Raw genomic sequence first — 57,671 nt, 5'->3', positions numbered from 1 at the left:
CACGCGCTCATTTATAAGAGAATCTAGCTGCAAAGATTGCTCATTATTTTTGCCTTGATAGAAGTTTAGGAAAATGAGATTTTGATACATTTGGTGCAGGCTTTGGGCAGATAGCTTGATATGATGCAATCGCTTTTTGTTTGCCTCCCCTAGCTCGCTGTTATCAAATTTTTGCACGCTCATTAGGATAACGCTAAGGGGCGTATTTACCTCGTGCGTGGTGTCTTTGATAAATCGCTCTAGGTGCTTTATCTGCGCTTTGATAGGGCGTAGCGATAGCCTCACAAGCGCGTAAGCCACAATCGCAATCACAAGCAGGCAAAGTAGCATAAGGGCGATGATTTCAACGCGAATGGAGAGAATCTCTTTTTTTATAGATTGTATCTGCTTTGGTTGGCTAAATCTTTGCGCTTCAAGGCTTGCATCATCTTTGCTAAAAATCTTTGCACCACTCTCTATCGCCTCGCCTTGCAAGATAAAAATCCACCCCTGCTTATCAAGGTATTTCATAGCTGATTTTGGTATTTTGCCCCCTCCAAATGGGTGATGAAAAAGCAAGCCCCTGTTGCGCGAAAAATTCACAAAAATAAACCCCTCAAAGCGCAAAAATCCCTGCGGACTGACAAATATAGGGCTAATAGAATCTAATTCCACACTTAAATCACTATACACCACACCTAGATTCTCATCTAGCAAGGCAAATGGCGAGTTTATATCTGCCCTCATTTCACGCAAAAATTCTAGCAAAGGTGGATTAGCTTCTTTGCTTTTGTGAAATCGTTGTGCAGTGTCTTGTGGGGTTTGCGCGTTTTGTTGGGCTTGCAGAGCTTGCAAGGATTGCAGTTCTTGGAGTTTTTGGATTTCTTTTTGGAGTTTTGCTTGATTTTTTGGGGTATTTTTCTTTTGGAGTTTTGCCTCTTTTTCCTCTATTTCTTCGAGTGTTTTTTTGATTTCCCTCTCTATCCCTGCGCTACTTTTAAAATCCCTTTGTGCCATTGCAGTGGCGATTTGGATAAAGTCATTGCGCATTTGCATTGATTGGTGGTCGCGCAAATTATGCAATTCTTTGTTATACATCATAAAAGATATGATTCCCAAAAAGCATACCGAAGTCCCCAAATAAAGGAGCAAAATTTTATAAGTCGTGCTTGTGAAAGTGTCGATTTTTTTGGGATTTTGGGATTTTGGGATTTTGGGCAGAGTATTTATTGAGGCAAAAGATTTGCTCAAAAATTTCCCCAAAAACAAAGCGTGCATTTTCCCCCAAATTGTCTTAAAAAACTTCCTTAGATTCCCTAGATTTTTAAGATTTTTGCCATTTTGAGTGAAATGCTTCAAACTTTTATTTGGCATAGCAATATCCCCTATGCCTTTGCGTAGCGATACTCTCACCCCCTAGCACTTTTCGCAAGTTTTTGATATACACGCGCAACGCCATATTTGTAGGGTTTTCATCATAGCTCCATATCCGCTCAAAAATCTCATCTTGGCTGACAAAATTCCCTCGATTTTGCAAGAGCAGTGCGAGCAGTTCGCGCTCTTTGTTGGTAAGGGGGATTTCTTTTTTTGTGTTTTTATCAAAGAGTGTTTTTTGCAGTATGTCAAAGCAGTGCTTCTCACTAAGCTCTAAAATCTCGCTATTTTGGTGTGCAAAAGACCGTTTAAGCAAGCAATCCACGCGCAAAAGAAGCTCATCTACATCAAAGGGTTTGCGCAAATAATCATCACAGCCCGCCAAAAATCCCCGCTTCAAATCCTCTATCATCGAAAGCGAAGTAAGAAAAATCGTAGGCGTATTTTTGCCAAGCCCCCTAAGATCTTTTAGCACTTCAAAACCATTGCCTAGAGGGACTTTGACATCAAATATCCACAAATCAAACGCCTGCTCATAGCCTATTTCTAGCGCGCTTTGTGCGTTTTCGCAGTGCGTTACAAGATAGCCCTTTTCTTTCAGTTCATCACAGAGCATTTCACCAAGCAACAAATCATCTTCTAAAAGTAGGATTTTTACACCCTTTTTTGCCATTTACGCTCTCCTTTTTGCTTTTTGTGTCCTTAATCATTTAAGCGCAAAATATTTGTGATATTGTAAAAGATTTTGCAAAATCTATGCGCATTGCTTCAAACAAAAGTGATATATTTTGCAAAATTTTACTTTAAATTCTGTCGCATAGCCTAGACTCTAGAATCTAGGCTTTTGTAAATACCGATGACACAATGTAAGCCACTTTATTGTGCTATCTTATTTGCTAAATTTCCAATGCTTATCTTTTAGCCCAACATAATCGCAATCTTTGCGAGAGACTTTTAGCCCCGCTTCGCGGATTTGCGCACCTGTCATAGAGTCTGTCCTAGCTTGGAGAGCCTTACAGACCTCTATTTTTCTTTTTTGCGCTTGCTCATATGGAAGTTGATAAAGTGCCTGCTTGCGAGCGTATTTGATAGCGCGTTTAAAGTCCTTTGCCTCTGCGTAAGGCTTTGCATTTACGCGTTTATTTACCTCTATGGCGAAATCTGGCTCATCACTTGGAGCAATCGTGCCTGCAAGACTAATGAGTTCGCTATCACTTTTTGCACTAAAGTCCGCACCAAAAGCAAAAGAGCCACCCGCAAAACCTGCCAAACTTGCCAAAACCAATATCCTTACCCACAAAATTTTCACTTGTGAAGTTTTCATCTGCGTTCTCCTTTTTTAAGAAAATTTTGCTGTCTAAAACTTTTTAGACTTTTTCTTAGAATCTTTTATGGCTAGAATCTTATGGATTTTATAGCCTAAAAGATTGTGTCTTAAGTCTAAATGTCTTAAACAAACAGCGCAATTTTAAAAAACCAACATAAAACGAGCGTGAAAATAGAATTTTATTTTTCGTAAATAAAAAATTTACTTTTTTTCTTTTGTGCTTGCTATCGTTATGTGGCGTTTGTCCCACTCATTACAAACCACCCAAAAAGTCGTATATATCTAGCTTTGAGCGTTATCGCTTTTTGACAAAAAATACAAAAACAATGATACAATTTCGCGCTTAAAAATTTGCCAAGCAAAATCTAACGAAAGGAAAAAAATGTCAAAAATCATCTATGCAAAACCAACTTACACATTCTCACGCAAAACCATATCCACTCTCTCATCATTATCTGTCGCGCTTGCCATATCAAATGCAGCTCCACTTAGCCAAGAGGAATGGAATCAAGACTTTAACGCTTGCGTGTTTAACAAAGACCACAATATGTGCCAAAGGCTCATAAACAACGGACTACAAACCCTAGAAGAATGCACCAAAACCACTTGCAATGACAATGGGCTAATCTATCAAAATGCGGGATTTCAAGCAAAGGCTATCACATTTTTCAAAAGAGCGATTGATTTAGATGATAATCGCGCTTATCACAATCTAGGATTGCTCTACCACAAAGAGATAGGAAATATTCCACAAGCCAAAAAATTCTACGAGCTAGCACTGCAAAAGCAGCACTACGGAGCAAGGCTAAATCTAGGGACTTTATACTATGAGCAAAAAGACTACTCAAACGCGCTCAAGCACTTTGAAATCGTGTGTGAAAAAAGCAGTGGCGAGGCAAAAATGCTCGCTTGCCATAATCTAGGCGTAATGTATGATAACGGCGAGGGCACACTGCAAGACTACCGCAAATCACACCAATACTACAAAACCTCTTGTGATATGGGATATGGCTATGCGTGCAACAATCTAGGTGTGCTATATGCAAATGGGCTTGGCACAAAGCAAAATCTATTTATGGCAAAAGAGCTATATGGCAAAGCCTGCAACCTCGTCTGCAACAAAGGCTGTGCCAACTACAAAGCACTAAACCAAAAGAGCTTGAAGTAATGTTTTTAGATTTTGATTTTTATGGATTTTAGATAGGCAATCTACCCACTTTTTCGTCATTGCAAGACTTGCCACAAGGCAGATCGTGGCAATCTAAATCATTGAAAGAATCGCTTTGCGTTCGTGGTAACCTACGCATTCATCGTCATTGCGAGCGAGCAAAGCGAGCGTGGCAATCCACAAAAAAAAGAAAGATTGCCACGAACGCTAAAGCGATTCTCACAAAACAAGCGTAGCGCAGTTTCTTTAGAAAACAAGCGTAGCGCAGTTTCTTTAGCAATCTTTTATTAAGCAGTAAAAGCCAAGTAGCCACTTTACCATTACTTTGTCATTTTTTAAGCTGTCTGCGAAATCGCACAATCGCCACAAGTCGCCCAACAGCCACAAATCATTGCCTATGCAAGAAACTCCAATGTTTGCTTACTTTTTGTCATAAATAGAAGCAAGATGCTCGCTAAAAGCATTATATGCCCCCGATACAATCTCATTAAGCTCATTTTCAAAACTCTGCAAAATCCACTCGATTTTTTCTTTGTAGATAGATTTTGCGCTATTTTTTGTGGATTGTGCGTGTGGGGTTTGCGCACTCAAAGATTGCTTGTGTGGTGTTACGCGTAGGTTTGCTTTGGCGTGTTTTATTTTGCTTAAAAACCCACTAGAGATTTTGCCTACATTTTCTTCTAAGTGTGCTAGCTCATTTTCTGCATTGTATGCTTTGGCTGATTCTTTGGCTTTTGCAATCGCTTCTTGTTTGTATTGGTTGTGGTGTTTGCTTAAGTCTTTGACACTTTCTTTTTTGCTCTCAAATTGACTAAGATAATGCTCATAGCCACTTCCCTTATATGATTCTGTTTGAGGTTTGTTTCTTTGCTCGGCTTCTATGATGACTTTTAGGCGAGATTCTAGCTCGTTTATTTTTGTTTGAAATGTTTGCTCTATCTCTTGGCTTCTCTCTTGGATAGATTTTTTTGGCGAGTTTGCGCTCAAATGGCTTGACACAAACGCTATACAGGCTAATGCGACAAAAAATACTCTACTAGCATCTTTGCGGACGGACTTTTTCATTTGATTCTCCTTTTGTTGTTTTGGTGGTTATTTTTAGTGTCGGCTAATGTGTAACCATACCAAAAAAAAAAAAAAACGCCAAATTGGAATAATGCACGCAAAATACCCCAAAAAAAGCACCCAAAAGAAATAGGCAAGCAAAATACGCAAAACCTAAGAAAATAACGATAAATAAAAATTAACAAAAAATTTAAAAAGTGTGAAAAATTTTTGCTAATTTTTATTGTTTGTAGATTTTGCAAAGTAGGTTTTATAAAGCAGATTTTGCAAAATGATTTTTTTTTAAGTAGATTTTTGTAAAAGTGGTTTTTAGCTTGCTTGCGTGGTTTTTCGGCGTGCTTGATAAGGTGGATTTTCAAAGTATTTTTTGCGTTTTCTTGCGATTTTGACTACAAGGCTTGCTACTTGTGTCAAATCCAAAAGCGCAAAATTCAGTGATTTTATAGCCGTGATTTTATGATAACACATCAATACGCTTAAAGCCCTTACCCTTTTCTTTGCGGATTTTGAGATAGGCAAGTGGAAAAAGCAAAAATCCACCCCACCAAAACCGCTCACAGGCTTTTTGCAAGGCAAGTCCTAGATTGTATTCGTAGCTTTGCATTAACTCTTGCTCGATAAGTTCTTTCATTTCTTTGTCGCTAAAATCTTTGAGTGCCAAATTTGTCGCACCAAAATCTTGCAAAGCCCCATTTTTATATCGCCGATAAATTTTAAAATACGCTGTGAAAGGCAATCGCAATTTTTTCAAAAATCCCTTTGTGGCGTAGCGTTTATAGAGCCTTATCGGCAGAGATTCTCTACTTATTTGCAAAAGTTTCTTATAGATAGGCACATCGCACACATACACTCGCTGTGTATTTGGTAGCACTCTATCCCACATTATATAATTGCTAAAAGCCGTGTAGTAGATTTTAAGTCTTTTGCAATAATGAGCGACAATATCACAAAATCCCGCACGAGTGGAAATCACCCCTGCACACGAGATTCCCAAAGCAATCGCATCTTTTAGTGATAAATCCAAATCATACACGCCACCTATAAAAAATCTAGCATATTCTTTCTTGTATTTTAGGCTATTTACAACTATGCTATATCCCTCTTTGCGCAGTCTTTGGCATTCGTCCTTAAAAATGATAAATGGTAGTTTGGGAAAAGAATTTGCCTCTGGGCAAAATAGTATGATTTGATTCAAAGGTGCGATTTTATCAAGTTTAGCGCGTAGAGATTCGCTTATTTTGGGGAGATTTGTAGGCAAAACTAGCTGTGCGCTTTGTGGAAGCATAAGTCGCACTCTATCAAACTCAAGCTGATTATCTGTATCAGCTGGAAATTCATAATATATAAAATTTGAGTGAATCTTGCCTAGCGTAGGCACAGATACGACATTGTCTATGGATAAACATTGCTTGTTTTTGCAAAAATCCACGCTTTTATCCTCGCAAATCACATATTCCAACCCCACAAACATTTCGCATATCGCCTCGTGCATAGCTTTTATGATAAAAATTATTTTGCCTTTATAGTGCGACTCTAATGCTACTTTTAGCATACATAGTCGATAAGTATCTCCCGCACTAGCTGGGCTTACGAAATAATAGCAATCCGCTTTTAAATTTTGCGCGAGTTCTTGCAAAGTTTGGATAGGTTTGTCGTTCATTTTTTACTCCTTTTTTTGGTTTATTGTCATATTGAGCGTAAGCGAAATATCCAAATACTTTGCTCTGATTTTTTGGATTCTTCGCTACGCTCAGAATGACGGAGGATATATTGCTTTGCCATTGTAAATTCTTGCAACGATATTTTTTCACAACTTCTCATCTCTCTCCACCTCCACGCAAAAATCCTCATCTCTCTTTTTATTTATCGCAAAGGCGGTTTTAAGCCCACTAGGCTTGGTGTCATTGACTAAAATCCGCTCCCCAAAGGGCAAATCGCTGATAAGCGCGTCAAAGCGGATTTTGTGTCTAACCAAAAAATCTTTAAGACTAGCGATTTGGCTACTCTCACGCGCGGTAAGCAAAATCACTTTATCGTCCTTTGGCAAACTCGCAAAAAACTCACTCACGCCATTTAGTAGCGTGTCGCGCCCATTATCTTTGTAGCCATTGTGCTTTACAATCGTGCCGTCTATATCAATAAGCCAAGTCTTTGGCAAAGTGGATAATTTTAGTTGCTTCATTTTTTATTCCTCCCCTATTTGCAACGCTGGGGTGCAAGTGTCGCGCTCATTGCAAATATCACAATACCTACACGCGCTAAAATTTGTGTAGGTATAAAAAGCGAGTAAATCCGCCTTGCTAATCTCTCTATCAAGTCGCAAGGATTCAAGCTGTGGCAAGGCTGAATCGCCCATTTTGATTCGTGAATCTTGATTCGCGAATCGCGAATGATTTGCAGAGATTTGAGCGATTTTTGTAGGGCGATCCCCCCCCCGTTAGTGATTCCGCATTCATAAACGCTACATTTTCCACGCTTTGAGTCTTATTTTGCGCCCTTTGGCTAATCGTGCCATTTGCTGCGAAATGACTAGCTCTAGGGCAAATCGATAGCTCACTGCCATACACCGAGACGCAGGGCGTATTGCACGCCAAAAAGTAGGCGGAGTTCTCCGCGTCCGTGCGCTTAAACTCCTTGTAAGTAGGCGGTTGCGACTTGCCCCACACATTATCATCAATAAAAATATAATTCATATTATTTGCCTTTAGATAATCCACCAAATCATAGCTTTTTAGCCGTTTGGCAAGGCGCGGATTCGCCGTGTAGTTGCTTACCCAAATCCATAGTTTTGGATTGCCTTTGTGTCGCTCAAACACCGCACGCAAGGCATCGCTAAAGTAAATCGTGCCATTTGTAGTGATATAAACACTCTCAATCTTTGGATTTTGCAGGGCAAAGTCAAGCATTTGGGGCAGTTCTTTATGCAATAGTGGCTCTCCGCCAAGCAACAAAAGCGCGTTTAGCTTGTCCGCGTTTGCAAGGAGATTGCTAAGGTAGGTTTGAAAATCGCTAAAGCTAATTGTGCGTTGCTTATCGCGCGGTAGGTAGGGGATATAGTTCGTGCAATTTTTGCATTTAAGGTTGCAAGTGGTGGTAATGGCAAACTCCACTTGTGGCAAGTAGATTTTGCCTTTTTGCTTAAAATCACGCATTACGCGCATTCGCAAAAAATCATAGCGATGACTTGGTATCAAATCAAGTGTGCTAAAAATCGCATTGCGAAATGCCTTGCGATAGCGCGAAATAGGGATAAAAACGCTAAAAAATTTAGCTAATGTTTTAAGCGCGACTTTGGGTAGCTCTAAAATCATAATTGACTTATCACTACTTATGCCCATAGCGCGTTTGAGATTATGCACGCCGTAGAGTTTGTTGCACACATAGTAGTCTATGACACGCTTTTGGTAGATTTGGTATTGGGTTTTGGTGAGTTTCATTTATGCTCCTTTGTTGAAGTTTATTGTCTTGCTACGCTCATCGTCATTGCGGGAATCGCGTAGCGATTCGTGGCAATCTGCGATAGATTCGTCATTGCGGGAATCGAAAAGCGATTCGTGGCAATCCATTCTTTTTTTTGTGTGGATTGCTTCGGCGAATCTGCGATTCGCCTCGCAATGACGAATCTATCGCTTAACCTGAATCCCAGCATCAATTTGCTTATATCCCTCACTAAGATTGTGGCAATAATCACAAACTCCAAAAGATTCTTTGGTGTAAAATTTGATAAATTCACGCGACAAATCTTTGTGGGGTTGATTCCCCCCCCCCATTTGTAGTGGTTACATTAAGGTTGATACCATCATTTAGATTGATATTTGGATTTAACGCTTTTTCAATCCAATACGCCCTCGTGCAAACCAAATATCGCCCCTCAAAATACGAAACGCAATCCCTTTGCCAACAATTCCAAAAAGTCTGCTTAATGCCCTCTTTGTCCCTATTTCTAGCAAAAATATCGCCCCTTTGAATCCACCTAAAATCACTTGCATTACGCACGGTGTTGTGCGGAATGTCATTTTGCGCCAAAAGATTAAGCAATTCATTGTATTTTGTTTTATTGTGCAGCGTGTAGTTTGAAACAAAGATTTGGATTCTATCTTTGTTGCGAATGAGCGATTGTAGCACTTCTTTTGTGGGCAAAATCGTGCCATTTGTAGTGATTTGGACAAGCAAAATCTGCCTTTTGCTACACGCATAATCCACTATATCCGCAAAGTTTTTGTTAAGCAATGGCTCTCCGCCGATGATTTTAAACTGATAAATATGGCTAACATTGTTAAGCAAAGCATCAAGCCGAATCTTAAAGCTATCCAAAGTCTCATCAAAGTGCTGTTCTTTGGTGTATAGTGGCATAAGGCTACCGCAATCTTGGCACTTCAAAGTGCAACGCGTGGTAATGTTAAAATCCATAGTTGGCACGGAAACTTTGCGCGTAAAAAATAGCTTGATTTTTTCAAGTCGCACTATTCTTTTGTGCTTGAATCTACGCAAAAGCCACCGCAAATACCACCATTTTTGTAAATATTTTTCTTTCAAAACCGCGTGATTTTGCAAAATATAAGCGCAAAGATTTAAATTGCGCACCTTAAAAATCCGCCACTCCTGCCTTGTAAGTCCTAAGTAAAATCTTAGCATTTATGCTCCTTTGTGTTGAAATTTGGATTTATTCGTCATTGCGAGACTTGTGTAAGCAAGTCGTGGCAATCCATTCTTTTTTTGTGTGGATTGCTTCGGGGACAAGTCGCCTCGCAATGACGAAAAGGGTATGGATTGGTTTCGGCGATTCGTTGATTTGCCCTCGCAATGACGAATTACCCACCCCCTAGCCACCTCCGCAAGGGAGGGGGAATTTTGGATTGCCACGATTTTGCTACGCAAAATCTCGCAATGACGAAATAGCGATTCATATTTGATTTGTAGCCGATTCGCAACGCAAATTACGATTCGCGTAATTTGCGAGAGCGACAGCTCGAAGCAACAATCGAAGTAATGGCGGTGTGGCTTTTGTATTTGTAAAAATTTTTGGGATAAAACTAGACTTGGAGTCTGTTGTTCCCAAAAATTTTTACAAGTGCGAAATCGCATACCCCAGAACAAATTGCCTTTGCTAATCATAAAAATCCCTCCAAAAGCATTGTGCCATAGTAGAATGCCGCGCAAATGCTATCATAATCCTCCCACGCGTAACTTGTGAGCGATAGCCAAATCAGTGCGTGAAGTAGTTTGATTTTCTCTTTGCTTACGCTTGGCAGTAAGTCGAAAAATTCCTCGCTCATATCGCTCCACCCGCTAGATTTTATGGCGAGTTCTACCTCGCGCTCACCGATTAGTAGCGTAAATTTCTTGCGATTAAATTGGTCGTAATCCCCGCATAGCGAGTAGTAAAGTTTGGCAAAGTCATAGTCGCTATCGCCAAAAAAGCGCGTTTCCCCGAAGTATCCGCGCGGGTCGATAAGCACCACTTGCATATTAAAGCTATCAAAGAGTATGTTTGAGAATGTCGGGTCGCCGTGTATGAGGGCAAATTCGCGTGGAAAGTGCGAAGTCGCTAGGCGCGTGATTTTGTCTTTGTCAAAAAGCACGTTTTTGTAATATCTGCCGTTGATTTTGATAAACTCATCACGCGCAAAGGGGATTAGGCTCTCCACAAGGAAAAGTCTATCAAAGGTTTTGGCGATATAGGTTTCATACGAATCCGCGTCATTTGCATTGATTTTGGGCGTGAGATTGTGAAGCGATTTTAGCGAATCGATGATTTTTGCCAAAATCTCTTTTTTCTGGCTTTTGAGTAGGCACTCGTATTCATAGATATTTTTGCCTTTGATTTTTTTCATCGTAAGCGGGGAGAGCGAGTAGATTTGCGGAATCTGTGTGAATCCTAGACTTTGGACGAATTCATACCACGCACATTCTTTTTTGGCAATAGCTCTGCCTTGCGAATCTAGCGGGGTTTTTATAGCGAGATTGTCCCTAAACTCGATTTTATTAAAAGGGCGGGTTAGATTTTGCGGGTTTGTCTCGGTATAGACTAAAAGTGTGCCGATTTCCTTGCTGTGCGCCAAATCTAGGGGCGTAAAGGTTATGTCTTGGGTTTGAAGCCACTCGACTAATGCGCCACTTTTGGGGATATTTGCTAGACACTTTTTGTTGCCAAAGATAAAAAGCCCTGCCACGCCGTTTGTGTAGCTTGGAGTGTTTATGAATCTGCCATTTTCATAGCTCCACCTGCACTCAAAATCGCCCGAAATGCCGATGAAATTTTCTACCCACCCCCTAGCCCCCTCCGCAAGGGAGGGGGAAAGTGCGGAGTCGCCACAAGCGGTGGAAAGAGAATTAAAAGAAAGTCCCTCCCCTTGCGGGAGGGATTTAGGGTGGGGTTTGTATGAATCTAACTCGCTATCATTATGCGACTGCTGACAAATGTGCGTGTTGTGTGTGGGGGGGGGGGGTGATATTTGCAAAAGTAGAATTTACGCTATTTTGTGTGCTATTTTTTGCAAAATTTGGCATTTTAAACTCATTTGACAAAATCAAATCACACCAAATAATCATAAAAGGCTCATTTTCGCTAAATTCACTTATCGCCTCTGCTATTCCAGCTATCGTGCCTTCATCTTTCGCGCGTAAAATCCTATAATCAATGCCTTTGGCAAAGATAGTGAGATATTTTTGCAAAACTTCGATTTTATAATCCGCGATAATAGTAAAGGACGCGCCCTCAAACTTCCTAAAAAGATGAAAAATGATAGGTAAATTATCATAAGGCACAAGGCATTTAGGCTTATTGCGTGTAAGCCCCTCTAGGCGTGTGCCTTTGCCACCTGCTTGGATAATGATATTCTTTATATTTGCGTGATTTTGCATAGATTTTGTGGTTTTACGCATTTGCCTTTCCCAAAATATAAAATAAAATAATGCACCATAGCGTGCGTATCAAATGTGTGTTTTGCCACTCTTGGTGCTAAAATGTGATAGTGCTAAAATGCAAATCGGTAGCCAAGATTTGCAACCACCAAGACTTGCCACTTTCAAAGCCAAGCCAAACGCCACATTTTAGCAAAGATTTTTATACAAATATCCAATATTTTGCTTAGAGCCACAGAGTGTGGTATAATGCCATTTGATTTTGCATAGCACCTTATACCGCTACTTCGTAGCGACCCAAATCATAGCACCAAACATCCCCAATCCAAAATCTAGCAAGGAGCAAAAATGCAAAAACTTGCCCACCTTGTGCTAGCCCTATCGCTAGCCTCCACAGCATTGTTTCTAGGCTGTGATGACAAAAGCAAAAAATCCACCCCAAAAGCCCCACCAAAAGACTATGGTATCACAAGCTTTACTTCCCCTCAAGCCCAAAGAATGATTGAAAAATACATTCAGCCCTATTGCGAGCAGGACTGCACGCTACTTTATGAGGGCGAGCTAGAGAGCCGCAACAAAATCTGGGTATTTAAAAACCACCTTGACACTATAAAAATCTTTGAGCACGAGGCAGGTAGAGAAGCGATACTCTATCGTGGCGAGATAGAGAGAATCCTCTCTCACCCTAAGTTTGAGATAGAGGAAAATACCCTAATAATCACCGTCCCGCGCAATACTTCAGCTGGATTTATGCAGACAAAAGCCGTGCTAGAAAATGGCGAAATGCACCTTTTTACTAAAGGGTTTAACTCGCCCGATATTTATCACAACGCCGATTGGCAGCCTGACTTTGACCCACAAAAAGCCCAAATAGAAGTGCTAAGCCTAAGCGTGCAAAGATACAAGCGCAAAGGCACAGGACACGCCTGCCCCGCCGAGCTTACCGAGCTGCAAACCAAAAGTGATGTAAAAAAGTTTTTTGAGCTAGCAAAGCCTATCGCTTCAAGCGGGCTTGATTTGCCCGCTGGATATGCAGGTGTAGGCTGTGCGGAGTATAGTGGCAAGCTAGAAGCATATGGCAAAATGTGGGAATACACCATTGCGTATGGATTTGGGATATGGGCTAGGGATTTTGAGGAGGGTAGGGCGTTTGTATGCGAAGATGAAAAATGCCCATTGCAAGCCGTGTCTAACGCTTCCAATGCAAATTAGCCACAACCTAGAATCTAAAAAACGACTTTTGTAAAAATAGCCCCTTATCTAGATGACAAGCCCAAAATCCAAAATCCTAATTTTGCGCCATTTGGGCATATTTGCATTTGATTGTTAAATTTTTGGGCTATAATCGCATTTCTGCTTTTTACTTATTTTGACTACATTACCACACACAAGGAATCCCAAAATGGCTACCAAATCCCACTCAAACTCCACCTCTACCCACGCACGCGCAAATAATAGCGACTCAAACCACCAAAACAACCAAAATCGCACCCAAAAACATATCCCCGCAGAAGTCTATAAGCTAGAAGAGCTAAGCCAAAAGCCCATTTCACAGCTTGTATCTATCGCACAAGGGCTAAAAGTAGAAAATCCACAAGAATTTAAACGCGCGGATTTGATGTTTGAAATCCTAAAAGCTCAAGTCTCGCAAGGTGGATACTTGCTTTTCACAGGAGTTTTAGAGATTACTCAAGAGGGATATGGATTTTTGCGTGCGGTTGATGAGGCGTTTACCGATAGCAAAAACAACACCTATGTAAGCCAAACACAAATCTATCGCTTTGCTCTGCGAAATGGCGACATTGTTACAGGGCAAGTGCGCTTGCCTAGAGAGCAAGAAAAATACTACGCCTTGCTAAAAATAGAAGCGGTGAATTATAAACCACTAGATGAGATGAAAAACCGCCCACTTTTTGACAATCTAACCCCACTTTTCCCCACACAACAATTACGACTAGAATACAATCCTAGCAAGGTTACAGGCCGTATGCTTGATTTGTTTAGCCCCATAGGCAAGGGACAAAGAGCACTCATAGTCGCCCCTCCACGCACGGGTAAAACCGAGCTTATGAAAGAGCTAGCACACGGTATAAGTGCCAATCACCCCGAAGTAGAGCTAATGGTGCTACTTGTCGATGAGCGACCAGAGGAAGTAACCGATATGCAAAGAAGTGTCAAAGGTAGCGTGTATAGCTCGACATTTGACCTCCCAAGCGCAAATCATATCCGAGTAGCCGAGCTCGTCCTAGAGAGGGCAAAGCGTGAAGTCGAAAACGGCAAAGATGTCGTGATACTGCTAGATTCTATCACAAGGCTTGCTCGCGCTTATAACACCGTAACCCCAGCAAGTGGCAAAATCCTAAGCGGTGGTGTCGATGCAAACGCGCTTCATAAGCCAAAGCGATTTTTTGGTGCGGCTAGAAATATCGAGCAAGGCGGTAGCCTAACTATCATCGCCACAGCACTTATAGAGACAGGAAGCAAAATGGACGAAGTCATATTTGAGGAGTTCAAAGGCACAGGAAATAGCGAAATCGTGCTAGCCCGCTCCATATCAGAGCGCAGAATCTACCCCGCCTTTGATATACTAAAATCAGGCACACGCAAAGATGACTTGCTCCTAAGCAAAGAAAATCTCACAAAAATATGGATGCTACGAAATGTGATGAGCCAAATGGACGATGTCGAGGCACTATCATTTATCTATGCCAAAATGCAATCCACCAAAGACAATGAAGAGTTTTTAAACAAAATGAATGAAAAGGAGTAGCCTTTGGGATAGATTTTGGCAAGATTTTGCCCAAAATCTACTTTCGCAAAAAGTCCAAATAAATCTCACAAAAAAGCAAAATCACAAAAGGCGCAATGTAAGCAATGACAAAATCAATGATAAAGGTAGGAATTTTTGATAGTGGCATAGGTGGCTTAAGTGTGGCAAAGTCCGTGCTTGAAGCGCGAATGTTTGCGCAAGCTGTGTATTATGGCGACACCGCGCGCGTGCCTTATGGTGTCAAAGACCGTGATACGATTGTGCGATTTGCGCTTGAGTGCTTGGAGTTTTTCGCTCCGCACAATATTGATATGCTACTTGTGGCGTGCAACACCGTGAGTGCTTATGCCCTAGAAACTATGCAAAAAAAAGCTAGCTTCCCCATAGTAGGAGTAATAGAAGCGGGTGTCAAAGCCTGCATAAACGCGCTAGATGACAAAGATTCTCCCACGCTCATCATCGGCACAAAAGCTACCATAGATTCTAGGCAGTATGAAAAGCGACTAAGAGAAGCGGGATATACGCGCTTTGTAAGCAAAGATACAGGGCTATTTGTCCCGCTTGTAGAGGAGGGACTATATCGTGGCAAGGGCGAAGTGGTGCTAGATTCCGCACTTCATTTTTATTTAGATGAGTTTTTGGATTCCCCCACACTTGGGAGGGCAAAACCTCAAGCCGTGATTTTAGGCTGCACACATTTCCCGCTTATTTCTAAGCAGATTGGGGAGTTTTTTGGCGGGGAGAGTGTGCTGATTCATTCAGGCGAAGCGATTGTGGAGCTACTAGAATCAAACTTCAATCTACGCAGAAACGCCTTTGAGAGCACACATATTGATTTTTATGCCTCAAGTGATATAGATGGACTAAAAAGCAAGGCAAAGATATGGCTACAATAAATACAAAATCAAAAAACCACACAAGCCACACAGAAAATTCTCTAAAAAGCCAAAATCCTGCCAAAAAACTTACCAAAAACCCTGCTCAAAATCCCGCTTCAAATCACGCAGAAAACACCCAAAACCCCAAACATTCTCACAAACAACACTCTCCCAAACAACATTCCCCCAAACAACACTCCAAAGAAGAGAGCGTTACAAGGCTTTCTATCTCACTAGAGCCACATTTATTAGCCGAGCTAGATTCTCGCATAATCACTCAAGGATACTCATCTCGCTCCGAGCTTGTGCGTGATATGATACGACAAAAGCTAGTAGAAGAGAGCTGGCAAGATGAGTCCCAAGACAATATCGCTGTGCTTGTAGTTGTGTTTGACCATCATCAAAGAGAGCTAAATCAGCGCATTATCGACATTCAGCACAATGCAAATATTGATATTTTGTGCTCTACACATATTCATATCGATGCCCACAACTGCCTAGAATCCATAATGCTAAAAGGCAAGCCAAGCGCGGTGCAAAATTTCGCGCTAGAAATGGCAGGGCTAAAGGGCGTGAAATTTAGCAAACTAACCCGCACAAGCAGATTTGATGAAAGCCACTAAAACCCTTGTAGCTACCAAAAATCAAGCAAGCCACACCACGCCAAATATAGCCACAGACAAAGTCGCTATATTTGGCGGTAGCTTTGACCCGCCACATTTGGCACATTTTGAGATTATTTTGTGGCTTAGTAAGATTTTTGGGCAAGTCACCGTTATCCCCGCGTATCAAAATCCACTAAAAACTCCTACGACTATCCCACTACAAACGCGACTGCAGTGGTGCAAAAAAATGTGTGAAAATATAGATAATGTCATCATAAGTGATATAGAAGCGCGAAATAATCGCGTAATGTTTGCCTGCGAGCTAGCAAGGCATTTTTATGCAGAATATTTTGGCGATTTAAGCAATAATGACAAGCAAAAATCACAAAATTTCACTCCTCCGCTGTATTTTGTCATAGGGGAGGATTGCCTAGCTAATTTACACAAATGGAAAAATATAGATGAGCTAAGTAGCTTAGTAGATTTTGTCGTGCTTCAAAGAGGTGGCGCACAAAAATCTAACCCAAAAAACTTCAGCAAAGCAAACCAAAATAATATAGATTTGCTAGATTTTGTAAAACTTCACTATGTAGATTTTTGTCCAAATGCGCTACTAGATTTTAAGCTAAATAGTGGCGATATAAGCTCGACTTTTTTGCGAAAATCTCTAAAGCAAAATCCAAATAACCAAAATAATAATGAAAAAATACTGCAAGCTCTGCCCAAAAATCTGCGTGATGAGGTGTTGGCATTTTTTGCCAAAACTTCGCTACAATTTTAAAAAACTTAAAACTCCACAAAATCCAAAAACCACTTAAAAGCAAAAAGCATAATTGTAAGGAGAGAATTTGGCAAAAAAAAATACAAACACTCAAACAAATATCGCAAAAAGAGCAGATAAAATCCGTGATTTGCTAGATAGCAAAAAGGGCGAAAATATCGCAATATATGATTTAGAGGATAAAGACTATATCGCACAATGTGTCATCATCGCTACCGCACTTGCTGGCAAGCACTCTTTTGCATTGCTAGATTTTCTAAGGAGTGAGCTAAAGCCACTAGGCGAGGTGTTTTATAGCACTGATGAGGAGAGTGAGGATTGGATTATCGCGGATTTGGGAGAAATAATGGTGCACATTTTTACCGAAAACACGCGCAAACGATTCAACCTAGAGGAGTTTTTAGAAAACTATTTTCAAGCAAGACGCTATGACTTACACAAATCCAACTAAGCAAACAAAAGAGGCAAAATGCGCATAGATTTACACAACCACACCACAAGGTGCAACCACGCAAGCGGTAGCACACTAGAATTTGCTAGCAAGGCTTGTGAGCTTGGGATTGATATTTATGGATTTGCTTGCCACGCACCGATGAAGTTTGATGAAGAATATCGAATGAGGCTTAGCGAAATAGGTGAATATATAAATGAGGTTACTTCTTTGCGTGAAAATATCCAAGCACAAAAAAGTGTGCAAAATCCAAAAATACAGATTTTGGTAGGGCTAGAGGTGGATTTTATACTTGGTAGGGAGGATTTGCTAGAGCCTAGCGTGCTAAGCGCATCACTAGATTATCTTATAGGCTCAGTGCATTTTTTAGATGATTGGGGGTTTGACAATCCCGCATTTTTGGCAGAATATGCTAAGAAAGATTTAGAATCTTGCTGGGTAAAATATTTTCAAAGTGTCGCAAAAATGGCACAATCTAGGCTGTTTCAAATCGTGGGACATATCGACTTGCTAAAAGTCTTTGGCTATGCTATGCCACACTCTAGCGAGTGTGCTTATGCGCTAGAGTGTGCGCTAAAGTCCATAAAAGAAGCAAATATGTCCATCGAGCTAAATGCAGCGGGCTTGCGCAAGCAAATCGGCGAAATCTATCCTAGCAAAGAGATTTTGCAAAAAGCCTACGCGCTAGGGATTCCTATAACCTTTGGTAGCGATGCGCACGCACTTAATCAAGTAGGATTTGGCTATGATAAATGCGTAGAATTAGCACGCGAAGTGGGCTATGATAAGTGTGTGTATTACAAACAAAAGCAAGCAATAGAAGTTGATTTTTGAGATTTTTCTAGCTTTTTTATTTAGATTTTTTCGTGGCAAACTCGTTTGTCTTTTAGATTTTTGTGCAAAATCGCTACCAAAATTCTACTTTTAGTATTTTTGGATTTTGCTTAAAAATCGTAAAAATAATTTTGTGTAAAAAACCCACCGTATAACTTCAATATAACCTCCCTTTTCCCAAACCAAAAATTTCACCAAAAATTCACAAAAATAGCAAAACCCCACAAAACACCCTCCAATTTTATCCCTAAACTTCTCTTTCAAATTTTCCAAGAACCATCACAAATGGACACTACCTGTCCACTAAAATACGCATAATTACATTGCCAAAAGGCTTTAGGATAAAATCCATAAGGAGTGCAAAACGACAGAAAAACAACTTTGGTTAATGCAACAAAGAGAAAAAAATCAAAAGAAAATCTACGCTAGAAAAAAGGCGATAGCGGAGGAAACAAAAGAGATTGATTTGGAAAAAAATCCACCCAAAGTGTCCCTATCCAAAAAAGAGTGCTGGAAAATCCACAATGCAAAAGTCGCTACCCTCACTCTAGCTAGCAATTTTGGACGCTCTTTTGTCGATAGATATGACTTTGAAAACCTCTTTGAAAACAACATAAAAGAGATAAGGCACATAAGCACTTCAGAAGCACTTAGACTTCTCAAGCCCTATTATACGCAGTTTTACTACCCTGCTTTTGTGAAAGATAATTTTGAGCTTTTGCAAAGTATAGGGCTTTCGCGTGCGGAATGCGACACTCTTGCATATATTTCTGTCTTATATGGTAGGGCTAAAGCCTTTGATGAGGATAAGATAAATCTATCTATGCACGCACAACTTATATCGCGTATCTTTGGATATAGGAGTGCTGTGATAAAAGATATATTGCAAATAGATAGCAAGCTATCAAAAACAGGTTTTGTAAATATATCCCCTAATCTTGGGAGTGGTTTTTCTAGTGATATGTTGGATTTGGTATTTGGTGTGCCACTATCGGTAAATACGCTTATAAAAAACATTGGCTACAAGCAATCTCCTAGTGCGCTTAAGCTAGATGACTTTTCTTATATGCGACAAAAAGTAGATATGCTACTTCACTATGCCAAATGCAGTAAAAACGGCTCTATACTTCTATATGGCAAAGCAGGTGTAGGCAAAAGTGAGCTAGTAAGTGTCATAGCAAAAGAGCTAGGCAAAGAAATGATATGTGTCAAAAATATCATCATCAATGATGAGGAGCGCAAAGGAGCAAAAGCAGAAAAACGAATGCGTGCCTTTGCTCTAATGCAGCATATCTTAAGCAGTGATAAGCATATCGTGCTATATGATGAGTGTGAGGATACGATATGCTATGACGCCTTAGAACGCAAAGCAGGCATAAATACAATGCTAGAAAACACAAAATTAGTAAACTTTTTTGTGTCAAATTCCAATCAAATGGACCCTGCGTTTTTGCGTAGATTTGACATTGTGTGTGAGATAAAGCCCCCACCCAAACGCAAAAAAATCCAACTCATACAATCGCTACTAGATAAGCGCAAAATCACACTTGATACCCCTCTACTAGAAGCAGTAGCGACAAATCAATACCTTACTCAAGGCAATCTCATAAAGAGCGCGAATGTGGCTAGCAAGTTTGGCAAAAAAGATGCACAAAAAATATTCATCAAGTGTATAAACGAAACTCTGCGTGCCAAAAATAAAGCCCCCATAAAGCCCAAAAAGCCTAAAGAATCCAAAGAAACAAAAGAATTTAGCAAAATGCCTTATAGTATGGAGCTGATAGAATGCAGCACAGACATAGTGTGCTTAAGCCAAAATATCAAATCCCTTTGTGAGAAGCCCAAAGACAAAAGCCCACTAGCCCTAGCCAAAAAAGCTGCAAAAAGAGAGGGCAGAGAATTTGATAGGGATTTTTTGCTTGACTTTAGTGGCAAGGCACAAGTAGCACCAAAATCTAGCAAAAACTGCGGAATAAGACTGCTTGCTTATGGTAGTGCGGGCAGTGGCAAAAGCGAGTTTGCAAAAAGGCTAGCAAAAGAGTGTGATAAAAAGCTACTAAGCTACAAGATGAGTGATTTGCTATCTATGTGGTTAGGGGGAAGTGAAAAAAACATAGCACAAGCGTTCAAAAAAGCTAAGCAAAAAGAGGCGATACTCCATATCGATGAAATCGATAGCATAGGCTACAATAGAGAGGGGGCAACTCACTCTTGGGAGCGCACTTTAGTAAACGAGCTACTTACGCAAATGGAAGATTATGATGGCGTATTTATCGCTACTAGCAATCATTTGGATTGCCTTGATAGAGCGATTTTGAGGAGGTTTGATAGCAAGATAGAGTTTCGCCCACTAAGCCAGCAAAATCTAAAAAAGGCTTTTAGAATGTATGCGGAATATTTGGGGCTAGAGTGTGATTTTGGGGATTCTAGCGTGGATTCTAGTGTGAAAAGTAGCGCAAAATCTAGTGATTTTGCAAATATAGAATCTCATCTTGCTAAGCTAGATAATATCTGCTTTGGGGATTTCGCACTTATCGCTAGGGAGGCGAGATTTGCCCCGCTCAAATCCGCACAAGATTTGCTCTCAAAACTGCAAGCAGAATCAAAAATCAAAGAGAGCGGCAGAGGTAGCACAAAAGTAGGATTTTAAATAGTGTTAGATTCTTTCTAGGCTTTGTTTGCATAGAATAGGTGGAGGGGGGATATGATACGATTCTAAAAAAATAAACAAAACTTACCCAAATAACTTATCTCAAACAAAGGAGTTTGCTATGGCTAAATACACACCACAAACAAGAAATGAGCTAGAAAAAATACTGCTAGATTTTTCACTAAATCTAGCCGACATTGACACTTCAGCTATCACAGATATGGCTTATCTTTTTAAGGATTCAAATCGCACGGATTTTAGCGGGATTGAGAGGTGGGATACAAGTAGTGTAGTTAGTATGGAATGTATGTTTCAAAATGCAAAATATTTCAATCACAACATAAACAAGTGGAATGTCTCAAATGTAAAAAATATGGCTGGTATGTTTGAGGGTGCAGAGAGTTTCAATCAGCCACTAGACAAGTGGGACACAAGTAGCGTTACAAATATGCGTGATTTGTTTTGTAATGCGCAAAACTTCAACCAAAATATAAACACTTGGAATGTATCCAAAGTAGAAAGTATGACTTGTATGTTTCACGGAGCAAAAAGATTTAACCAACCGCTAGATAAATGGGATACTTCAAGTGTGATAAGCATAAAAGGTATGTTTGGCAATGCCACTGCGTTTAATCAGCCACTAAATCAATGGGACACTTCCAAAGTCCCTGAAATGATAGCAGTTTTTTCTGGGGCAAAGAGCTTTAATCAGCCCTTAGATAAGTGGAGCGTAAGCAATGTAGAAACTATGGATAGAATGTTTGCAAACGCAGAGTCATTCAACCAAGCATTAGATTCTTGGGATACTTCAAAGGTTTTGAATATGGATAATATCTTTTATAACGCAAAATCTTTTAATCAAAATTTGGATTTGTGGAATGTGGGCAATGTGCGACTTATGGATAGCCCATTTGATGGCTCGGCAATGGAGTTATCCCCACCTAAGTGGCTAAAAATAAACACTAAAATAGGCTTAGCTAATTTATCACAAACGCCACAAATACTTAGCTAAAAAAGCCAAATAAGCACCGATATAGAGATTCTCTATCTAGTTTCTAGCTAGCGCGAGTTTAAGCGCGGTTTTACTAGCGCGGACTTTTAAAATGCGCAAATATCTCACAACAAAGGCTTCTTATGCAAACAGCCCCTAGCAAACCTACGATTGGCAACCCCACGATTTATATGTTTGGTGATACGCACGGGATTATGGATATTGAAAAGATTTTCTCAATCAACAAATCCTACACAAAAGATGATTTTGTCATCATCTGCGGGGATTTTGGCGTGCTGTGGAGCGATGAAGTGGATTCAAATGAGGCGATTTTGATTAAAGAGTTTAAAAAACTTCCTTGTACGATTTTGTTTATCGATGGCAATCACGAGAATTTCAACCGCCTAGAGAATCTCCGCACTATCAAGCGATTTGGTGGCAATGTGGGCGAGTATATCAAGGACAAAGCCTATCATCTAAAGCGTGGCGAGATTTATCAAATCGCGGGGCGCAATGTCTTTACTATGGGTGGGGCGATGAGCGTGGATAAGGACTTTAGAGAGCCAAATATCTCGTGGTGGGAAGCAGAAAATATCACGCCCACACAGATAAAATATGCCCTGCAAAATCTCGCAAACTTCAAAGACAAAATCGACATAGTCATCACGCACACCTGCCCAAATAGCTTCTTGCCGCATATTTCTAAGCACTTGCTTTTAGAATTTAAATTGCTAGTCCCTGATGATAATAGCGTGTGGCTTGAGCTTTTAGCACAAAGGCTCGCACTCAAGCAAAGCGGGAAAATCGAGTGGTTTTTTGGGCATTGGCACGGGGATTTTGACTTTTGCGTAGAGATACAAAACGCAGATTGTGAGAATCTAGATTCTAGAAATGCGGATAAAACTAAGGGTGCGGATAATGTGGATAGGGCTAATGCTGATAGGGCTAAAAGTGGCGATAACGCGCTAGATTTTAGTGAAAATTTGGGATTGCAAATAAACGCGCATTGTTTGTATGATGAAGTCTATTGTGTGCGAGATGAGCAAGATAAAGTGAAATCAATGTTTGGCTAGATACAATCTTACTATGATTTAGCCACATTGATTTTGCAAAATTTCTTAAAAATCTTGGCAAATTTTTATAAAAAATGTTTTTTTTTTTTTTTGATACAATGCTATGAAATTTTAGTTTTTAGGGGACAAAGATGAGTGAAAATACCAAAAGTGATTTTGATAGTTTTATTAGCAGATTTGGTGACTATGTAGCAAGAGCAAATGAAAGCAAAAAACGCGGAAATAACGACTATAATCCGCTAAAAGCCGTGCAAAATCCATACAATGAAGTAAATATGCACAGCGGATTTATATACTCACTACTTGATACAAACGGCAAACATTACCAAGATGATTTATTTTTGTCATTGTTTTTAGAAGTTTTGGGGTTAAAAGAGTGGTTTGGTAGCACCACAAACGCCCAAGTAAGAAAAGAATCTAACTATATTGATTTGTATATTTTCAATGACACTAAACATATCATCATTGAAAACAAAATTAACGCAGATGACCAGCCAAATCAAATCGCAACTTTTATTGAAACAATCCATAACAATGGCGTAGAATATGAAAATATTTTTGTTATATTTTTGACATTGCACGATAGAGAGCCTAACCAAAGTAGTCGCACAAATAAAGATAATAATCTTTTATGGGAAATCAAACAAGATTCTAAAAATGATTGGTTTTTGGAATCCAAAGATGGCGAAAAAACAAACAAAGTTGGATACAAAAAGGTTTTATATGGGGATAAGATTTTGGAATGGATAGAATCTTGCCAAAGCAAAAGTGGCGTGGGTAATATCGCAAATCTAAACTACGCACTAGAATCGTATAAGGACATAGTCCAAATCATCACAAATAACAAGGAGAACACAATGAGCATAGTGGATTTTTTTAAGGAAGCAGAGGATTTTAAATTGGCGTTTGAGATTATAAAAAATACCGACAAAATCATACAAGAGCTGGTAAAAAAAGAAATGTGTAAATTGTTTGATGATGAGAAATTTAAAGATTGGAAGATAGAAGAAAAAGGAAATCGTTTAGAGATTTTTAATACATTATATGAGAAACAATTCTTTAGGTATAAATTTGTTTTAGGTAGGATTTCTGGGGGTAAAATATTTGGAGTTAGGCTTTATGAAGAGAATCTACCAAAAGAAAAAGGGAACTTACCACAAGAAATAAGCAAACATCAATATGCTGATACAAAATTGGAAGGGCGGTGGTTGAAAGGCTGGGTGTCATATACTTTTGATTATTGTAAAGTCAAAAATTTTAAAGATTATTTTGTGAAAAATTATGAAATAGTCAATAAAATCAATGAAGAGATTGCCAAACTTGCAAAAGAGGTAAAAGACTACCAAATGGATTCATAAACAAACAAAAAACTCAAAATCATAAGGAAAATAATCACACAAAAACTATAAAATTAGATTTTCACACAAAGCAACTAATGGGAGCGACTAAGGATACAAGGTGGCTAATGAAAAATATAAAAATGCCTTTTGCAAATGACAAAATCAAACGCCAAACCTATATCTATGAGCGACTGCTAAATGCTAGCAAGGCAAAGCAAAGGATAGGTATTACCCAGCTTGCCAAAGAGTGTGGCGTATCTACCAAGACGATTTCGCGTGATTTGCACGATAGCCTTAGCCAAATGGGTGCGATAAAAGTAGGCAAAGGCTGGCTACTAGACGAAAAACTAGCAAAAGATAGCCTACAATCCCAAGAAAAAATCACACTATCCGTGCTAGATAATCTAGCCAAATCCGTAGGAGAAATATTCTATCACAAAGCACACAACCTACTTGAGAGCATATCCTCGCAGTTTGCAAGCCCGATTTTTACGCACTTTAGCACAGAATCTTTGGGCGAAAAAGAGCTACAAAACTTTGCCTTGCTAGAATCTGTCATAAACGCAAAGGAGCAAATCTCTTTTGTATTTCACTCTAGTGAGTTTAGGCTAGAGCCTTTGAAGCTAGCGTTTTTTGATGGATTTTGGTATTTGCTAGGGTTTGACATCACAAATCCTGCTCAAAAAATATTCAAAAAATTTTATCTAAAAGACATAAGCCAAATCACGCGCTTAAATACGCATTTTGAAATCACGCAAAATATCGAGCAAAAGCTAGAAAATGCAAATAATGTATGGTTTAACCTTGATGAGCCATATCCTGTGCATCTTTTTATCGACAAGCAAATCGCTAAGTATTTTTTGCGAAAGCCACTAAAAGGGCAAAAGACACTTGGCAAATATCCTGACGGCTCGCTAGAAATATGCCTAAATATCACAAATGAAATGGAAATCCTCCCTCTTATCTGCTACTACATACCGCATATCAAAGTCCTAAGCCCAGACTCTATAAAAGATAGCGCAAGAGAGAGAATCGCACAATATTTAGATGAGATTTCATAGATTTTTGGATTTTGTTTTTATAGATTTTGTTCCAGCAAGATTTTAAGCGCAATATTAAAAGTTTTAAACTTGGCTAATCCCTCTCTATATCTTCGATTTTGTAGCCATCGGGGGATTCCTCCTCATCATTATGCTCTGATGGGACAATGATAGTGCATTTTTCTAGCGAAATAATGATATTGCTTGTAGGAGAGCCACTTTTGCCGATAAGCATATAAGTCTGTCCTATGAGGTTAAAATCACTTTTGTTTACCAAAAATCCTTCACAATTTAGCGTCTTATCTTCTTTGAACGCCCTCTCAAGCTCCATAAAGTTGCTATCTGGCGAGATTTGTCGGTAGTTATAAAACCCTGACAACCCTAGTGCCAAAATCCAAATAAGTCCCAAAAAAAACTTTTTGATAAGTGAAATGCTAGCATTGTGCAAAATCGCCATACCAAGTGCGGCTAAGAGCGTGTAAAGCAAAGCGATTGAGATGATTTCTATCATTTGATTCCCTTGTGTCTTTGATTCTTTGTGATAATTTACTTCACGCCACGAAGCTGATAGGTAATATCCCCCGCGCCAAACCCTATCACTAAGCCATTTGTGATTTTGTCTATGATATGCGTGCCATTATAGATTTCGATTCCCTCATTTGTGCGGGCTATGCGAGTGGCTAGCGTAGGTCTAGCGTGCGAAAAAAGTGAGCCAAAGTCTACTTCACGCACTTCCTCCCCTGCTGCCCACACAGGCAAAATCACAAGTTTGTATTTGCTATCAAAGCAATTCTGAAACGCTTCTAGATTGTCAAAAAGTCGCGAGTATTTGTGTGGCTGCCAAATGATGCAAATCTCTTTGATTTTTCGCAAATCTGCATAAATTTCTAGCGAACTAAGCGTGGCTAAAATTTCAGTAGGGTGATGAGCATAATCATCAATGATTGTCAAAGGCTCTTTGCATAGTATGTCAAATCGCTTTTTTATCCCACAAAAATGGCTTAGATTTTTTCTTATTTCTTGCAGGATTTTTTTCTTGCTCGCAGAATCTAGTTTAGCAGAGTATTGCTCATTTGATTTGTTGTGATTTTGCGCGTCATCTTGTTCTAGTAAATCTTTTGCTCTAGATTCTAGCGCGGTAAGGATTGCAAGCGAAGCATTTAGGGCGATATGCGCTCCAAACCCCCACACTTCAAATTCCCCCAAATCTTTTAGCTTAAAGCGTGTATGTGGTTCGTCATTTTTTAGCGTATAAGAAATCTCGCTAATGTCTTTTGAGGGATAAAGCTCAATATGAGGCAAGTAGTCTTTGGCACTAGAATCATTTGAAAAGCAAGCCAAAAACTCATCTTCTTTATTTAGCACTCGAAACTTTGCCTTGCCCAAAAACTCCCTATACGCACCCCTTAGCTCCTCTATATTGTGGTTGTAAGTCTCTAAATGCTCTGGTTCGGCATTTGGTAGCACAGCAAAGTAGGGATTAGAGTTTAGGAAACTTTTGTCTGACTCATCAGCTTCAAAGATGATACTTTGGCTTGACACTTCGCGGACATTTGAGTGAAATTCCTTACTCTCTGCACCGATAATCGCTCCATACTCATTAAAAATCGCACTTAGCATAGCACTTGTAGTTGATTTGCCGTGCGCACCACACACGCTATATACGCGCTTAGAATCTAGGATTAGGCTTAAGGCTTGCTTGCGAGATAGCACGGGGATATGTCGCTTCTGGGCTTGGAGGATTTCGGGGTTGTCTTGCTTGATGATTGCGGAGTGAATGACTATGTCTTGGTCTTTTATGGCTTTTTTGTCGTGTGGGATAGTGATATGTGAGCCAAGTGAGCGTAGATAGTGCGTGGTGGGCGAGTGTGCTATATCGCTTCCGCTGATGATACTGCCTTGCGCTTTTAGATATTTGGCAAGCCCTGAAATCCCTATGCCACCGATACCGATAAAGTGGATTTTGGCTTGAGAGAGTGGGGGGAGGGAAGCGAGATTTGCACTTATGGCACTTTTTAGGTTGTGCTTGCGTGATTGGATATAAGTCTCATAAAACGCTAGCAAAGATTCTAGCATTTCACGCATAATGCTAGGCTCATAGACTAATGCTACGCGCACAAATCCACTACCTGCACCCTCTCGCCCCAAAAAACTTCCCGGGAGCACCACAAGCCCGCTTTGTGCATAAAGCTGTGTAGTGAAAGCCAAATCATCGCCCACAAATAGCCACATATAAAAGCTAAAAGGCGCGACATTTGCGCTTGGGAAAAGGCTTTGGGCTAGGCTTAGATTTTGCGCGTAAGTTTGGCGGATAGATTCTGCGATTTTTATAGACTCTTCTCCCCACGCCACCGCAGCAGCTCTCTGCAAAGGCAATGGAATAGCTAGCCCTGCATAAGTGCGATAAAGCGCGTAGGGCTCTAAAATAGACTTATCCCCTGCAATAAAGCCACTTCGCAAGCCCGGTGCAGAGCAACGCTTGGAAATAGAATTTATCGCCAAAATGTTTTTAAACTCGGTGTTGCCTACTTCTAGTGAGGCTTGCAAAATCGAGCTAGGAGGCGTGTGCTGATAGATTTCGCTATAACATTCATCATTTAGTAGCACAAAGTCATATTCTAGTGCGTTTTGCACCCACCCCTTTAGCTCATCTAGGCTTAGGGCTACGCCTGTGGGGTTATTTGGAGAGTTTAGTATCATAAGATTTGCTAGCTTCATTTGTTCTTTACTAAGCATTGGTTTGAAGCCATTTTCAGGGGTTAGATTCATATATATGCTTTTTGCGCCACTTGCACGCGCCGCGCCCTCATAGATTTGATAAAACGGATTTGGGTGAGCTAGCACGGGAGCATTTATAGAGGAGAATAGCCATTGAGGGAAATTAAAAAGCACTTCGCGCGTGCCAAAGGTGGGGAGCATTTCTTTGGCTTTAAGCGTGATACCAAATCTATGCTTTATAAAGCCTAGAATGCTATCTTTTAGATAATCCTCGCCTTTTGACGCAGGATAGTAGCGCAGTTCGCTAGCAAAATCTATGAGGGCTTGTTCTATTAGTTTGGGGGTGGGGAATTGTGGCTCGCCAATGGTAAGTTTTCTAGCGGGTTTTGCAGGGGTTATGTTTTCTAGGAGTTTGTTTAGCTTCTCAAATGGATATGGTTCAAAGTGCATTTATGCGTCCTTACAAAATCTAAAAAGACAAAATATAACTGAAAGCGTAAAAAGCCAAAATTTAATCTACGATTAGAGAAGTTCTAAAACATTTATAGGGCAAAAGCCAAAGCGATATTGTAATCAAAAATCGTAAAAATATGCTTTTAGTCTTGATTTTTTCATAAAGCATTGCTAAAATTACAGCTTTATTTTTTGGATTTTGTTTGTAGTTTTTTGATTTTGTGTCGGCAGATATGCGGGAATAGCTCAGTGGTAGAGCACAACCTTGCCAAGGTTGGGGTCGCGGGTTCGAACCCCGTTTCCCGCTCCATTACGCTTCGATAGCTTTCACTTTAAGTTTTTATACGCAAGCTTTTGCTTAAGTTCTTTATAGATAAATTGCCCGGGTGGTGGAATGGTAGACACAAGGGACTTAAAATCCCTCGGATATTGCTTCCGTGTCGGTTCAAGTCCGACTCCGGGCACCACCACCCTTAAATCCTAAAAAATCAAAAATCTTGCTAATAAAACTACGCAATAACAGAGCTAAAAATACTAAAAGAGATTTTGTATTTTTTAAGTTTTCTTGCAGATTTTTAGGAGCTTTTGCACAAGATTTTAGATAAGGATTTAGCAGGTGGCGACATAGCCAAGTGGTAAGGCAGAAGCCTGCAAAGCTTCCATTCCTCGGTTCGACTCCGAGTGTCGCCTCCAAATTTTATTAGCGATTTTATTAAGTTTTTGCTTCACTAGCTTTTTGATTGTCTTTCTTTACTTTGTCTTTTTTTTCTCGGGAGATGGCTGAGTGGTTGAAAGCGGCGGTCTTGAAAACCGTTGAGGGTAACACCTCCGGGGGTTCGAATCCCTCTCTCCCGGCCACTCCTTAAAAACTTCAAAACATTTTTAAGATTTTGTATAAAACCCTCAAAAACCCACCAAAATCCAAAAAAATACAAAAACAAAAAATCTAAAAACGCAAAAAAATCTTAAAGCTAAAAACTACTTAAAATCACTTCCCATCACACTTAGCGTGAAACGACTTTATCTCACTATCTTATCTATCTAGGTTGCCAATCTACTTCACTACCGAGCAGATTCCTGCATTATCTCGCACGATAGCAGCTAGATTTCCTTTTCTAAACATATTACACACTACGATTGGTAGTTTGTTGTCTTTGGCAAGGGCGATTGCTGTGTCGTCCATTACCTTGATATTTTCAGCCAATGCTTCATCATAACTCATTTTATCTAGCTTTTTTGCGTCCTTGTATTTTTTTGGGTCTTTGTCATAGACGCCATCGACTTTTGTGGCTTTTATCACATAGTCCGCACCGATTTCTACGGCTCTAAGAGTAGCTGTCGTATCGGTGGTAAAAAACGGATTCCCTGTCCCTGCGGCAAATATCACAACCCGTCCCTTTTCTAGATGCCTAATCGCCCTGCGGTAGATATAAGTCTCGCATACTTCTTGGATTTCTATTGCGCTTTGCACGCGCACATCTAGCCCGCTATGCTCTAGTGCTTCTTGCATAGCCACAGCATTTATCACAGTAGCTAGCATACCCATATAGTCGCCACTTGTGCGCCGTATAATTCCACCTTGCGCAGCGGTAACCCCACGGATAATATTCCCTCCGCCGATAACGATTCCAATCTCAATATTTGCTTCTTGCAGTTCTTTTATCTCGCCTGCTATATAGCCCAATATAGCAGGCTCAATCCCAAATCCACTCTCTCCTGCCAATGCCTCGCCTGAAAACTTCACTAACACGCGCTTATTTCTAGGTGCTTCATTGTCTTGCTTTTTTATACTTTCTTGTTCTTTTTGCTTATCTTGTCGCATTGTATTTCCTTTGTTGTTTTTGTGTCGCATAATTTGGCGTAATTGTAGCAAACCTCAAACAATCAATCACAAGAAAACGACAAAATACAAAAAAAAAAAAACACAAAAATGAGATATAATAAACCACGGCATACAAAACATTTCAAGGAGTATGTGGATGCACTTTCTAAACCATTTCACGCTAAAAAGCAAAATCATAGCCCTAACTCTTTTGCCACTAATCGCTTGCATCGTGCTTATGCTTATGCAGCTAAAATCCACCCAAGATTCCCTAAGCGCAAACAAATCCCTATCCACTCAAATCGCCATATCAGCCAAAGTATCAGACCTTATCCACGAGCTACAAAAAGAGCGCGGGCTAAGTGCTGGATTTCTCTCAAGCAAGGGGGCTAAATTTTCTAGCGAGCTAAAATCCCAAAGAAATAGCACGGATTCTGTCCTAAAAGAGCTCAAAAAAATAGCTTCCAAAGATTTGCTAAAAGGCTTTGATTTAAAAGGCGGATTTGACGCACTTGATTTGCTTGATAGCACGAGGCTTAATGCTGATAACTCGCTTAAAGGCGATTCCCCACTCATCACACAAACTATCGGCTACTACACCAAGACGATTTCCACGCTTTTAGAAGCCATAGCAAAATCTACAAGCCTTGTCAAAGATTCTCACATATTGCGACTAATGTTTAGCTACACAAATTTCTTGTATGCCAAAGAAAGTGCAGGGCTAGAGCGTGCCACAGGCAATGCAATGCTAAGCTCAAATTCCCCTGCAAGCGATGCACAATATGATACTTTTGTAAGCCTACTAACAAAGCAAGAAGTCTATGAAAAGGCGTTTTTGGATTTTGGTGATAGCAAAGATAGGGCTATCTATGACAAAGCTAGAGAACAACCTAGCTTCAAGCAAGTGCAATCCATACGAGAATCTATCAAGTCCCACCACAAAAGTGGCGACTATGGAGTGGAGGCAAAAGTATGGTGGGATACTATCACCACGAAGATAGACATACTAAAAGATGTAGAGGACAAAATCACGCTAAATATCAAAAACATACTAAGCCAAGAAATATCCTCACAGCAGGTTGGATTTTGGGCGGTGCTTTTGCTTGATGGCTTTGCTTTTATCATCAGTATATTGCTATGCGTGTTTGTGACCAAAAACATACTAGACAATCTTAGCGCGGTAAATACCAAGCTAGATTTTATCACAAGTCACAAAGCCCTAAATGAAACCATAGAAGTAAAAAGCCAAGATGGCGTGGGGCAAATGGCAAAATCTGTAAATGCGTTTTTGGGCTTTATCCATAAAATCTTTGTAGGACTTCAAGCAGCGATAAATAGCAACAAAAACGCCGTCCAAACTTTGGAGGGCGTATCTAGGAGGCTTGATTCTAGCTCGGCAAAGATACAATCCATAAGCGAAGAAAACACCGAGCTAGGACAAAAAAGCAACCAAACGCTTGATGAAAATATCGCCATACTAAAAGCCACCAAAAACGAGCTAGAAAACGCCATAAAAAACGCAAAATCTACCAAAGACATAACTACCAAAATCAACACCCAAGTGCAACAATCAATGGAAAAAGAGCGGGACAATGCCACAAAAATCGAGCATCTAGCAAAAGAAGCCCAAAACATACAAGCCGTGCTTTCTATGATAACAGACATAGCCGAGCAGACAAACCTACTTGCGCTTAATGCCGCTATCGAAGCAGCGCGTGCGGGCGAGCACGGCAGGGGATTTGCCGTTGTCGCTGATGAGGTGCGCAAGCTCGCAGAGCGCACTCAAAGAAGCGTAAATGAAACAAGTGTCATCATAAAAAGTATTCTCCAATCAGTCGATGAGATAAACACCCAAATGGAAGAAAGCCTAGAATCTATGCAAGAGCTAGTAAAAGGCTCGCAAGATATGCAGGGCAATATCAACACCCTAGAGGAAGCGATAAATGACACCCTAGAAAAATCCCTAGAATCCTCCTCTATGGCAAACCTAGTAAATGACAATGTCTCTGCGCTAATAGCCAATGGAGATAAGATAAATTCATACATAAAAGAGCTAGCAGATATAAATATCCAAATGCAAAAAGCCTCAAAAGAGATTATAAGCAAGACAAATGAGCTAAATAGCGCGACTTGTGAATTCAAAATCTAGCTTTTGTGGATTTTTGGATTTTATTAGTTTTTGCGCGAAGTTTTAGCAAAGTATTTTTGATTTTTGCGAGCGTTTTTTTTTTTTTTTGTTAAAATTGCGAAGTTCGTTTGCAAACTTAAAATTTGCAAAGTTTATTTGCAAAGTTTGCTTAAGCGGATAAAATCTAACATTTAAGGAGCATTTAATGGCATTACTTCTAAATCAGCACCAAAATTCGTGCAAGGCTTCTGAGCAAATCTCTCTCTCTCTCTCTCATTTAGCACGCGTAAGGCATAAGCAAAACACAGCTTGGCATAGTTGCACTCCTCACTTTACACATTCTCTCTTTTCACTGCATTCTTTTTCTCGCTTTTGTCAGCTTTCAACTTTGGCTTTTATTTTGGCTTTTTCATTGTTTGGTGGTGTAGCGCGTGCTGATAGCACAAAAAATAGCGACCCATACAAAGTAGGAATCAAAAAGCCAAAAACAGGTGGCTTTGTCGGCGGGGAATTTGGTATAGGAAGTGCGTATTCTTATGCCAATACTTATCCCTCTGGCTTTAGCTACTCTGGCTCAAGCACACATTCGACTTTCCCCATCAATGTGTTTGGTGGGTATCAGTGGTATTTCTATGATAGACCGTGGTTTCATTTTGGTGTGAGAGTGCGCGGACATATCGGCTATACAAACTACAATACAAGCTTTTCGGATTGGTGGTATTGGGGGTATCGAAATAATGCCAAATTCTCAATTAGCTCACACGCTATACAATACGGTGTAGAGGCGCAATTTTTGTGGGATTTTTTAAATATGGGTGAGCATACACTTGGCTGGCATTTTGCTCCCATAGGCTTGGGCGGAAGCACTTTTTTTGGTAGTCTTAAGGTTAATGGGCTTGGCAATAACGCTAGTATAGAAGATGATTTGACAACCACAACAAAGTTTAATTATCTCTTTAGCACAGGATTCCATTACTATTACAACGCCAAACATATGGTGTTTGCCACATACAAGTATCAATATTTCAATTCAGACTATCAGCCAACCTCCACAAATAGGGCTTCATATAGTCTGATAGCTTATAATTCCTTTATGCTAGGCTATGCGTATAAATTCTAGCAGGTAGATTTTACTTTTTTCACCTTTTTGTGATTCTATCTTGTAGAAAGATTCTAGCTTTTTTGAGCGTTGCTTAAAAAGCTAGAATCTGCCAAATATTTACTTCCAAACAATAACCTTACACCAAATTTATGCAATCAACCTTTTAAAATTTTCATAAATCAACTTCCCAAAATCAACTTCACGCAATTATTTTTTGGCATTATTTGGAATATCTTTTGCTTTTATCCACAAGCAGATAAGCACAAACACAAAATCACGCAAAACACGCCAAACAAGGCTTAAAAGACTTAGTTAAGGAGAATGCAATGATTTCTTTTGCGGTAGAATCTAAAGTCTATCCACTAGCGCACAAAGCCCTTGATTATCGCTCGCTAAGGCAGGATTTAATCGCGGGAAATATCGCCAATCAAAACACCCCATACTATCGCCCGCGCGATATAGAATTTACCCAAGCTCTAGCCTTGCGACAAGATGAGATTTTGTATAAAAAGCCATCAAGGCAGCTTCAGCTAGCACAAAGCAACAAAGGGCATTTAAGCCTAGAATCCTCTCGCACAGCGAAGTTTGAACACAAGCCAGATTTGTTTTTCCGCGATGGGCATTTGGCTAGAAATGACGGCAATAGCGTGGATTTAGACATAGAAACAAGCGAGATGGGCAAAAACTCCGTAGTCTATCAAGGGCTAACCGTCGCCCTAAAAAAGCACAAAGGTATCCTAAACTACGCTATTGAAGCGGGCAAAAATATCTCTTAAGATTTTTAAAAAGCAACCTCATTAAGGAGCAAAGATGAATTTTTTTAACTCATTTGACATTAGTGGCTATGGACTTTCAGCACAAAGAATCCGCGCCAATCTCATATCTTCTAATATCGCCAATGCCAACACCACGCGCACCGATGAGGGAGGACCATATCGTAGGCAAATGGTGTCTTTTCGCGCTTTTGATTTTAATAAAGCCCTAAATGAACGATTAAGTAAAGAGAGTGATGAAGCAGAGTATGAAGACCCGCTTAACGAGGGGGATTTGGGAAAATTACCAAAACCTGCTATAATGGGCGTGTATATCGACAAAATCGTGCGTGATGATAGGAGTCCTATTATGAAATACGAGCCTAGCCACCCTGATGCAAATTCGGAGGGCTATGTCGCATATCCAAATATCAATCCCGTTGTCGAAATGGCAGATTTAATCGAAGCTACTAGGGCATATCAAGCAAATGTCGCAGCGTTTCAAAGTGCTAAGACAATGGCAGGAAATGCCATAATGATGATGCAAGTGTAGTTTAGCTTAAATTAGTTTTGTTTAGGATTTATAGAAGTTTTGCAAGTAAGGAGTATCAAAATGGACGACATAAAAAAGGTTGGTTTATCAAACCCTATAAACCCAAAGCTAAATATCACACCCACCCAAGCCACAAATGACAATGGCGAATTTACCAAACTACTAAAAAAATCCATAGATGAGCTAAACCAAGTCCAAGAAAGCTCGGACAAAGCCCTAGCTGATATGGCAAGCGGACAGCTAAAAGACTTGCACCAAGCCGCCATAACCATAGGCAAAGCCGAAACAAGTATGAAGCTAATGCTTGAAGTGCGCAACAAAGCCCTAAGCGCGTATAAAGAAATCCTAAGAACGCAAGTATAGTTCGTTTCTAGAGCTATAAGTCGTGCGACTAGAATCTTAAACTAAGCAAATCCTCATAAGCCTAAAATCTAGTCGCTATGCCTATCCCCAAATATCTCCCACAAAATCCAAGCAATTATGGAAATAAAAACTCTCAAAAATACGATTCTACCCTAGGGCAATCTCCCCAAAATCTACCCCCCAAAAATCGACTAAAAAGATTCCAAAAAAACGGCATAGGAATCGCCAAGTCTCGCAGAATCTTAGCGATTTTTTTGGTGTTTGTGCTAAGTGCAGTTATTTTTCTTTTTAGCGTGTATTCAAAAGTCGCATTGCCTAGAGAATCCAAAATGCCAACTCTAATCGTAGCAAAAGAAGATGTCGCTGTGCGGGGCAATATCTACACAGCAAAAACCTACCGAGATGATGAGGGATACTCTCTTGCAAGGAGTAACAAACTTTACAAACTAGGGTTTAACCCCCGCTCCATAGACCCAAACAAAAAAGAGCTTTTTATCACGCTTTTGGAGATTTATAGTGGTGTGCCACGCTACACTATCATAGAGAAGCTAAAAAACCCAAAATACCAAATCTTATCTTATAAAATCTCGCCAAATGTCGCTGCAAATCTGCGGGCACTAAACGCAAAACTTTTGGCTTATGATGTATTCCGTGAATATGTCGATGAAAAGGGTAGGGTGATAGGCAAAATGGGGCTTAGTGTGGAGGTAAGTGGAGTAAGCAGGGAATATCCATACAACGATATGCTTGAGCCATTTATCGGCTATGTAACCAAAAGCGAGATTGGCAGGCTTACTATGCCAATAGGGGTTGATGGCATAGAAAATTCGCGTGAAAAAATCCTAAGGCAAAAGCAAAACGGTGAAGTCGTAGGCAAGCGAGACATTGGGTTTAATATTATCCAAACCAAGCAAGCACATTCTACAAGCAGGGAGGACGGATTTAGCGTTAGGCTTGGGATTCCTTTTAGCTTACAGCAAAAACTAGAAGAGCTACTAGATAGTGCCAAAAAAGAATATCAATCCCAAGAAATCATCGCAGCGATTCTAAACCCAAAAAACGGGCAGATTTTGGCTATCGCTACAACAAATCGATTTAACCCAAACGCGATAAGAGAGCAGGACAAACCACACCTAAAAATCCGCGCCATAGCAGAATCATTTGAGCCCGGAAGCACCATAAAGCCTATCATTTATGCAATGCTACTAGAAAAAAAGCTAATAAATCCGCTAAGCCCGATAGACTTGGGCAATGGATATTATATGCTAGGCAAGCACACTATTACAGATGACACCATAATGCCCCAAAATCCAACCATAGAAGATGTGCTTTTGCACTCAAGCAATGTGGGTATGATTTTGCTATCAAACCGACTAAATGGGCAGGAATTTTATGACGGGTTGCGCTCTTTTGGGCTAGGCTCGCTTACAGGGATTGACTTGCCCTATGAGCGAGATGGTATCGTTCCCTCTGTCAAAGAGCTATCCAAATCCTCTGGCACTACCAAAAAATCCGTATCTTTTGGCTATGTAGCGCGGGTAACATTTATGCAGCTTTTGCGAGCTTATGGGGTTTTTGCAAATGGTGGCTATCTAGTAACGCCACATATCACACAAAGCTACATAGCCCCCGATGGCAAAATCTATATCCCAACCACAAGGACAGCTAAGCCCACACAAGCTATCTCTGAAGCCACTGCCAAAAAAATGCAAAGCCTGCTAATCAAAGTCGTAGAATCAGGCACGGGCAAAGCCGCCAAAGTCGAGCAAGCTGGAATCATCACAGGGGGCAAAACAGGCACAGCTAGAGAAATCGCCCAAAGTGGTGGATATGGGCAAAAACACAATGGCTCATTTTTTGGTTTTGTAAAAGATGCGCAAAATACCTTTGTCATCGGCGTTGTTACCTTTGGTGCGTCTGGACAGCACTACTATGGTAGTCAAAATTCTGCCCCTGTGTTTAAAAAGATAGTCGATATACTCATTGAGCAAGGTTACTTGCAAACAAAAACGAAAAAACGCTAAAAATTTAAGGAGAATTTGATGAAATTTCAATATATTCGACCATATCACAAACATTCATCTAAAAACATTAAAGCTTTTGGCGCATTTGACGCGCTAGGTGCTTTGTTTGCTAGATTTCGTTCTTTTGTGCGTTTTTGCGCCCGAAATATCACACCATTTACCCCGCTTATATTTCTAGCAAAAAAATCGCAAAAAAAACGCGCACTTGCGTATGTGCTGTTTTTGAGCCTTTTTGTGCTTATCCCCATAGCTTTGCACGCCAAAGAGATGCTAAACACCACCTCACTAATTGACACACTAAAATCTAGCGAGATTACCAATGCAAAAATCATCAGCACGCAAGAATCTGGGATAAATGGATTTTGGTTTGTTATCGTTCAAAAAGATAATTTTCAAATTCCGTTTTTTGCTAGCAGTGACGGAAAGACACTGATGATACTCTCCCAAGAAGCACTAATCACCAAAAACACCACACTTAAAAATACTCTAGAATCCACCACCAAAAAAGTCCAAGAGTTTAACGAAAAAGCTAGAGAAGATGCAGTCATAGCGATATTTCAAAAATACCCAAACTCTGTGCTAAGGCTTGAGGGCAAGGCAAAAAGTGATTCTAAAAAATCCATAACCTACCTTGTGCTAGATACGAATTGTCCCTACTGCAAGCAAGAGCTACAAAAAATCGATAGCTACTTAGCAAGCGGGGATTTGCATATCCTAATCGCAGGTGCGCTAAGCCTAGAATCCACCAAAAAAGCCGCTACTTTCTATACCAAGCTAGATGAGCAAAAAACCCAAGAAAGCAAGATTTCCTACCTAAAAAAAGCATTTGAGTCAAGCTACAAACCTAGCAATAACATAAACGCCGATAAGGCGATGAATATTGCCCAAGAGCTTGGAGGGGCAGGATTGCAAGGTGTGCCTTATATCATCAAGCGGTAGTTTTGTATTTTTTGCATTGTGATTAGTTTTTTTGCTATACAATGTTGCGTAATTATATTTCCTTAAGCGAGGAGTAGGCAATGACACAAGCATTTAATACCCTATCAAAACAACGATTAGTAGTAGCTCTAAAGCAGCTTGCGCTTTTTGCATTTGGTGCATTTATCGCGCTAAATCTAAGCGGGTGTGCTCTTTTTCAGCCAAATAATAAATTAGCCACTTCCCAAACCAAAGTCAAAAGAATCAATCCAAATGTCTTTGGCGCGCAATTTAGCGATGAGTCTAGGGAAGAGTTTAGACAGCTTATGCAGCTATATGCCAATGCTTACTATGAAGTCGTTACAAATGATGACTATGCAAAAGCCACTCAAATGCTAAATGAATCTTGCAATCGCGGGCTTGGCACTGCGTGCTACTTGCTTGTAGAGTTTGATGACAATAGCAACGAAGAAGAAGACACCGAAATCGCAGCAGAGAAGCTAAAGCACGATTGTCTTGCGCCAAAGCCTACGATTAGAAGCGGGGCTAGCTGTGCTACTCTAGCCGAGCTAGTCGTAAAAGAAGAAGTTGAATACGCAGATGTCATTGAGCAAGCCCTATACGACAAAGGTTGCCAGCTAAATGACCCTCTTTCTTGCGCAAGATATGCAGCAAAATACCTAAAAAACGAAGAGCCAGAACTCTACAAACGATATGCCAACAAAGCTATCAAACAAGCAGCTTTGGGGTGCAATCACGGAATGGGATTTTATTGCCTACTAGCTGCAAACACTATCCAAATGCTATATCAAGAGGATAAAGATGGCAAAGCAAAGGGATTTTGGAAGCGAGGTTGTGAGCTAAAAGACGGCTCAAGCTGCTATATGGTAAAGAGTATAGAGCAAAAAGAAAAGCTAGAGCGAATGCTAAAACAAAAGCAAGAAGCTGAAAAAGCCCAAAAAGAAGCCGCCGCTAAGCAAGAAGCAGCCCAAAAAGCACAAGTAACCACCACTTCATCAAGTAGCAACTAGCAGGGGTTATAAAACCTAAGTAGTTTTATTTCGCTTTTTAGTATGCTGTGTGCAATGTGTTGTCTGTGGCACATTGCACACGGACAAAAATAGACGAAAACTATGCGTGGCTAAAGGCTAGCATAGTTTTAGGGATTTTTGTGTGGATTGGTGTATGGATTTGCGCGCGGAATTAGTATGTAGATTATTATGTGGGCTAGATTAAATTTTTGCGCTTTTTAAACTACAAAATCTTAATAGCAAAACTACACAAATATACCAAAAATATGATTTTGAATAATTTTTGAGCGGATTTTTACGCAAAAGGCACACCAAATGGAGCAGGCGTTATTAGAGTATTTTTATGGTGGTGCGACAATCACACCTTTTTTTGTGGCATTTTTTGCTGGCTTACTTTCTTTTCTCTCTCCTTGCACTTTGCCGCTTGTGCCACTTTATATGGCGTATATTTCAGGTATTTCTCTAGCAGAGCTTAGTGGTAGCACGAGCGATAGCACAAAAGATTCTAAAATTTTTGCCAAGCAAGATTCCATCATAAATGACTTATCACAAACAAATCCACAAATCCCCACACAATCTCATACAAAACCCTCCACACATTCCGCGCAAAGCAATACCCAAAACAACCCCTCCCTAACCCCCATAAAATCCACTACACAAAAATCCACCACACAAAAATACCCTTCCCAAAATCCAAAACCCCCTTACCTATCCAACATTCGCTATATGATTTTTGCTCGCTCATTTGCTTTTGTGCTAGGTTTTTCGCTTGTATTTATCCTAGCAGGTGTTGCCTTGCGTTCTGTGTTTTTTGTGCTAGATTCTACTTTGTTAGAGATTTTGGCAGGTGTTGTTGTGCTTATTTTCGGATTGCATTTTTTGGGTGTTTTTCATCTCAAGTGGCTCTACGCAAGCAAAAAATTTCAACTAAAAGCCACTCACCCAGCTCTAAAGATTCTAGCTCCTTTCGTGCTAGGAGTGAGCTTTGCGCTAGGGTGGAGTCCTTGCACGGGACCGATTTTTGGGGCTATCGCGCTTATGGCTAGCACTAGCACGCAAGGATTTGCCCTGCTATGCCTATATGCGCTAGGTTTTGCCCTGCCTTTTTTGGTGCTTGCATTTGCACTAGAGAGAGGGTTTGAGCTTATTGATAGATTCAAGCCACATTTGCGCAAGGTAGAGATTCTATCGGGGATTTTGCTTGTTTGTGTGGGCTCATTTATGATTAGCGGGGATTTTAGCTTATATTTGGGTAAAATAAGCGAGTGGATAGCCAAAGCCTAAAATCTATTTGCAAAGGAAAAAAATGCTACTAAAAAACGGGACAATTTGCGATTATAGCCAAGAAAGAAAAGCCGATGTCCGTATAGAAAGCACCCTTATCAAAGAAGTCGCCCCTAGCCTTAGTCCAAAAGAGGGCGAGGAAGTGCTAGATTGCACAGATAAATTTATACTACCAGCACTCATTGACATATCCTATCCCAAAAACAAATCCCTTTGTCGCAAGACGCTACAATCCCTAAGCCAAAAGGCTTTGCAAGGTGGTGTAGGAAGTGTGCTTTTGCGTCCAGATAGTAGCCCCAGCATTGATTCAGAAGCGATTATTGAGATTGTATCAAGCCTAGATTCCGCGCTAAGCGTGCATTTTTTTTCTAGCATACTAGCGACAAAAGATGATAGCCTAACCCAAATCGCATCTCTCATAAGCACAGGTGCCCGCGCTATCTATCTGCATAGCCCAGACATATCAGGCTATGCCTTGCACAAAGTCGCCCAATACGCAAAAATGCTAAATGTCCCCATCATCGCCACAGCACAAGAACCAAGCCTTTGTGATGGCGTGATAAGCCAAAGCGAGATAAGCTCTACTCTAGGCTTGCCATCTATCCCCTCCATATCGCAAACTATGGAAGTTGCTAGACTTAGCGAAATGTCGCGATTTAGCGAGACAAAATGGATTTTTGATGCCATAACCCACCCCCAAAGCCTAAAAATCATAGAAACATTCAAAGCTATGGGAGCAGAGATTTTAGCCCAAACTCCTATCCATCACCTTATTTTTACCCACGATGACATAAAGGACTACGATACGCGCTTCAAGCTACTTCCTCCGCTTGTGAGTGAGGAGGAGCGCGACTTTTTGCGTGATTGCTTAGATTCTCGCATAGATATGCTTACTTGCTTACAGAGTGATTCTTACAACTCGCTAAAAGACCAAGTATTTGAAAACGCCAGCTTTGGCATAAACGCATTTGGATTTTACTTCCCACTTGGATTTAGCCAGCTTGTCAAGCAGGGGATTATAAGCCTATCTCGTTTTAGCCAGATGACTTCATACGCTCAAGCCAAATGCTTCTCTCTAAACAAAGGCGAAATTACGCCGCAAAAAGACGCTGACATTATCATCGTAGATTTGCAAGCAAAAACAGAAGTAAATGATAGCTTTAGTCCATATCACGGAGAGTGCTTACACTCCAAAGTCTTGCATACAATTATCGAGGGCGAAGTGCGATTATAGAATGCTTGCAGAAATATTTTCCCAATCATTGCTAGACGCCTTAAAATACCTTGATATAGCTCGCTACAAAAATCGGGGTGCGACTAAAGGCTATGTCTTTGGATAAAATCTCTTTGTTGCCATATTTTGCAGGGGATTCTATACCTAGTCGTAGCTCGGAGGGTAGTCCTAGCACAGATAGAGGGACTTTTGCCCCTACTTCTAGCTTGCCAAGTATGCCAAGCGATAGACTAAGCCCCATATTTAGCCCATAGTCTACTTGGATTTGGTAGTTCCATAGCACATTTTCACTTTTTGTTACGCCAGCTTTTATGAAGCTATCTAGCTCACTATTTGCTTTATCTGTGAGTAGCATAACACCGATATTTAAGCCAAAATACCCACCCAAAGCCACTTCCCTCCAAAATCTCTGTTTCACGCCAAACAGGCTTAGCGGTAGCTCGCCTAGCAAGTCAGCATTTAGCCCCCCTAGCATATAAAAAAAACTCCCCACGCTTTTTGCACTACCTTGCCCCTGCTTTCTCATAGAGAGATTCCCCCCACCGATAAGCACATCGACATAGATTCTGCTGCCAAAGTAGAGATTATAGAAGTTTTGATACCCCACATTTCCACCAGAAGCGACAAACACCGAGCGAGCGATAAGCGCAGAATCTAGGCTAGAATCTAGCGCGCCTGTCATATCGGGGCTAAATACCCCATCCGTAGTAGTGCCTACACTATTTTGGGTATTGTATTTGCCATCAGCATAAGTTTGTGTTATGCCAGCACTTGCCACACTCGCCCCTATGAAAATCCCGCTTTTATTGCCAGCCCTCATATATTTGTGTGCGATTGCCTTTTTTTGCTCTAGTGTTTTTCCTGCGAAATGCTTTTGGATATATTCACTTTGAGAGTAGATAGGCTCTACTTTTATGCCATTTATCTCCAAAAGTGAGCGATAAAAAGCGATTTTGACATCTAGGCTTTTGTCCTTTAGTCGCTCATCTTGGGCATTCATTAGCGCACTTGGATTTACTTGGCTATTTTTAAAATCCTTTGGCAAGATAAGCATCGCTATTTCCTCATCAGTGATACGACTTGATTTGCTTGATTTTTTTGCTTGATTTTTGGGAGATTTTGCGGGCGGAGATTTTGTGGGCACGGCTAGGGCACTACTTAGCAAAAATACCACGCATATAATGCCTAGCACTAGATTTTGCAAAGATAGTTGACTTAATATTGTGCGTTTTTTGATATTCATCATATTTTCCTACAATCCATTTTGCAATCCATTTATCAACCCAACCCAAATCCAGCTAAAACAAATATTGATAGCTCGTGATATACATAGTCCCTAGAAAGTAGCTTGCTTGGTTTGAGATATTTGGTGGAGTTTTGATACCTAGCTCTATGCGATGATGATATTTGAGCGTGGCAGAGACACCTACATTTAGCACAGGTCCTATGGTGATTTTATCCTCTCTTTGTGCGCCACTCTGCTTGTAGAGATTTACCCCCGCTCCCATCCCTATAAACACACCTAGATAGTATCCCTCCTCGCCACCTATTGCCTTATCCCCCACCATATCTATATTGAAGCTAAACAAATGGCTAGAAACACTATCGGGTATATTTGGCGAGGCATTTAGCGCAGCTAGATATTGCCAATACACGCGCACACCCATAGGTGCAGCACCCAAAAATCGCATATATCCTCCGTTAATCCCAAATGCAAATGGATTTAGCTCCTCGCCAAAGCCTCTATTTTTGTTGATTTCCATTTGGCTAGTGCCAAGCGAAACTCCAGCAAACCAGCCGTGTTTTGTCTTGTTTTTTAGCTCTTGAGATTTTTCATACAAAAGCTGATAGTATCGCCCGCGCAAGAAGTAAAGCTCTTTTTCCTTTTGGTGTTTTGACATTTGCTGCAAAGATTCTTCATCACCGTGTATCACTTCGATTTCATCGATATTTTTAGAGATTTTTTCTTGCTCTTTTTTTGCTTTAGAATCTAGTGAGCTAGAATCGCTAGGTTGCACTCTTTGGGATTCTTTACTAGATTTTAGCGGTTTTGTGCTTGACTTAGCGCTTAAAATTTGAGCTATACTGCTTATAAGCAATGCGCTTACAAACCCTACAAAGCAGATTTTGCCAAAATCTTTTAGCATAGATTTCAATGCACTCATAGCTTTTACAACTTTCATATCACGCACGGCGCACTTCCTAAAACACATAGCTATACCCCACCATAGGCATTATCCCAAACCAATTTAGCCTTTCATTGATGATGAGTTTGATTTCGCCCTCTATGCGGTGCTTGCTTATGAGAGTGAAGCTTGCCCCAATGTTTATAATCCCACCAAGCGTGGCATCGCTATTAGAATCATATATCATACTTGCTAGCCCAAATCCCGCTATTGCCCCTGCTTCTAAGCTGTTTTTGCCCTTTATCATCGGCAATAGTGGCAAGTCTATCAGCACATCTGCGCTTATGCCGATACTAGAAAACCCAAGCGAAGAGAGGTTTAGCTCTTTTGCGTTGCTTCCTAGATATTGCAGATAGATTCTGCCACCGACTTTATTTGGGAAAGATATGCTATCAAACATTGTAGGATAAAAGCTCTGAAATCCCACCTTTGCACCATAAGCTAGGAAATTATCCACGACATAGTCTGTATTTCCAGCCGCATTGTGAAATATCCAGCCACCATACACACCGATAAAAATACCTGATTTTTTCTTTGAAGCGTCTAGGTTTTTGATAAGGGAGGCGATTTCTTTATCGCTGATTTTGTGATATGCCATAATGTAGGGATAATAATATAAGCTAAGCGTGGAATAATCAATTAGATTTTCATCTTGTGATTCTTGCTTTGATTTGTCTTTTGATTTGGTGGTTTTGGATTCTTTTTGTGGCTTTGTAGATTCTTTGTTGGTTTCTTTTGTGGCGGAATCTTTTTTAGATTTTGTGGAATCTTTTTGGGATTTTGTGGCTGTGTTTGTAGATTCTTTGCTAGATTTTTCATATTTCAAATATCGCTTAGATTTTTCGCCATAGCTTATGGCACTTGCTAGCACTACACAGACAAATATCAACACGCATTTGCGAGGGATTTTAGTAGCGATATTAGTGATATTTTTTTTTGTCATATTAAGCCTTAAAATCTACCAAATCTAATTGTCAAATCTTATCAAACAAATTCTAAAAGTGTTTTCCCAAAGCAAAACGCATTATACACTTTAAACCTTAAATAAGCGAGTTTGGGTATAATAACGCCACGATTTTTACAAAAGCACGCAAGCAAACATACATTGAGCAACACTCACAAGCAAACAACTTTAAGGAGTAAAAAAGCGATGCAAAAAATCACACTCACCACCCTAAAATCCAAAAAAAATATACCCCCGCACTTGGGCAAAAATCCTAGTAAGATTACTGCTATCACGGCTTATGACGCACTTTTTGCGCGACTTTTTGATGGCATTGTAGATGTGATTTTGGTGGGCGATAGTCTAAATATGAGTTTCAATGGCAAAGAGGACACCACAAGCCTAAGCCTGCAAGATATGATATACCACACAAAAGCAGTTCTAGCCCACACAAAGCAATCTTTTGTCATAGCTGATATGCCTTTTGGTAGCTATGCAAGTGAAAAATCCGCGCTAAAATCCGCACTAAAAATCATCAAACAAACAGGAGTGCAAGCCCTAAAACTAGAAGTCCCACTAAGCAAGCTAAATATCATAAAAGCCCTTGCAAATGAGGGGATTCCTATTATGGCGCATATCGGGCTTATGCCACAATTTGTGAAGTTTGAGGGCGGGTATAAAGTCAAAGGCAAAGACAATCATCAAAGCGCATATTTGCTAGAATCAGCACTTGCATTTGAAGAGGCAGGCGCATTTGGGCTACTTTTGGAGGGGATTATAGGTGGCGTGGCAAAAGAGATTTCTAGCAAGGTAAAAATCCCAACTATCGGGATAGGCTCTGGGGTGGATTGTGATGGACAGATTCTTGTTTGGAGCGATGCGTTTGGACTGTTTAGCGACTTTAAGCCAAAATTTGTGCGCCAATACCTAAATGGCGCAGATATTTTCAAATCCGCATTGCAAAAATATGTCGATGATGTCAAAAGTGGCGACTTCCCAAGCGAGCAAGAGAGCTACTAAAACCACCAAAATATCAAAATCTCAAAAATCTAAAGTAAAACAAAATGGCAAAAATCACACTTGATTTGCAAAGTCTAGATTCTAGCTCAAAGCCTAGCGCAAAAACTAGCCAAAAATCTATCTCAAAGTCCGCTCCTGCAAAGTCTACAAAAACCACAAATCAAATCCCCACAGATGAAAGAGAAGTATCCATTGAGAGAATTAGCTTTGATGAAAACATAGAAACTTCGCTTCGTCCTAGCGTGTGGGAAGACTACATAGGACAAACACAAATCAAAAAAAACCTAAAAATCGCTATTTTGGGTGCACAAAAACGCTCCGAGCCTTTGATGCACACTTTGCTTTTTGGTCCCCCGGGGCTAGGCAAAACCACACTTAGCCACATAATCGCCACACAAATGGGTGCAAATATCAAAGTAACAGCCGCGCCGATGATAGAGAAAGGCGGGGATTTGGCTGCGATTTTGACAAACATTGGCGAGGGGGATATTTTGTTTATTGATGAGATTCATAGGCTTTCTCCAGCTATTGAGGAGCTACTATATCCTGCTATGGAGGATTTTCGGCTAGATATTATCACAGGTAGCGGTCCAGCAGCACAAACCATAAAAATTGATTTGCCACCATTTATGCTTATCGGTGCGACTACTCGGGCGGGAATGCTATCTAGCCCTTTGCGTGATAGGTTTGGTATGGATTTTAGATTGCAGTTTTATGACAACTCCGAGCTAAGCCTAATCATTGACAAAGCCGCACACAAGCTAAAAAGAGAAATCAAAAAAGACGCAAGTTTAGAAATCGCAAAAAGAGCGCGAGGCACACCTAGAATCGCACTAAGGCTACTAAAGCGCGTGCGGGATTTCTCCGATGTCGCAGGAGAGGAAGTCATATCTCTAGACACCACAAAGCACGCACTAAGCGAGCTTGGCGTAAATGAGCTAGGCTTTGATGAGCTTGATTTGCGCTATTTGGAGGCTTTGGCTCGGGCAAAATCCCCTATGGGGCTAAACACTATCGCAGCAATCATTAGCGAAGATGAGGGAACGATAGAGGACTTAATCGAGCCATATCTGCTTGCAAATGGATTTTTGGAGCGCACCGCTAGAGGAAGGATAGCAAGCATAAAGACTTATGAGCTATTGCGACTTAGCCCACCCAAATGGAATCTAGCGCATTTACAAAACGAGCCAAAATTGTTTTAGTTTATTATTACAAGGAGATTCTAAATGCCAAATAACTCAAATAACTCAAATAACTCAAATAACTCAAATAACTCAAATAACAAGCCCTATCCACATATCTGTAAGGCTTTTGGTGTGTATGAGACAAATTGCTACATTGTCCAAACTCCTCGTGGCGAGCTAGTCATAGACCCCGGGATTGGCTCAAGTGAGTGGGTGCTAGCAAATGTAAAAAATCCGCTTGCTATTCTCATTACACACGGACATTTTGACCATATCTTTGACACAGCAAAGCTCCACGAAAATCTAAAATCTACACCCATTTATTGCCCTAGCGAAGATGCCTTTATGATGAAAAGTGATTGCTTTGATACAGGGCTTACCCCTTGCCCTCCAAGTGTGGAAGTGCCTTGTAATAGGGGACGAGAGGATTTTAGTATTGATGGGATTTGCTTCTCGTATCTGCATTTCCCCGGACATACCCCAGGGTGTAGTATCGTATGTGTTTGGGGAGATAGCACTCAAAGCGAGCTATCAAATCAAGCGCAAAAGCCACTACAAAATAATCCGCAAAATAACGCGCAAAATCAAAATCCCACCACTTGTCCCAAAAGCAAAAACGCAAGAATTTATAGCGGGGATTTTGTATTTCATCGTAGTATCGGGCGATATGATTTCCCCTACTCAAGTCAAAGCGATATGGCACAATCACTAAGGCGATTTAGGGATTTGGATTTTGCGCTTGATTTGGGACTTACGCTAGATGAGGACGAGCTAGAGGAAGTAGGGCAGATAGAGATTTTCCCCGGACACGGAGAATCTAGCATTTTGGCTTATGAGCAGCGCAATGTAAATCTATGGCTAGAGCGAATGAGCTAATCAAAAGCCAAAGGACAATACTTGCAAATTTTTATCACGCAAAATCTTGGCATTATTATTGTATTATGTTGATTTTTCGTAATATTTTCACAAGAGAAAGGATAATTTAATGAGTGGATTTTCTAAAATCGGTTTTATCTTAGCCACACTTGGCAGTTCTATCGGGCTTGGGCATATTTGGCGATTTCCATATATGGCAGGGACGAATGGCGGAGGTGCGTTTGTGCTACTTTTTTTGGCACTCACACTTCTTGCTGGGATTGCTATGCTTGTAGGAGAAATGCTAATCGGCAACTACACGCAAAAAAACACCGCCGATGCGTTCAAAGAGCTAGATTCTACCAAGCACAAAGTATGGAAATGGGGTGGGCTAGTGCTGATAGGTGGTCCTTTTATCCTCACATTTTATATGATAGTGCTAGGGTGGGTGCTGTATTATCTTTTTAGCACAAGTATGGATTTGCCAAGCAATGCAAGCGAAGCTGATTGGGTGTTTGGCTCGCTTTTGAGTGTAAATATTTGGGCACAGATTTTAGGCTTTAGCGCGGTAGCGTTTATCACGGCATTGGTAGTATCTTTTGGGATAAAAGAGGGAATTGAGCGACTAAATGTCGTGCTTATGCCCCTGCTTTTTCTTATTTTCATCGGGCTTTTGGTGTATGCGAGCTTTCAGCCTAGCTTTATGCGAGCGGTGCATTTTTTGTTTGATTTCAAATACTATGACATTAGCGCAGATGTGGTAATCGCAGCGATGGGGCAAATGTGCTTCTCACTTAGTCTTGGTGTGGGGATTATCATTAGCTATTCTGCTAGCACCAAGCCCAATGCCAATCTGCTAGAATCTGCCTTGTATGTATGCCTATGTGGTATTGCTATTTCACTCATCGCAGGGCTTATGATTTTTACATTTGTCTTTGAGCACGGGGTAGAAATCACTCAAGGTGCTGGACTTGTGTTCAAAGCACTTCCTATCGTATTTAGCAAAATGGGAATGGTAGGTGTGATAATCTCTGTGCTATTTTTTCTAGGGCTAGCATTTGCAGGGATTACTTCTACTATATCTTTGCTAGAGCCAAGCGTAATGTTTTTTGTCCAAAAGTATGGATTCTCTCGTGCCAAAATCACTTGGGCGATTATGGCTGTTATTTACCTAGTGGGCTTGGTGCTTATTTTTTCTTTGCACAAAGATTATGCAGATATGCTAGCAGTGTGGGGTAAGGGGCTTTTTGAGCTAGTGGATAAGGCAAGCTCTGATATTGTTATGCCACTTGGAGCGTTGCTAAGCGTGATATTTGTAGGGTGGTTTATCGGCAAAGAAAAAGTGAGAAAAATGACAAGTGGATTTTTATCTGCTAGGGCATTTAGCGTGTGGTTTTTTATCATTCGCTATATCGCGCCATTGGTTGTGATACTAGCGTGGGGTGGGGAGCTAGCGACAAAGACATTATTTTCACTCCTTAGATTTTTTGGCTTTTAGATTTTATCATAAAGCAAGATTTACATTTTTAGACACAAGGACACAAAAGGATACAAAATGACTGATTCTAAAATATTTCATTTATGGTTTTTACGATTTGTTTTTGCAAGTATTTTTTGCATAAATATTTTTGGCATAAATGTGATAAATGCCAGCCAAACTAATACGAGCAAAAACCTAACCGAAGTAGCGCAAAAAATCGCAGATATGTTTTATGCTCTAAATGGCGAGCCAAATAATCCGCACAAAAAAATCAACCACACCAAAGGATTTTGCGCTAGTGGGGAGTTTATCCCCAATCAAAAAGTGGCAAAAGATTTTGCTATCCCATTTTTGCATTCCAAAAAAATTGAGGTAAAAGCTAGATTTTCACTTGGTGGTAGCGAGAAAAGTGATAAATCCAAATCCCGCGCAATGGCTCTAAAAATGCAAAGTGAAAATAGCGATTTTTGGGAAATCGCTATGACAAATTCGCGTGTAAATTTTGCCAAAAATGCAGATGAGTTTATGCAGTTTTTGAGCATAAATTTGGAGCAAAAGCAAGGACAAATCACCCCACAAGAAGCAGCCAAAAAGCGTGAGAGTGTAAGCTCTTTTGTAAATTTCGCACGCGAGATAGGACATCTTGGGGTAAGCCCTAGCTTTGCAGATAGTGCCTATCATAGCGTGCATACATTTTTTTTCACAAAATCTAGCGATGAGCTAGTGCCTGCTAGATTTAGCTTTGTCCCCAAAAATGGTGTGAAAAATTTAAGCCCAAAAGAGCTAGAAAATCTAAATGATGATTTTTTGGAATCTAGCTTCAAAAAGCAGCTAAAAAGTGGCGCGATAAAGTTTGCCCTAGTGCTTGAAGTAGCAAGGCAAGAGGACAGCCTAGAGGATACTACAAGTGTGTGGGCACACATAGATAGCAATGGAGAGAAAATCAGCAGAGAGCATATCACTTTAGGTGAGCTAAGACTTGATTCTTTTAGCGGATATGAGTGTAATGAAGAAGTGTTTATGCCATCTATCTTGCCAAATGGTGTGATGCCACCAAAAGATGAGATTTTTGATGTGCGAAGTATGGTATATGCCATAACTTTTGGCAGGAGACAATAAAGCACAAAGGGCTAGATTCTAGCAAAATTAAAGGGGAAATTAAGAGAAAACTTATTAAAATGCCCTTTCTTTTCTTAGCACTCTTTAAAGTTATTATATGATTTTCGCTGATTTTAGCTCTTGCATATTTTTGAATATCATTTTTGTATAAAGCGTATAACCAGAATGCGCTAAAAATCTTAAATCAAACCGCATTACAAAACCACAATTAAGGAGTTTGCGTGTCTTTGGAATACTTTCTTACCCCACCTCAAGCTACCCCCAAAATCACAGATTTACGACAAGGCGAGTGCAAAGATTCTCGTTTCATTAAGCCGTTGCGATTGCACTATAAGCAAGACGGCGAGGACAAAGATTGGGATATTATCCACTCACACGATAGCGTATCGATAATGCTATATGAGCGCGATTTGGAAGCGTTTGTGATTGTCAAGCAGTTTCGCCCTGCGGTGTATATGCGCAATCACAATGGCTATATTTATGAGCTTTGCGCGGGACTTGTGGATAAGCCAAAAAAGAGCTTAGAAGAAATCGCCATAGAAGAAGTCTTTGAAGAATGCGGGTATGAAATCCCCATAAGTCGCTTGCAGTTTGTCAATAGCTTTTACAATTCTGTGGGAATCAGTGGCGCAAGGCAAACAATATACCTAGCAGAAGTCAGCAAAGAGGATAAGCACGCGCTAGGTGGTGGCATAGATGGCGAAAAAATCGAAGTGCTATACCTAAAAGCAAGCAAGGCATTGGACTTCGTGCGTGATGAGGACTACCACAAAACGCCCTCTCTAGCATTTGCTATCAATTACTTTTTTTATCAGTATCGCCCTCAAGCAAAAGCTAGCAAAAAGCGATGAGAATCCCAAAGCCAAAAGTAGCCAAAGCCAAAAGTAGCAAAGCTAAAATCACAAAATCATAAAATAAGGAATACCTTCACGATGAGCACGACAAAAAATCTAACAAAACAAAAACTCCACCAAATGTGTATCCAAACTTTTGCGCTAGCTTTTGCCCTGCTACTTTTGCTATCTCTCCAGCAAGCACACAGCGAGCAAAATCCACAAACGCTAAAGAATCTTGATAAACTTCAGCACACCACAAAAATCGCCATTTCATCTGTGGATACAAAATCCAACACCATAGAGTTTCCAGCTATGGGACGCGTAGTGGGCGAGAGTGGGTTTATATGGCATATATATGATGAAAACTACGCAAGTATCATCGCTACCGCTACGATTATAGAGATAAAATCAAGCCAAAATGAATATAACTCAAAAAACACCACCCAAGAAAAAGCTTCACAAAAAGCTAACCCACAAAAGCAAAATCCAAAAGATAAATCTAGCCAGAGCGCAAAAGCAATAGCACGGATAAATCCTATCAGTGTCTTAGAGCAAAAATACCTCCCAAGCCCAACAAACAAGCCCGTTGCAGGCGATGAGGTGCATTTCGGGACGCTAAATAGTCTAGCCTTTATCATCGCCCCTACGCTAGAGACTTATGATTCTATCCGCGCTAGCTACCCATCTATGCAGTTTCTAAACTCTGATTTAATGGTGGGCTATCTTTTTGACAAAAGCAAATTCGACCCCAAGCCAAAGGTGCTAAGCAATGCTTGCGCGGTGTATAGCGTGGGATTGCTTTTTTTGGTTACAAAAGATAGGCTTTCCGTGCTTGATTGTCAGAGTTTGGTAGAGCTAGATAGTGTAGCGTTTGATACAAGTGCAGTTGGGCAGACGATTGCGCCGTTTTTTTCGCGTGTGCAATACGCCTCAAGTGGTTCGCTAGATTCTGCACTCAAGCGCAAAAACTCAAAGCAGTATTTTGAATACTACGATGGGCTACTAAAAGAGGGCAAAAACTTCAAGTAGCCCAAGTGGTGGCGCAACTCCCCACAAAGCCACCTTACACAAGCCATTTTGCAAGCAAAGCCACCTCACAAATGCCACCTTGCAAAACTCCAAAACCCACCAATAAATCCAAGCAATGAATCCAAGCCCAACTCTTTTTGCTAGTAGCGATGGCTCTCTTAGTGCGTTTAATGAAGAGTTTGGCGAGTGCTACTCCTCGCTTAGTGAGGGTGCGCTAAGCGAAAAGCTCGCCAAGCATATCGCCCCCGCGTTTGAGTATCTGCGCTCAAAAATGCAAAGTGATGATTCCCAAGCCAAAACCCCTCCTAGCACCAAAAGCGATATTTGGATTTTGGATATTTGCTTTGGGCTAGGGTATAATGCCTTTTTAAGCGCGAGTGCATTTGAGTATTTGCTAGGGCAATCAAACACCCAGCCAAAACCAGCTAGCACAAAACTTCATATCATTTCGCTAGAAAAAGATAGGGCTACTTTGGATTTGGCAAGGCAGATTTGGCACTTAGATGATAAGAAGTGGCAAAGCCTAGCTAGCGGGCAAAGCACTAGCCTAAACCAAAGCACTAGCCTAACTATCATTTGGGGTGATGCAAGCAGTGTGCTAAAAAATCTAGCCCAAGATTTAAAAAACGATTTTGCAAGCGATTTGCAAGCAGAATCAAAAAGCCAAAAATATTTTGCAGATTTTGAGAGAGATTTTGCAGAGGATTTTGGGGGGAGTTTTGCAGAATATTTTGCCAGAGATTTTGCAGGCTTTGACATTATCTACCAAGACCCTTTTAGCTTTGGCAAAAACCCTGCGCTATGGAGTGAGGAGCATTTCAAGCACCTTTTTGCCATAAGCAAAAGCACTTGCCTAATCACTTCTTATGCTACGCGCAAAGAAGTGCTAGCAAACGCGCAAAAAGCAGGATTTCTAGCCTATAAGCTAAAGGGCGATTTTAATCGTTTTTGCCAAGAGATTTTTCTCAAGCACACAAGCAAAATCTCTAATGAAGCAAAATCACGCCTAAATCTACAAGTAAAACCTAGAGAATCTAGCCTTTTTAGTAAGCAAAAATTGCCTGCCAAATGTGCAAAATCACACAAACCACACCAAACTAAGCACGCAAAACCACACAAACCACAAGGAGAGCCTATGAGAATCGTATTTATGGGGACACCGATTTTTGCAACTATCGTTTTTGATAGATTGCTTGCAGAGCTTGAGAGGGCAGGGCGCAGCTGTGAAGTCCTGCGCGTAATCACCCAAGAGGATAAGCCTGTGGGACGCAAAGGCATAATCACTCCCCCACCAATGAAGCAAAAAGCCCTGCAAAAAGGCATAGAAGTCCTGCAGCCACGCGCCCTAGATAGCGCATTTAGCCAAGCCCTAGCTTCATTGCAGATAGATTTTATACTCGTAGTAGCTTATGGCAAGATATTGCCAAAATCGATTTTGCAAATCGCCCCCTGCATAAATGTCCACGCCTCCATACTGCCCAAATATCGTGGTGCAAGCCCCATTCAGCAGATGATTTTAAGCGATGATAGCTACTATGGAGTAAGCATAATGGCTATGGAGGAGGGGCTTGATAGTGGTGGGATTTTAGGGGTTAGCAAAATCCCTAGAAACGATGAGGACTACACCGCTTTGAGTGCGACTCTAGCCCAGCTAGGTGGGGCAGAGCTTGCTAGGATTTTGTGCGAGTTTGACACTATCACGCCCTTGCCCCAAGATGAGAGCAAGGCTAGCTATTGCAAAAAGATTTGCAAAGCCGATGGGGAAGTGCGCTTCACAAACGCAAGCGAAATCTACAAAAAATCCCTAGCTTTTAGCCCTTGGCCAAGCGTATTTATGCCAAATGGCATAAAGATTTTTGGTATCAAGGTGGCACAGATAGAAGCGAGAGAGGCAAAAGCAGGCGAGGTGCTAAGCATATCGCCTACGATAGTGGCGTGCCAAAAAGGCGCGATAGAAATCGATGAGCTACAAGCCCCTAGCAAAAACAAAATGCGCGCAAGTGAGTTTCTAAAAACACGCGGGATAAAAATCGGCACAAATCTTTTAGAGATATAAGCCCCCAAAATCGTTGTTTGTGATTTTTTCAACACATTGTTTGCGCTCAAGCATAAAAAACTTCTATGCGACAAAAACTGCATTTTGTAATTCTTTGTAAATACCCCTCCCTAAATCACTCGGCTACGGGGAGGGACTTTTTGTGGCACATAACGCCACTTATTCCACCCCTATCTTATAAAATTTTCTTTTCTTTGCTAAATTGCCACTTTTTTAAGCCCTCTCCCCAAATGATAAAAATTGTGGCGAAGGATACTTGCTTTTCTTTAATTCCCTCCCTTTGCGTTAGGATACTTGCTTTTTTAAACCCCCTCCCTTAGCACGAGGGTATTTGCTTTTCTTTAAGCCCCCTCCCTTGCGGAGGGGGTTTGGGGGTGGGTTCTTTTGCCTTTGAATCCCAAGTAATGCTAACAACTTCTAACAATGCAAATACTTCCGTCATTGCGAGGCAGTGGCTTTAGCCACAACGAAGCAATCCATAAAATCATTCATCATTGCAAGATTCCGCTTGAAAGCGTGGAATCGTGGCAATCTATGTCTTTTTGTTTTTTGTATAGATTGCCACGAATCGCTAAGGCGATTCTCGCAATGACGAGTTTGGCGCATTTAAGGGTAGCTATGAAGAGAGTTAGTCAAATCAGCAAAAAAGCGAGTATCAAAACGCGAAAAAATAGAATAAAAAATATTTTGCGTAGGGTTATCTTTGGTGGGAGTGTTGTTTTTGGTGTTTTTAGCGTGTTGGAAGTTTGGATTGCCACGCAAGTCTTGCGACTTGCTCGCAATGACGAAAAATGTTGTCATATTGAGGTTTCGCAAGAAACCGAAATATCCAAAAGGATTTTGCACTCCTTGCACTTTTTGTCATATTTAAGCGCAAGCGAAATATCTTTTCTGCAATGTAAGTTGTCATACTTAAGGGCTTTTAATCACAAAGTATCTCAAAAATCAACCCACCCCCTTTATCCCCCTCCGCAAAGGAGGGGGAACTCGCAAAATTACCACTTGCAAAGGAGGGGGAATATTTGGGGCTTCGCCCTTAAATATGACAAATAGACATACTTTGACATAGTAAAAACAGCTGAAGTGCTTTCTTTCTCGCGTGGCAAATCGCCAAAAACCCGAGTAACGCGAAGCAGTAGTGCGAGCGCGGGTTTTTTGGCGAGCATTTGCCCTTTTGCGAAGCGCAAGGCTTAGCCTAGCGCGAAGTAAAATACGCGAGGCACTTCCCCAAGCCAAAAAAAGAAACAGCGGAAGCGTTTTCTTTTTTGGGCGGGGGAGAGGGAGGGGGTTGCCTTTTTTCTTTTTGTGATTCTACTTTTTGTCATTTTATAATTTTTTTTTGATATTTCGCTTTTTTGCAAAAGCTCAAGTATGACAAAAATCAAAAAACCACACAAGCACACCCAATCCACTCCCCACAAAATTTTCCACAAAAATCTAACATTTCGCTAGATTTTTCGCCATTTTCTAGCTTTTTACACAATTTTTACATTTTTTATTTCTCATTTTTACTTTTTTTTGCCACAATTCCTAGCATTAGCTTCACGCTTGCTTCACATTCGCTTTTTGCAAAGCGTTGTAAGGCAAGCGAGCTAAAATCACTCTTAAGGAGAAGAAATGAAAAAGTTGGCTTTGAGCGGCGCACTAGCTGCGATTGTGGCGATACCTGCACTAGGTATCGAAGTATACAGCAATGAGGAAAAGGGAGCTTCTGTGGAGCTCTATGGTAGCTTGAGAGGCTTTGTCGGTGGTGGCGGTATCACAAGTGATAGACCCGCAAATAGCACAAACGATGGTAGCTATATCATCGGCTTCCAAAACAACTCTCACTTTGGTATCAACTCCAAGTATGGCAAACTTTTCACAAAAGTAGAGTTTGGTTTGCGTGAGCAAGGAATACTTGGCACTGCTTCTGGACCGGGCTTGCGCAAGGTATTTGGGACTTATGACTTTGGCTCTGGTGGTAAGCTGACATTTGGTAAGATAGACACGCCTACGATTGAGGGTGGGTTTCAGTCAGACTTCAACAACAACGATGCAGGTGGTAATGGATTTGGCTCTGTAACCACAGGAAGCAGAAAGCTCCAAATCCAATACTCCCACTCTGGCGCGACTATCGCTATCATACACGATGACGGCGCAAACAATGATGCAAGTCTAGCCACAGGCGGAAGTGCTTTTGTAGGGGCTGGACACTCTCGTATCCCTCGTATCGCACTATCTTATGAAAGCAAGATAGGCGAAAAAGGTAAATTCAAAGTCGCTGCGACTTATAAGTATTTTGATAGGGCAGATAATGGACTACCAGCGACTTGGCTAGCAGGACATACAGGCGATGTGCACGCTGGACACTTGCTAGTAGGTGCAAAAGTGCCACTTGGCAGTGCGTATCTATCCACTATTTTTACCTACGGGATAAATGGACACACTTATGGCGAGCAAACTACCGCAGCTTCTCTAGGCGGCTATGGATACAATACTGATTTGGCCGGAGCACTTGGGCTAAACTCACAACGAGCAGGGCTAGTGCTAGAAGGTGGAGCAAAGATAAATGACACCATAAGCCTAGCAGCAGGTGCAGGCTACCAAGCGACATTTAATGGCGAAAATCAACGAGGCAATGAGCGAAGCAGTGCTCAAGCTACCCATAGCTACAAAATCTATGCAAATCTCCCTATCAATGTCGCAAAAGGCTTCCAAGTCGTCCCACAACTTGGGTTTTATGACACTATCCAAACAGCTAGAGGTGGCTACACAGCTCATCAAAGCGCACTTGTAGGACTTGTCCGCTTGAAGTATGACTTCTAAGGGGCTTCTCTAAGAGATTTTGCTATAAGTGGATTTTCTAGGAGGGGATTTTCGCTAGGTTTCTCCTAGTAGATTTTTGAGCTTTGTGATATTTCACTTCTGCATAGCTTTGGAGGGGGGGGGGTTACTTTTTTCTTTTTGAGGTTTTTTCGTAGATTTTCACTAGGCTTTTTTTCTAGTAGATTTTTCTCTAAGAGATTTTTTTTAGGATATTTTCTAGGGCTTTGTGATACTTCGCTTGTGATACTTCACTTCTTTAAGCCCCCTCCCTCTGCAAACTGCATTTTGTAATTCTTTGTAAATACCCCTCCCTAAATCACTCGGCTACGGGGAGGGACTTTTTGTGGCACATAACGCCACTTATTCCACCCCCTATCTTATAAAATTTTCTTTTCTTTGCTAAATTACCACTTTTTTAAGCCCTCTCCCCAAATGATAAAAATTGTGGCGAAGGATACTTGCTTTTCTTTAATTCCCTCCCTTTGCGTTAGGATACTTGCTTTTTTAAACCCCCTCCCTTAGCACGAGGGTATTTGCTTTTCTTTAAGCCCCCTCCCTTGCGGAGGGGGTTTGGGGGTGGGTT

54 protein-coding genes, 4 tRNA genes and 2 pseudogenes (1 of these 60 running past the window's edge) are annotated in these 57,671 nt (G+C 40.7%); 39 read left to right on the top strand and 21 right to left on the bottom strand.

Going from position 1 to position 57,671, the window contains the following annotated elements; genetic code table 11:
* The 3 genes from CQA40_RS06165 to CQA40_RS06155 form a co-directional block, all read right to left on the bottom strand.
* On the bottom strand, positions 1-1,392 hold the 5' portion of the coding sequence (locus CQA40_RS06165) for a HAMP domain-containing sensor histidine kinase (protein ID WP_147290175.1). Its footprint begins 399 nt before the window's first position; the window shows 1,392 of its 1,791 coding nt (coding positions 1-1,392); the start codon lies at positions 1,390-1,392; its stop codon lies off the left edge, out of view.
* Positions 1,343-2,026: a response regulator transcription factor gene (locus CQA40_RS06160; RefSeq protein ID WP_115520029.1), complete on the bottom strand. Its 684-nt coding sequence runs from the start codon at positions 2,024-2,026 to the stop codon at positions 1,343-1,345. Before CQA40_RS06160 ends, CQA40_RS06165 begins: the two co-directional genes overlap by 50 nt.
* A 216-nt stretch (positions 2,027-2,242) precedes the next feature.
* Complete coding sequence (locus CQA40_RS06155) at positions 2,243-2,677, bottom strand: DUF1104 domain-containing protein (protein ID WP_115520028.1); 435 nt, start codon at positions 2,675-2,677, stop codon at positions 2,243-2,245.
* A gap of 385 nt (positions 2,678-3,062) precedes the next feature.
* Between CQA40_RS06155 and CQA40_RS06150 the strand changes: the two genes are divergently transcribed.
* Positions 3,063-3,848: a tetratricopeptide repeat protein gene (locus tag CQA40_RS06150; RefSeq protein ID WP_115520027.1), complete on the top strand. Its 786-nt coding sequence runs from the start codon at positions 3,063-3,065 to the stop codon at positions 3,846-3,848.
* 123 nt (positions 3,849-3,971) lie between these two features.
* Entirely contained in the window at positions 3,972-4,139 is a 168-nt protein-coding gene (locus CQA40_RS11145) for a hypothetical protein (RefSeq protein ID WP_181882859.1), read from the top strand.
* 129 nt (positions 4,140-4,268) lie between these two features.
* Here the strand turns inward: CQA40_RS11145 and CQA40_RS06145 are convergent, their stop codons facing one another.
* The 11 genes from CQA40_RS06145 to CQA40_RS06100 all read right to left on the bottom strand — a co-directional run bounded on the left by CQA40_RS06145 (position 4,269) and on the right by CQA40_RS06100 (position 11,798).
* Positions 4,269-4,913 carry a hypothetical protein gene (locus CQA40_RS06145; RefSeq protein WP_115520026.1) on the bottom strand — a complete coding sequence of 215 codons (645 nt, stop codon included), beginning with the start codon at positions 4,911-4,913 and terminating at the stop codon, positions 4,269-4,271.
* A gap of 309 nt (positions 4,914-5,222) precedes the next feature.
* Positions 5,223-5,381 (bottom strand): hypothetical protein, encoded by a 159-nt coding sequence (locus CQA40_RS11140; RefSeq protein WP_181882858.1) that lies wholly within the window; start codon positions 5,379-5,381, stop codon positions 5,223-5,225.
* A complete protein-coding gene (locus tag CQA40_RS06135) occupies positions 5,368-6,573 on the bottom strand; it encodes a hypothetical protein (protein WP_115520024.1) in 1,206 nt (401 codons plus the stop codon). Before CQA40_RS06135 ends, CQA40_RS11140 begins: the two co-directional genes overlap by 14 nt.
* 147 nt (positions 6,574-6,720) lie before the next feature.
* Positions 6,721-7,095: a hypothetical protein gene (locus CQA40_RS06130; RefSeq protein WP_115520023.1), complete on the bottom strand. Its 375-nt coding sequence runs from the start codon at positions 7,093-7,095 to the stop codon at positions 6,721-6,723.
* Positions 7,096-7,098: 3 nt separating this feature from the next.
* A complete protein-coding gene (locus tag CQA40_RS11135; protein WP_181882857.1) occupies positions 7,099-7,269 on the bottom strand; it encodes a hypothetical protein in 171 nt (56 codons plus the stop codon).
* Entirely contained in the window at positions 7,241-8,350 is a 1,110-nt protein-coding gene (locus CQA40_RS06125; protein ID WP_115520022.1) for a radical SAM protein, read from the bottom strand. The genes CQA40_RS11135 and CQA40_RS06125 overlap by 29 nt, the downstream gene beginning before the upstream one ends.
* Positions 8,351-8,370: 20 nt before the next feature.
* Entirely contained in the window at positions 8,371-8,562 is a 192-nt protein-coding gene (locus tag CQA40_RS06120) for a hypothetical protein (protein ID WP_147290174.1), read from the bottom strand.
* Between the two features lie 80 nt (positions 8,563-8,642).
* Positions 8,643-9,548, bottom strand: a complete 906-nt coding sequence (locus tag CQA40_RS06115; protein WP_115520020.1) for a radical SAM protein — start codon at positions 9,546-9,548, stop codon at positions 8,643-8,645.
* Positions 9,549-9,998 carry a hypothetical protein gene (locus CQA40_RS06110; protein WP_147290173.1) on the bottom strand — a complete coding sequence of 150 codons (450 nt, stop codon included), beginning with the start codon at positions 9,996-9,998 and terminating at the stop codon, positions 9,549-9,551.
* Between the two features lie 26 nt (positions 9,999-10,024).
* On the bottom strand, positions 10,025-11,374 hold the full coding sequence (locus tag CQA40_RS06105; protein WP_115520018.1) for an NDP-sugar synthase: 1,350 nt from the start codon (positions 11,372-11,374) through the stop codon (positions 10,025-10,027).
* Entirely contained in the window at positions 11,316-11,798 is a 483-nt protein-coding gene (locus CQA40_RS06100; protein ID WP_115520017.1) for an NDP-sugar synthase, read from the bottom strand. The genes CQA40_RS06105 and CQA40_RS06100 overlap by 59 nt, the downstream gene beginning before the upstream one ends.
* Positions 11,799-12,125: 327 nt before the next feature.
* On the opposite strand from CQA40_RS06100, the gene CQA40_RS06095 reads away from it, so the two are divergent.
* The 13 genes and pseudogenes from CQA40_RS06095 to CQA40_RS06040 all read left to right on the top strand — a co-directional run bounded on the left by CQA40_RS06095 (position 12,126) and on the right by CQA40_RS06040 (position 25,211).
* Positions 12,126-12,989: a hypothetical protein gene (locus CQA40_RS06095; protein WP_115520016.1), complete on the top strand. Its 864-nt coding sequence runs from the start codon at positions 12,126-12,128 to the stop codon at positions 12,987-12,989.
* Between the two features lie 190 nt (positions 12,990-13,179).
* Positions 13,180-14,547 (top strand): transcription termination factor Rho, encoded by a 1,368-nt coding sequence (rho, locus tag CQA40_RS06090; RefSeq protein WP_115520015.1) that lies wholly within the window; start codon positions 13,180-13,182, stop codon positions 14,545-14,547.
* Positions 14,534-14,686, top strand: a complete 153-nt coding sequence (locus tag CQA40_RS11130; RefSeq protein WP_181882856.1) for a hypothetical protein — start codon at positions 14,534-14,536, stop codon at positions 14,684-14,686. The genes rho and CQA40_RS11130 overlap by 14 nt, the downstream gene beginning before the upstream one ends.
* Positions 14,667-15,443: a glutamate racemase gene (gene murI / locus CQA40_RS06085; protein ID WP_115520035.1), complete on the top strand. Its 777-nt coding sequence runs from the start codon at positions 14,667-14,669 to the stop codon at positions 15,441-15,443. The genes CQA40_RS11130 and murI overlap by 20 nt, the downstream gene beginning before the upstream one ends.
* Positions 15,444-15,619: 176 nt before the next feature.
* Positions 15,620-16,048, top strand: a pseudogene (gene nikR / locus CQA40_RS06080) (nickel-responsive transcriptional regulator NikR); the annotation flags it as partial.
* Positions 16,035-16,811 (top strand): nicotinate-nicotinamide nucleotide adenylyltransferase, encoded by a 777-nt coding sequence (locus tag CQA40_RS06075; RefSeq protein ID WP_115520013.1) that lies wholly within the window; start codon positions 16,035-16,037, stop codon positions 16,809-16,811. The pseudogene nikR and the gene CQA40_RS06075, both read left to right, overlap by 14 nt.
* A 67-nt stretch (positions 16,812-16,878) precedes the next feature.
* Positions 16,879-17,262 carry a ribosome silencing factor gene (gene rsfS, locus CQA40_RS06070; RefSeq protein ID WP_115520012.1) on the top strand — a complete coding sequence of 128 codons (384 nt, stop codon included), beginning with the start codon at positions 16,879-16,881 and terminating at the stop codon, positions 17,260-17,262.
* An 18-nt stretch (positions 17,263-17,280) separates the two neighbouring features.
* Positions 17,281-18,096 carry a histidinol-phosphatase gene (locus CQA40_RS06065; RefSeq protein WP_115520011.1) on the top strand — a complete coding sequence of 272 codons (816 nt, stop codon included), beginning with the start codon at positions 17,281-17,283 and terminating at the stop codon, positions 18,094-18,096.
* A 388-nt stretch (positions 18,097-18,484) separates the two neighbouring features.
* Positions 18,485-20,746 (top strand): AAA family ATPase, encoded by a 2,262-nt coding sequence (locus tag CQA40_RS06060; protein ID WP_115520010.1) that lies wholly within the window; start codon positions 18,485-18,487, stop codon positions 20,744-20,746.
* A 121-nt stretch (positions 20,747-20,867) separates the two neighbouring features.
* Positions 20,868-21,758: a BspA family leucine-rich repeat surface protein gene (locus CQA40_RS06055; protein WP_115520009.1), complete on the top strand. Its 891-nt coding sequence runs from the start codon at positions 20,868-20,870 to the stop codon at positions 21,756-21,758.
* 122 nt (positions 21,759-21,880) lie between these two features.
* The gene (locus CQA40_RS06050) at positions 21,881-22,810 is read left to right on the top strand and encodes a metallophosphoesterase (RefSeq protein ID WP_115520008.1); all 930 of its coding nucleotides are present in this window, start codon (positions 21,881-21,883) and stop codon (positions 22,808-22,810) included.
* 131 nt (positions 22,811-22,941) lie between these two features.
* Complete coding sequence (locus CQA40_RS06045; protein WP_115520007.1) at positions 22,942-24,168, top strand: PD-(D/E)XK nuclease family protein; 1,227 nt, start codon at positions 22,942-22,944, stop codon at positions 24,166-24,168.
* 107 nt (positions 24,169-24,275) lie between these two features.
* The gene (locus CQA40_RS06040) at positions 24,276-25,211 is read left to right on the top strand and encodes a YafY family protein (RefSeq protein WP_115520006.1); all 936 of its coding nucleotides are present in this window, start codon (positions 24,276-24,278) and stop codon (positions 25,209-25,211) included.
* A 73-nt stretch (positions 25,212-25,284) separates the two neighbouring features.
* Here CQA40_RS06040 and CQA40_RS06035 read toward each other — a convergent pair whose 3' ends face one another.
* The 3 genes and pseudogenes from CQA40_RS06035 to CQA40_RS06025 form a co-directional block, all read right to left on the bottom strand.
* The gene (locus CQA40_RS06035; protein WP_115520005.1) at positions 25,285-25,701 is read right to left on the bottom strand and encodes a hypothetical protein; all 417 of its coding nucleotides are present in this window, start codon (positions 25,699-25,701) and stop codon (positions 25,285-25,287) included.
* A gap of 35 nt (positions 25,702-25,736) precedes the next feature.
* Positions 25,737-27,197: a UDP-N-acetylmuramate--L-alanine ligase gene (murC, locus tag CQA40_RS06030; protein WP_258864483.1), complete on the bottom strand. Its 1,461-nt coding sequence runs from the start codon at positions 27,195-27,197 to the stop codon at positions 25,737-25,739.
* Positions 27,198-27,248: 51 nt separating this feature from the next.
* Positions 27,249-28,358 (bottom strand): annotated as a pseudogene (locus tag CQA40_RS06025) (succinyldiaminopimelate transaminase); the annotation flags it as partial.
* A 238-nt stretch (positions 28,359-28,596) separates the two neighbouring features.
* On the opposite strand from CQA40_RS06025, the gene CQA40_RS06020 reads away from it, so the two are divergent.
* The 4 genes from CQA40_RS06020 (at position 28,597) to CQA40_RS06005 (ending at position 29,219) form a co-directional block, all read left to right on the top strand.
* Positions 28,597-28,671 (top strand) — tRNA-Gly (locus CQA40_RS06020).
* A gap of 70 nt (positions 28,672-28,741) precedes the next feature.
* Positions 28,742-28,828: transfer RNA gene (locus CQA40_RS06015), tRNA-Leu, on the top strand.
* Positions 28,829-28,979: 151 nt separating this feature from the next.
* Positions 28,980-29,054 (top strand) — tRNA-Cys (locus tag CQA40_RS06010).
* Between the two features lie 77 nt (positions 29,055-29,131).
* Positions 29,132-29,219, top strand: a tRNA-Ser gene (locus CQA40_RS06005).
* A gap of 196 nt (positions 29,220-29,415) precedes the next feature.
* Here the strand turns inward: CQA40_RS06005 and pyrH are convergent.
* Positions 29,416-30,183 (bottom strand): UMP kinase, encoded by a 768-nt coding sequence (gene pyrH / locus CQA40_RS06000; RefSeq protein WP_023928582.1) that lies wholly within the window; start codon positions 30,181-30,183, stop codon positions 29,416-29,418.
* 157 nt (positions 30,184-30,340) lie between these two features.
* On the opposite strand from pyrH, the gene CQA40_RS05995 reads away from it, so the two are divergent.
* The 10 genes from CQA40_RS05995 (at position 30,341) to CQA40_RS05945 (ending at position 41,572) form a co-directional block, all read left to right on the top strand.
* Positions 30,341-32,332, top strand: coding sequence for a methyl-accepting chemotaxis protein (locus tag CQA40_RS05995; protein WP_181882855.1), 1,992 nt, complete (start codon positions 30,341-30,343; stop codon positions 32,330-32,332).
* Positions 32,333-32,516: 184 nt separating this feature from the next.
* The gene (locus CQA40_RS05990) at positions 32,517-33,431 is read left to right on the top strand and encodes a hypothetical protein (RefSeq protein ID WP_115520003.1); all 915 of its coding nucleotides are present in this window, start codon (positions 32,517-32,519) and stop codon (positions 33,429-33,431) included.
* 308 nt (positions 33,432-33,739) lie between these two features.
* The gene (flgB, locus tag CQA40_RS05980) at positions 33,740-34,189 is read left to right on the top strand and encodes a flagellar basal body rod protein FlgB (protein ID WP_023928587.1); all 450 of its coding nucleotides are present in this window, start codon (positions 33,740-33,742) and stop codon (positions 34,187-34,189) included.
* 34 nt (positions 34,190-34,223) lie between these two features.
* Entirely contained in the window at positions 34,224-34,718 is a 495-nt protein-coding gene (gene flgC, locus CQA40_RS05975) for a flagellar basal body rod protein FlgC (protein ID WP_023928588.1), read from the top strand.
* A 60-nt stretch (positions 34,719-34,778) separates the two neighbouring features.
* Positions 34,779-35,081 carry a flagellar hook-basal body complex protein FliE gene (gene fliE / locus CQA40_RS05970; RefSeq protein WP_115520001.1) on the top strand — a complete coding sequence of 101 codons (303 nt, stop codon included), beginning with the start codon at positions 34,779-34,781 and terminating at the stop codon, positions 35,079-35,081.
* Positions 35,082-35,158: 77 nt separating this feature from the next.
* Complete coding sequence (locus tag CQA40_RS05965) at positions 35,159-37,105, top strand: penicillin-binding protein 2 (protein WP_115520000.1); 1,947 nt, start codon at positions 35,159-35,161, stop codon at positions 37,103-37,105.
* Positions 37,106-37,123: 18 nt separating this feature from the next.
* Positions 37,124-38,044, top strand: a complete 921-nt coding sequence (locus tag CQA40_RS05960; protein ID WP_115519999.1) for a hypothetical protein — start codon at positions 37,124-37,126, stop codon at positions 38,042-38,044.
* A gap of 80 nt (positions 38,045-38,124) precedes the next feature.
* Entirely contained in the window at positions 38,125-39,054 is a 930-nt protein-coding gene (locus CQA40_RS05955) for a hypothetical protein (RefSeq protein WP_023928592.1), read from the top strand.
* A 315-nt stretch (positions 39,055-39,369) separates the two neighbouring features.
* The gene (locus CQA40_RS11805; RefSeq protein ID WP_115519998.1) at positions 39,370-40,338 is read left to right on the top strand and encodes a cytochrome c biogenesis CcdA family protein; all 969 of its coding nucleotides are present in this window, start codon (positions 39,370-39,372) and stop codon (positions 40,336-40,338) included.
* A gap of 22 nt (positions 40,339-40,360) precedes the next feature.
* Positions 40,361-41,572: an amidohydrolase family protein gene (locus tag CQA40_RS05945; RefSeq protein WP_115519997.1), complete on the top strand. Its 1,212-nt coding sequence runs from the start codon at positions 40,361-40,363 to the stop codon at positions 41,570-41,572.
* 40 nt (positions 41,573-41,612) lie between these two features.
* Here the strand turns inward: CQA40_RS05945 and CQA40_RS05940 are convergent, their stop codons facing one another.
* The 3 genes from CQA40_RS05940 to CQA40_RS05930 are packed head-to-tail and all read right to left on the bottom strand — an operon-like array spanning position 41,613 to position 44,701.
* Positions 41,613-42,815 (bottom strand): outer membrane beta-barrel protein, encoded by a 1,203-nt coding sequence (locus CQA40_RS05940; RefSeq protein WP_181882854.1) that lies wholly within the window; start codon positions 42,813-42,815, stop codon positions 41,613-41,615.
* 55 nt (positions 42,816-42,870) lie between these two features.
* Complete coding sequence (locus tag CQA40_RS05935; protein ID WP_115519995.1) at positions 42,871-43,785, bottom strand: outer membrane beta-barrel protein; 915 nt, start codon at positions 43,783-43,785, stop codon at positions 42,871-42,873.
* Entirely contained in the window at positions 43,775-44,701 is a 927-nt protein-coding gene (locus tag CQA40_RS05930; RefSeq protein WP_115519994.1) for a hypothetical protein, read from the bottom strand. The genes CQA40_RS05935 and CQA40_RS05930 overlap by 11 nt, the downstream gene beginning before the upstream one ends.
* A gap of 207 nt (positions 44,702-44,908) precedes the next feature.
* Between CQA40_RS05930 and panB the strand changes: the two genes are divergently transcribed.
* The 10 genes from panB (at position 44,909) to CQA40_RS05875 (ending at position 57,088) form a co-directional block, all read left to right on the top strand.
* Positions 44,909-45,721, top strand: coding sequence for a 3-methyl-2-oxobutanoate hydroxymethyltransferase (gene panB, locus CQA40_RS05925; protein WP_115519993.1), 813 nt, complete (start codon positions 44,909-44,911; stop codon positions 45,719-45,721).
* A gap of 44 nt (positions 45,722-45,765) precedes the next feature.
* Positions 45,766-46,923: a Holliday junction branch migration DNA helicase RuvB gene (gene ruvB / locus CQA40_RS05920; protein WP_115519992.1), complete on the top strand. Its 1,158-nt coding sequence runs from the start codon at positions 45,766-45,768 to the stop codon at positions 46,921-46,923.
* 24 nt (positions 46,924-46,947) lie between these two features.
* Complete coding sequence (locus tag CQA40_RS05915; RefSeq protein WP_115519991.1) at positions 46,948-47,781, top strand: MBL fold metallo-hydrolase; 834 nt, start codon at positions 46,948-46,950, stop codon at positions 47,779-47,781.
* A gap of 109 nt (positions 47,782-47,890) precedes the next feature.
* Positions 47,891-49,258, top strand: a complete 1,368-nt coding sequence (locus CQA40_RS05910; protein WP_115519990.1) for a sodium-dependent transporter — start codon at positions 47,891-47,893, stop codon at positions 49,256-49,258.
* A gap of 57 nt (positions 49,259-49,315) precedes the next feature.
* Positions 49,316-50,359 (top strand): catalase, encoded by a 1,044-nt coding sequence (locus CQA40_RS05905; RefSeq protein WP_115519989.1) that lies wholly within the window; start codon positions 49,316-49,318, stop codon positions 50,357-50,359.
* A gap of 221 nt (positions 50,360-50,580) precedes the next feature.
* Entirely contained in the window at positions 50,581-51,210 is a 630-nt protein-coding gene (locus tag CQA40_RS05900; protein ID WP_115519988.1) for an NUDIX domain-containing protein, read from the top strand.
* A gap of 81 nt (positions 51,211-51,291) precedes the next feature.
* On the top strand, positions 51,292-52,224 hold the full coding sequence (locus CQA40_RS05895; RefSeq protein ID WP_115519987.1) for a plasminogen-binding N-terminal domain-containing protein: 933 nt from the start codon (positions 51,292-51,294) through the stop codon (positions 52,222-52,224).
* 115 nt (positions 52,225-52,339) lie between these two features.
* On the top strand, positions 52,340-54,280 hold the full coding sequence (locus CQA40_RS05890; RefSeq protein WP_115519986.1) for a formyltransferase family protein: 1,941 nt from the start codon (positions 52,340-52,342) through the stop codon (positions 54,278-54,280).
* 423 nt (positions 54,281-54,703) lie between these two features.
* Positions 54,704-55,333 carry a hypothetical protein gene (locus tag CQA40_RS05885; RefSeq protein WP_147290172.1) on the top strand — a complete coding sequence of 210 codons (630 nt, stop codon included), beginning with the start codon at positions 54,704-54,706 and terminating at the stop codon, positions 55,331-55,333.
* Positions 55,334-55,897: 564 nt separating this feature from the next.
* Positions 55,898-57,088 (top strand): hypothetical protein, encoded by a 1,191-nt coding sequence (locus CQA40_RS05875; protein WP_115519983.1) that lies wholly within the window; start codon positions 55,898-55,900, stop codon positions 57,086-57,088.
* The last annotated feature ends 583 nt before the right edge of the window (positions 57,089-57,671 follow it).

This window comes from Helicobacter sp. MIT 01-3238 (assembly GCF_003364135.1).
Taxonomy (GTDB): Bacteria; Campylobacterota; Campylobacteria; order Campylobacterales; family Helicobacteraceae; genus Helicobacter_B.
This window is presented reverse-complemented; position numbering and strand designations above follow the sequence as displayed.

Bases quoted from the DNA above. Each gene is read 5' to 3' on its own strand.
- CQA40_RS06160 (WP_115520029.1), bottom strand. From the start codon at position 2,026: ATGGCAAAAAAGGGTGTAAAAATCCTACTTTTAGAAGATGATTTGTTG.
- CQA40_RS06155 (WP_115520028.1), bottom strand. From the start codon at position 2,677: ATGAAAACTTCACAAGTGAAAATTTTGTGGGTAAGGATATTGGTTTTG.
- CQA40_RS06150 (WP_115520027.1), top strand. From the start codon at position 3,063: ATGTCAAAAATCATCTATGCAAAACCAACTTACACATTCTCACGCAAA.
- CQA40_RS06145 (WP_115520026.1), bottom strand. From the start codon at position 4,913: ATGAAAAAGTCCGTCCGCAAAGATGCTAGTAGAGTATTTTTTGTCGCA.
- CQA40_RS11140 (WP_181882858.1), bottom strand. From the start codon at position 5,381: ATGTGTTATCATAAAATCACGGCTATAAAATCACTGAATTTTGCGCTT.
- CQA40_RS06135 (WP_115520024.1), bottom strand. From the start codon at position 6,573: ATGAACGACAAACCTATCCAAACTTTGCAAGAACTCGCGCAAAATTTA.
- CQA40_RS06130 (WP_115520023.1), bottom strand. From the start codon at position 7,095: ATGAAGCAACTAAAATTATCCACTTTGCCAAAGACTTGGCTTATTGAT.
- CQA40_RS11135 (WP_181882857.1), bottom strand. From the start codon at position 7,269: ATGGGCGATTCAGCCTTGCCACAGCTTGAATCCTTGCGACTTGATAGA.
- CQA40_RS06125 (WP_115520022.1), bottom strand. From the start codon at position 8,350: ATGAAACTCACCAAAACCCAATACCAAATCTACCAAAAGCGTGTCATA.
- CQA40_RS06120 (WP_147290174.1), bottom strand. From the start codon at position 8,562: ATGCTGGGATTCAGGTTAAGCGATAGATTCGTCATTGCGAGGCGAATC.
- CQA40_RS06115 (WP_115520020.1), bottom strand. From the start codon at position 9,548: ATGCTAAGATTTTACTTAGGACTTACAAGGCAGGAGTGGCGGATTTTT.
- CQA40_RS06110 (WP_147290173.1), bottom strand. From the start codon at position 9,998: ATGCGATTTCGCACTTGTAAAAATTTTTGGGAACAACAGACTCCAAGT.
- CQA40_RS06100 (WP_115520017.1), bottom strand. From the start codon at position 11,798: ATGCGTAAAACCACAAAATCTATGCAAAATCACGCAAATATAAAGAAT.
- CQA40_RS06095 (WP_115520016.1), top strand. From the start codon at position 12,126: ATGCAAAAACTTGCCCACCTTGTGCTAGCCCTATCGCTAGCCTCCACA.
- rho (WP_115520015.1), top strand. From the start codon at position 13,180: ATGGCTACCAAATCCCACTCAAACTCCACCTCTACCCACGCACGCGCA.
- CQA40_RS11130 (WP_181882856.1), top strand. From the start codon at position 14,534: ATGAAAAGGAGTAGCCTTTGGGATAGATTTTGGCAAGATTTTGCCCAA.
- CQA40_RS06075 (WP_115520013.1), top strand. From the start codon at position 16,035: ATGAAAGCCACTAAAACCCTTGTAGCTACCAAAAATCAAGCAAGCCAC.
- CQA40_RS06065 (WP_115520011.1), top strand. From the start codon at position 17,281: ATGCGCATAGATTTACACAACCACACCACAAGGTGCAACCACGCAAGC.
- CQA40_RS06060 (WP_115520010.1), top strand. From the start codon at position 18,485: ATGCAACAAAGAGAAAAAAATCAAAAGAAAATCTACGCTAGAAAAAAG.
- CQA40_RS06055 (WP_115520009.1), top strand. From the start codon at position 20,868: ATGGCTAAATACACACCACAAACAAGAAATGAGCTAGAAAAAATACTG.
- CQA40_RS06050 (WP_115520008.1), top strand. From the start codon at position 21,881: ATGCAAACAGCCCCTAGCAAACCTACGATTGGCAACCCCACGATTTAT.
- CQA40_RS06045 (WP_115520007.1), top strand. From the start codon at position 22,942: ATGAGTGAAAATACCAAAAGTGATTTTGATAGTTTTATTAGCAGATTT.
- CQA40_RS06040 (WP_115520006.1), top strand. From the start codon at position 24,276: ATGAAAAATATAAAAATGCCTTTTGCAAATGACAAAATCAAACGCCAA.
- CQA40_RS06035 (WP_115520005.1), bottom strand. From the start codon at position 25,701: ATGATAGAAATCATCTCAATCGCTTTGCTTTACACGCTCTTAGCCGCA.
- pyrH (WP_023928582.1), bottom strand. From the start codon at position 30,183: ATGCGACAAGATAAGCAAAAAGAACAAGAAAGTATAAAAAAGCAAGAC.
- CQA40_RS05995 (WP_181882855.1), top strand. From the start codon at position 30,341: ATGCACTTTCTAAACCATTTCACGCTAAAAAGCAAAATCATAGCCCTA.
- CQA40_RS05990 (WP_115520003.1), top strand. From the start codon at position 32,517: ATGGCATTACTTCTAAATCAGCACCAAAATTCGTGCAAGGCTTCTGAG.
- flgB (WP_023928587.1), top strand. From the start codon at position 33,740: ATGATTTCTTTTGCGGTAGAATCTAAAGTCTATCCACTAGCGCACAAA.
- flgC (WP_023928588.1), top strand. From the start codon at position 34,224: ATGAATTTTTTTAACTCATTTGACATTAGTGGCTATGGACTTTCAGCA.
- fliE (WP_115520001.1), top strand. From the start codon at position 34,779: ATGGACGACATAAAAAAGGTTGGTTTATCAAACCCTATAAACCCAAAG.
- CQA40_RS05965 (WP_115520000.1), top strand. From the start codon at position 35,159: ATGCCTATCCCCAAATATCTCCCACAAAATCCAAGCAATTATGGAAAT.
- CQA40_RS05960 (WP_115519999.1), top strand. From the start codon at position 37,124: ATGAAATTTCAATATATTCGACCATATCACAAACATTCATCTAAAAAC.
- CQA40_RS05955 (WP_023928592.1), top strand. From the start codon at position 38,125: ATGACACAAGCATTTAATACCCTATCAAAACAACGATTAGTAGTAGCT.
- CQA40_RS11805 (WP_115519998.1), top strand. From the start codon at position 39,370: ATGGAGCAGGCGTTATTAGAGTATTTTTATGGTGGTGCGACAATCACA.
- CQA40_RS05945 (WP_115519997.1), top strand. From the start codon at position 40,361: ATGCTACTAAAAAACGGGACAATTTGCGATTATAGCCAAGAAAGAAAA.
- CQA40_RS05940 (WP_181882854.1), bottom strand. From the start codon at position 42,815: ATGAATATCAAAAAACGCACAATATTAAGTCAACTATCTTTGCAAAAT.
- CQA40_RS05935 (WP_115519995.1), bottom strand. From the start codon at position 43,785: ATGTGTTTTAGGAAGTGCGCCGTGCGTGATATGAAAGTTGTAAAAGCT.
- CQA40_RS05930 (WP_115519994.1), bottom strand. From the start codon at position 44,701: ATGACAAAAAAAAATATCACTAATATCGCTACTAAAATCCCTCGCAAA.
- panB (WP_115519993.1), top strand. From the start codon at position 44,909: ATGCAAAAAATCACACTCACCACCCTAAAATCCAAAAAAAATATACCC.
- ruvB (WP_115519992.1), top strand. From the start codon at position 45,766: ATGGCAAAAATCACACTTGATTTGCAAAGTCTAGATTCTAGCTCAAAG.
- CQA40_RS05915 (WP_115519991.1), top strand. From the start codon at position 46,948: ATGCCAAATAACTCAAATAACTCAAATAACTCAAATAACTCAAATAAC.
- CQA40_RS05910 (WP_115519990.1), top strand. From the start codon at position 47,891: ATGAGTGGATTTTCTAAAATCGGTTTTATCTTAGCCACACTTGGCAGT.
- CQA40_RS05905 (WP_115519989.1), top strand. From the start codon at position 49,316: ATGACTGATTCTAAAATATTTCATTTATGGTTTTTACGATTTGTTTTT.
- CQA40_RS05895 (WP_115519987.1), top strand. From the start codon at position 51,292: ATGAGCACGACAAAAAATCTAACAAAACAAAAACTCCACCAAATGTGT.
- CQA40_RS05890 (WP_115519986.1), top strand. From the start codon at position 52,340: ATGAATCCAAGCCCAACTCTTTTTGCTAGTAGCGATGGCTCTCTTAGT.
- CQA40_RS05885 (WP_147290172.1), top strand. From the start codon at position 54,704: ATGCAAATACTTCCGTCATTGCGAGGCAGTGGCTTTAGCCACAACGAA.
- CQA40_RS05875 (WP_115519983.1), top strand. From the start codon at position 55,898: ATGAAAAAGTTGGCTTTGAGCGGCGCACTAGCTGCGATTGTGGCGATA.